At 34.7% G+C, this 53591-nt stretch carries 52 protein-coding genes (1 of these 52 only partly in view); 16 read left to right on the forward strand and 36 right to left on the reverse strand.

Going from position 1 to position 53591, the window contains the following annotated elements; all coding sequences use genetic code 11:
- From rfbD to purD, 3 genes are all read left to right on the forward strand, one after another.
- Positions 1–724: the 3' portion of a dTDP-4-dehydrorhamnose reductase gene (rfbD, locus tag GJV77_RS05700; protein WP_155035415.1), read on the forward strand. 47 nt of this gene lie to the left of the window's left edge; only the last 724 of its 771 coding nucleotides appear in the window; the start codon falls outside the window, past its left edge; the stop codon is at positions 722–724.
- 120 nt (positions 725–844) lie between these two features.
- Positions 845–1828: a UDP-glucuronic acid decarboxylase family protein gene (locus GJV77_RS05705; RefSeq protein WP_155035416.1), complete on the forward strand. Its 984-nt coding sequence runs from the start codon at positions 845–847 to the stop codon at positions 1826–1828.
- A gap of 146 nt (positions 1829–1974) precedes the next feature.
- A complete protein-coding gene (gene purD, locus GJV77_RS05710; protein ID WP_155035417.1) occupies positions 1975–3246 on the forward strand; it encodes a phosphoribosylamine--glycine ligase in 1272 nt (423 codons plus the stop codon).
- A gap of 7 nt (positions 3247–3253) precedes the next feature.
- Here purD and GJV77_RS05715 read toward each other — a convergent pair whose 3' ends face one another.
- On the reverse strand, positions 3254–3484 hold the full coding sequence (locus GJV77_RS05715) for a DUF6341 family protein (RefSeq protein WP_155035418.1): 231 nt from the start codon (positions 3482–3484) through the stop codon (positions 3254–3256).
- A 111-nt stretch (positions 3485–3595) separates the two neighbouring features.
- Here GJV77_RS05715 and GJV77_RS05720 point away from each other — a divergent pair, with 111 nt between their 5' ends.
- On the forward strand, positions 3596–4534 hold the full coding sequence (locus tag GJV77_RS05720) for a DUF6427 family protein (protein ID WP_155035419.1): 939 nt from the start codon (positions 3596–3598) through the stop codon (positions 4532–4534).
- Here GJV77_RS05720 and upp read toward each other — a convergent pair.
- The gene (upp, locus tag GJV77_RS05725; protein WP_155035420.1) at positions 4529–5182 is read right to left on the reverse strand and encodes a uracil phosphoribosyltransferase; all 654 of its coding nucleotides are present in this window, start codon (positions 5180–5182) and stop codon (positions 4529–4531) included. The two genes, GJV77_RS05720 and upp, sit on opposite strands and share 6 nt — an antisense overlap.
- A 59-nt stretch (positions 5183–5241) precedes the next feature.
- Here upp and GJV77_RS05730 point away from each other — a divergent pair, with 59 nt between their 5' ends.
- The 11 genes from GJV77_RS05730 (at position 5242) to argH (ending at position 16724) form a co-directional block, all read left to right on the forward strand.
- Entirely contained in the window at positions 5242–5847 is a 606-nt protein-coding gene (locus GJV77_RS05730) for a DUF4254 domain-containing protein (protein WP_155035421.1), read from the forward strand.
- An 87-nt stretch (positions 5848–5934) separates the two neighbouring features.
- Entirely contained in the window at positions 5935–6981 is a 1047-nt protein-coding gene (locus GJV77_RS05735; RefSeq protein WP_162521572.1) for a glycosyltransferase family 9 protein, read from the forward strand.
- Positions 6982–6998: 17 nt separating this feature from the next.
- Entirely contained in the window at positions 6999–7517 is a 519-nt protein-coding gene (locus tag GJV77_RS05740; RefSeq protein ID WP_155035422.1) for an adenine phosphoribosyltransferase, read from the forward strand.
- A 966-nt stretch (positions 7518–8483) separates the two neighbouring features.
- The gene (locus GJV77_RS05745; protein ID WP_155035423.1) at positions 8484–9164 is read left to right on the forward strand and encodes a GNAT family N-acetyltransferase; all 681 of its coding nucleotides are present in this window, start codon (positions 8484–8486) and stop codon (positions 9162–9164) included.
- Positions 9165–9177: 13 nt separating this feature from the next.
- Positions 9178–10377 carry an argininosuccinate synthase gene (gene argG, locus GJV77_RS05750; protein WP_155035424.1) on the forward strand — a complete coding sequence of 400 codons (1200 nt, stop codon included), beginning with the start codon at positions 9178–9180 and terminating at the stop codon, positions 10375–10377.
- A gap of 1 nt (position 10378) precedes the next feature.
- A complete protein-coding gene (gene argC, locus GJV77_RS05755) occupies positions 10379–11350 on the forward strand; it encodes an N-acetyl-gamma-glutamyl-phosphate reductase (RefSeq protein WP_155035425.1) in 972 nt (323 codons plus the stop codon).
- 12 nt (positions 11351–11362) lie between these two features.
- Positions 11363–12502, forward strand: coding sequence for an aspartate aminotransferase family protein (locus tag GJV77_RS05760; RefSeq protein ID WP_155035426.1), 1140 nt, complete (start codon positions 11363–11365; stop codon positions 12500–12502).
- Positions 12503–12515: 13 nt separating this feature from the next.
- The gene (locus GJV77_RS05765) at positions 12516–13514 is read left to right on the forward strand and encodes a Rossmann-fold NAD(P)-binding domain-containing protein (protein WP_155035427.1); all 999 of its coding nucleotides are present in this window, start codon (positions 12516–12518) and stop codon (positions 13512–13514) included.
- Positions 13515–13517: 3 nt separating this feature from the next.
- Positions 13518–14297, forward strand: a complete 780-nt coding sequence (gene argB / locus GJV77_RS05770) for an acetylglutamate kinase (protein ID WP_155035428.1) — start codon at positions 13518–13520, stop codon at positions 14295–14297.
- A 33-nt stretch (positions 14298–14330) separates the two neighbouring features.
- Positions 14331–15389, forward strand: coding sequence for a M20 family metallo-hydrolase (locus GJV77_RS05775; protein ID WP_155035429.1), 1059 nt, complete (start codon positions 14331–14333; stop codon positions 15387–15389).
- 3 nt (positions 15390–15392) lie between these two features.
- Positions 15393–16724, forward strand: coding sequence for an argininosuccinate lyase (gene argH / locus GJV77_RS05780; protein WP_155035430.1), 1332 nt, complete (start codon positions 15393–15395; stop codon positions 16722–16724).
- Between the two features lie 222 nt (positions 16725–16946).
- Here the strand turns inward: argH and GJV77_RS05785 are convergent, their stop codons facing one another.
- The 34 genes from GJV77_RS05785 to GJV77_RS05950 all read right to left on the reverse strand — a co-directional run bounded on the left by GJV77_RS05785 (position 16947) and on the right by GJV77_RS05950 (position 50457).
- On the reverse strand, positions 16947–17897 hold the full coding sequence (locus GJV77_RS05785; protein ID WP_155035431.1) for an SPFH domain-containing protein: 951 nt from the start codon (positions 17895–17897) through the stop codon (positions 16947–16949).
- A 39-nt stretch (positions 17898–17936) separates the two neighbouring features.
- Positions 17937–18455: a hypothetical protein gene (locus GJV77_RS05790; protein ID WP_155035432.1), complete on the reverse strand. Its 519-nt coding sequence runs from the start codon at positions 18453–18455 to the stop codon at positions 17937–17939.
- Positions 18456–18600: 145 nt separating this feature from the next.
- Positions 18601–20118 carry a glutamate--tRNA ligase gene (gene gltX, locus GJV77_RS05795; protein WP_155035433.1) on the reverse strand — a complete coding sequence of 506 codons (1518 nt, stop codon included), beginning with the start codon at positions 20116–20118 and terminating at the stop codon, positions 18601–18603.
- Positions 20119–20209: 91 nt separating this feature from the next.
- Positions 20210–21502, reverse strand: a complete 1293-nt coding sequence (locus GJV77_RS05800; RefSeq protein ID WP_155035434.1) for a phenylacetate--CoA ligase family protein — start codon at positions 21500–21502, stop codon at positions 20210–20212.
- Positions 21502–23157 carry a C45 family autoproteolytic acyltransferase/hydolase gene (locus GJV77_RS05805; RefSeq protein WP_155035464.1) on the reverse strand — a complete coding sequence of 552 codons (1656 nt, stop codon included), beginning with the start codon at positions 23155–23157 and terminating at the stop codon, positions 21502–21504. Before GJV77_RS05805 ends, GJV77_RS05800 begins: the two co-directional genes overlap by 1 nt.
- Entirely contained in the window at positions 23141–24679 is a 1539-nt protein-coding gene (locus GJV77_RS05810; RefSeq protein WP_155035435.1) for a phytoene desaturase family protein, read from the reverse strand. Before GJV77_RS05810 ends, GJV77_RS05805 begins: the two co-directional genes overlap by 17 nt.
- Before the next feature lies 1 nt (position 24680).
- Positions 24681–28346 (reverse strand): 1-acyl-sn-glycerol-3-phosphate acyltransferase, encoded by a 3666-nt coding sequence (locus GJV77_RS05815; RefSeq protein WP_155035436.1) that lies wholly within the window; start codon positions 28344–28346, stop codon positions 24681–24683.
- The gene (locus tag GJV77_RS05820; protein ID WP_155035437.1) at positions 28346–29539 is read right to left on the reverse strand and encodes a DUF2062 domain-containing protein; all 1194 of its coding nucleotides are present in this window, start codon (positions 29537–29539) and stop codon (positions 28346–28348) included. Before GJV77_RS05820 ends, GJV77_RS05815 begins: the two co-directional genes overlap by 1 nt.
- An 11-nt stretch (positions 29540–29550) precedes the next feature.
- Entirely contained in the window at positions 29551–30030 is a 480-nt protein-coding gene (locus GJV77_RS05825; protein WP_155035438.1) for a hypothetical protein, read from the reverse strand.
- A 2-nt stretch (positions 30031–30032) separates the two neighbouring features.
- Positions 30033–30401 carry a hotdog family protein gene (locus GJV77_RS05830; RefSeq protein ID WP_155035439.1) on the reverse strand — a complete coding sequence of 123 codons (369 nt, stop codon included), beginning with the start codon at positions 30399–30401 and terminating at the stop codon, positions 30033–30035.
- Between the two features lie 591 nt (positions 30402–30992).
- The gene (locus GJV77_RS05835) at positions 30993–31586 is read right to left on the reverse strand and encodes an outer membrane beta-barrel protein (protein WP_155035440.1); all 594 of its coding nucleotides are present in this window, start codon (positions 31584–31586) and stop codon (positions 30993–30995) included.
- Positions 31587–31608: 22 nt separating this feature from the next.
- Positions 31609–32235 (reverse strand): hypothetical protein, encoded by a 627-nt coding sequence (locus tag GJV77_RS05840; protein ID WP_155035441.1) that lies wholly within the window; start codon positions 32233–32235, stop codon positions 31609–31611.
- Entirely contained in the window at positions 32213–32842 is a 630-nt protein-coding gene (locus GJV77_RS05845) for an outer membrane lipoprotein carrier protein LolA (RefSeq protein WP_155035442.1), read from the reverse strand. Before GJV77_RS05845 ends, GJV77_RS05840 begins: the two co-directional genes overlap by 23 nt.
- A gap of 4 nt (positions 32843–32846) precedes the next feature.
- Positions 32847–33608: a polysaccharide deacetylase family protein gene (locus GJV77_RS05850; RefSeq protein WP_155035443.1), complete on the reverse strand. Its 762-nt coding sequence runs from the start codon at positions 33606–33608 to the stop codon at positions 32847–32849.
- A complete protein-coding gene (locus GJV77_RS05855) occupies positions 33596–34615 on the reverse strand; it encodes a beta-ketoacyl synthase N-terminal-like domain-containing protein (RefSeq protein WP_155035444.1) in 1020 nt (339 codons plus the stop codon). Before GJV77_RS05855 ends, GJV77_RS05850 begins: the two co-directional genes overlap by 13 nt.
- 3 nt (positions 34616–34618) lie before the next feature.
- Complete coding sequence (locus GJV77_RS05860; RefSeq protein WP_155035445.1) at positions 34619–35815, reverse strand: beta-ketoacyl-[acyl-carrier-protein] synthase family protein; 1197 nt, start codon at positions 35813–35815, stop codon at positions 34619–34621.
- Positions 35816–35821: 6 nt separating this feature from the next.
- Positions 35822–36079 (reverse strand): phosphopantetheine-binding protein, encoded by a 258-nt coding sequence (locus GJV77_RS05865; protein ID WP_155035446.1) that lies wholly within the window; start codon positions 36077–36079, stop codon positions 35822–35824.
- Complete coding sequence (locus GJV77_RS05870) at positions 36079–36702, reverse strand: 3-oxoacyl-ACP synthase (protein ID WP_155035447.1); 624 nt, start codon at positions 36700–36702, stop codon at positions 36079–36081. The genes GJV77_RS05865 and GJV77_RS05870 overlap by 1 nt, the downstream gene beginning before the upstream one ends.
- A 5-nt stretch (positions 36703–36707) precedes the next feature.
- On the reverse strand, positions 36708–37832 hold the full coding sequence (locus tag GJV77_RS05875; RefSeq protein ID WP_155035465.1) for a beta-ketoacyl synthase N-terminal-like domain-containing protein: 1125 nt from the start codon (positions 37830–37832) through the stop codon (positions 36708–36710).
- 1 nt (position 37833) lies between these two features.
- Positions 37834–38280: an acyl-CoA thioesterase gene (locus GJV77_RS05880; RefSeq protein WP_155035448.1), complete on the reverse strand. Its 447-nt coding sequence runs from the start codon at positions 38278–38280 to the stop codon at positions 37834–37836.
- Positions 38255–39520 (reverse strand): ABC transporter permease, encoded by a 1266-nt coding sequence (locus GJV77_RS05885; RefSeq protein ID WP_155035466.1) that lies wholly within the window; start codon positions 39518–39520, stop codon positions 38255–38257. Before GJV77_RS05885 ends, GJV77_RS05880 begins: the two co-directional genes overlap by 26 nt.
- Positions 39521–39527: 7 nt before the next feature.
- Positions 39528–40280: an ABC transporter ATP-binding protein gene (locus GJV77_RS05890; protein ID WP_162521573.1), complete on the reverse strand. Its 753-nt coding sequence runs from the start codon at positions 40278–40280 to the stop codon at positions 39528–39530.
- Positions 40280–41275: a BtrH N-terminal domain-containing protein gene (locus tag GJV77_RS05895; RefSeq protein ID WP_155035449.1), complete on the reverse strand. Its 996-nt coding sequence runs from the start codon at positions 41273–41275 to the stop codon at positions 40280–40282. The genes GJV77_RS05890 and GJV77_RS05895 overlap by 1 nt, the downstream gene beginning before the upstream one ends.
- A gap of 3 nt (positions 41276–41278) precedes the next feature.
- The gene (locus GJV77_RS05900; RefSeq protein ID WP_155035450.1) at positions 41279–41686 is read right to left on the reverse strand and encodes a hypothetical protein; all 408 of its coding nucleotides are present in this window, start codon (positions 41684–41686) and stop codon (positions 41279–41281) included.
- A gap of 7 nt (positions 41687–41693) precedes the next feature.
- Positions 41694–42152 (reverse strand): ABC transporter permease, encoded by a 459-nt coding sequence (locus GJV77_RS05905; protein WP_155035451.1) that lies wholly within the window; start codon positions 42150–42152, stop codon positions 41694–41696.
- A 1-nt stretch (position 42153) separates the two neighbouring features.
- Positions 42154–42594: a hypothetical protein gene (locus GJV77_RS05910; protein WP_155035452.1), complete on the reverse strand. Its 441-nt coding sequence runs from the start codon at positions 42592–42594 to the stop codon at positions 42154–42156.
- The gene (locus tag GJV77_RS05915; RefSeq protein WP_155035453.1) at positions 42595–43728 is read right to left on the reverse strand and encodes a beta-ketoacyl-ACP synthase III; all 1134 of its coding nucleotides are present in this window, start codon (positions 43726–43728) and stop codon (positions 42595–42597) included.
- 8 nt (positions 43729–43736) lie between these two features.
- Positions 43737–44639: an NADPH-dependent FMN reductase family protein gene (locus GJV77_RS05920; RefSeq protein ID WP_155035454.1), complete on the reverse strand. Its 903-nt coding sequence runs from the start codon at positions 44637–44639 to the stop codon at positions 43737–43739.
- A gap of 6 nt (positions 44640–44645) precedes the next feature.
- Complete coding sequence (locus tag GJV77_RS05925) at positions 44646–45527, reverse strand: LpxL/LpxP family acyltransferase (protein ID WP_155035455.1); 882 nt, start codon at positions 45525–45527, stop codon at positions 44646–44648.
- Between the two features lie 5 nt (positions 45528–45532).
- Entirely contained in the window at positions 45533–45781 is a 249-nt protein-coding gene (locus GJV77_RS05930; RefSeq protein ID WP_155035456.1) for a phosphopantetheine-binding protein, read from the reverse strand.
- 2 nt (positions 45782–45783) lie between these two features.
- The gene (locus GJV77_RS05935) at positions 45784–47007 is read right to left on the reverse strand and encodes a beta-ketoacyl-[acyl-carrier-protein] synthase family protein (protein WP_155035457.1); all 1224 of its coding nucleotides are present in this window, start codon (positions 47005–47007) and stop codon (positions 45784–45786) included.
- A gap of 3 nt (positions 47008–47010) precedes the next feature.
- Positions 47011–47742: a 3-oxoacyl-ACP reductase FabG gene (fabG, locus tag GJV77_RS05940; protein WP_155035458.1), complete on the reverse strand. Its 732-nt coding sequence runs from the start codon at positions 47740–47742 to the stop codon at positions 47011–47013.
- A gap of 6 nt (positions 47743–47748) precedes the next feature.
- Positions 47749–48879 (reverse strand): WG repeat-containing protein, encoded by a 1131-nt coding sequence (locus GJV77_RS05945; protein ID WP_155035459.1) that lies wholly within the window; start codon positions 48877–48879, stop codon positions 47749–47751.
- Between the two features lie 60 nt (positions 48880–48939).
- Entirely contained in the window at positions 48940–50457 is a 1518-nt protein-coding gene (locus GJV77_RS05950; RefSeq protein ID WP_155035460.1) for an HAL/PAL/TAL family ammonia-lyase, read from the reverse strand.
- 116 nt (positions 50458–50573) lie between these two features.
- Between GJV77_RS05950 and GJV77_RS05955 the strand changes: the two genes are divergently transcribed.
- On the forward strand, positions 50574–51818 hold the full coding sequence (locus GJV77_RS05955; protein WP_155035461.1) for an NAD(P)/FAD-dependent oxidoreductase: 1245 nt from the start codon (positions 50574–50576) through the stop codon (positions 51816–51818).
- Positions 51819–53591: the final 1773 nt, after the last annotated feature.

A 53591-nucleotide genomic window follows, 5' to 3' on the forward strand; every position in this document is an offset into this window, starting at 1 on the left:
TCTTCAAACAATTCAAGAAGAACATCCACTGATTGCGTTTACATTTGCTAGTTCAAAGGATTTAGACATTACTAATCCCTCTCAAATAGAAAAAAGCTTTAAGGAAGGGCAATTTGACTATTGCATAAATCTAGCTGCCTATACGGCAGTTGATCGAGCAGAAGATGAAAAAGAAACTGCCTATCAGATCAATGCTGAAGCAGTAAAATCGTTAGCTGAATATTGTCAGCAATTTAATGTCATACTCGTGCATTTATCAACTGACTTTGTATTTGATGGACTAAAAACCACACCATATCTAATCTCAGATCAGCCTAACCCAATAAATATTTATGGTGATTCTAAACTAAAAGGAGAACAGTATATACAAGCTTGTTTAAGCACCTATTACATTATTAGGACATCATGGGTTTACTCAGACTTTGGACAAAACTTTAAAAAGACAATGTTACGATTAGCTGAATCACAAAAACAAATTAATGTCGTTAATGATCAAATTGGTTGTCCTACTCATGCACTTGATTTAGTTCGATACATCCTTTCCTTAATCTTAACAGAACAATCATATGGGCTATATCACTTTAGTGGAGAGAAAATTTGTACTTGGTACGATTTTGCAGTAGATATATTTAAAGCTAATCACATTGAAGTACAAGTTAACCCTATTTCTACAGGTGCCTACCCTACAAAGGCTGTACGTCCAAAATATAGTGTATTGCGTTAATCTGTATTCGAATTCTTAATTATAAATACACGAAATAATAAGCAGTTACTAAAATAGACATTATCATTAAGTCAATTATGCTAAAAGATAATTAACTTAGCGTTTAAAATAAAGAGAGAAATGAAACGTATTCTAATTACAGGAGCAGCAGGTTTTTTAGGATCACATTTATGTGATCGATTTATATCAGAAGGATACCATGTTATCGGCATGGACAATCTAATTACAGGAGACCTTAAAAACATAGAGCACCTTTTTCACTTAGATCGCTTTGAGTTTTATCATCACGATGTTACCAAATTCGTACATATACCAGGGCAATTAGACTATATACTACATTTTGCTTCACCAGCAAGCCCTATTGATTACCTAAAAATTCCTATTCAAACCCTAAAAGTTGGATCATTAGGCACACATAATCTATTGGGTCTTGCCCGTGTTAAAAATGCGCGTATTTTGATTGCCTCAACTTCCGAGATTTATGGAGATCCATTGGTTCACCCACAAACAGAAGAATACTACGGAAATGTTAATACAATTGGCCCAAGAGGAGTTTATGATGAGGCTAAAAGATTCCAAGAGTCTATCACAATGGCATATCATACCTTCCATGGCGTTGAGACAAGAATTGTACGTATCTTCAATACGTATGGTCCACGCATGCGTCTAAATGATGGTCGCGTTATTCCTGCTTTTATTGGTCAAGCCCTACGAGGTGAAGATCTTACCGTATTTGGTGATGGTGGTCAAACACGTTCATTCTGTTATGTTGATGATCAAGTAGAAGGAATTTATAGATTATTGCTTTCAGACTATCACCTTCCAGTCAATATTGGAAATCCAGATGAAATCTCTATTCTTGATTTTGCTAAAGAAATTATAGCCTTAACTAAAACTGAACAAAAAGTAATTTACAAAGATTTGCCAATAAATGATCCTATGCAACGTTGTCCAGATATCACTAAGGCAAAAAATATTTTAGGATGGGAACCTAAAGTTGGTAGAGCTGAAGGAATGCAAAAAACATTTGAATATTTCAAAGCTTTTACTGATAATGATTTACTTAAAGAAGAGCACAAAGACTTCAGTAAATTTATTTATTAATCTGTATTCAATTCTTCATTTAATAAAGAAAGTTTAATAACGATATATAAGGCATTGGGTAACTAATGCCTTTTTTATTTGTATGCTCTTTTTATAGTTGTCAAAATAGGTTATTTTTGACCCTTAAATAACAAACAGCACAATTAATGAAAATTTTATTATTAGGTTCAGGTGGACGCGAACACGCGTTAGCCTGGAAAATGCTCCAAAGCAATAAATGTAAGGAGTTGTTTGTAGCTCCTGGAAATGCAGGAACAGCAAAAATAGCAACAAACTTATCACTTAATCCAAATGATTTTGAAGCAGTTAAATCTACCGTTTTAGAAAAGAATATCGATATGGTCGTTGTTGGCCCTGAAGATCCTTTAGTAAAAGGTATTGTTGACTTCTTTAAACAAGATAGTGATATCAAACATATTCCCGTAATTGGTCCTTCAATGAAAGGAGCTCAATTAGAGGGAAGTAAGGATTTTGCAAAAGAGTTCTTATTTAAACACAATATTCCTACAGCTGCGTATCAAAGCTTTACCAAAGATACTGTTGAAGCTGGAAAAGCATTTTTAGAGACATTAAAAGCTCCTTACGTACTAAAAGCTGATGGATTAGCTGCCGGTAAAGGTGTTGTGATCTTAGAAGATATTAATGAAGCTAAAGCTGAATTAGAAAATATGCTTGTAGACGCTAAGTTTGGAGACGCAAGCTCTAAAGTAGTTATCGAAGAATTCTTATCTGGTATTGAACTTAGTTGTTTCGTTTTGACAGACGGAAAATCATATAAACTATTACCTACTGCAAAAGATTACAAACGTATAGGAGAAGGAGATAAAGGTCTTAATACCGGAGGTATGGGGGCTGTATCACCTGTTCCTTTTGCAACAGAAGACTTCCTTAAAAAAGTAGAAGAGCGTGTTGTTATTCCTACGGTAAAAGGATTACAAGAAGACAATCTAGACTTTAAAGGTTTTGTATTTATTGGGCTTATTAAAGTAGGTGATGACCCCTATGTAATTGAATACAACGTTCGTATGGGAGATCCAGAGACTGAAGTAGTTATGCCAAGAGTAAAAACAGACTTAGTAGAGCTTTTTCAAGCTGTAGCTAACGAAACTTTAAACACAATGGATATTGAATTAGACGAACGCACTGCTACTACGGTAATGTTAGTATCGGGTGGTTATCCAGAAGACTACGAAAAAGGAAAAATAATCACTGGAATTGAAGATGTGAAAGATTCGATAGTGTTCCATGCAGGTACTGCACTTAAAGATGGTGAAATAGTGACAAATGGAGGTCGTGTATTAGCAGTTACTTCGTATGGAGATAGTTACAATCAAGCACTAAAAAAATCTTATCAAAACATAGATAAACTAAATTTTGATAAGATTTACTATCGTAAAGATATAGGTTTCGATCTTTAAGAAACTACTATTTTAAAAATGAGTGGGCTGTAGTGTCTTGGTTATCCTCATTATTTGCTTTGAATATTTGAAGTTGTTTTAACCAATATACAAGGAAATAACATGTAATAAGGATAAATACCCAAGTTAGAATATTTGCAGTCCACCAATTTTTAAGCTCTAATTTCGCGAAAAAATCCATCGGTAAGAAAAGAACTTTTTCGAAAAGGAATCCTATTCCGTTAAAAAATGAAGTCATAATACTTTATTTTTAAATTAAATAAATTATTTATTAATCCGTTTATATAAGTTACTGGAAAAAATAGTATTCAAATAACCTATACTAGGTACAAAAATATAAAATATATAAATGTTAGCAAGTATTTTTAGCAAAACAAAGCCGATTAATTATATCATTCTGACTCTATTAGTAGTGATATGCTATTCTTTGTTCCAATTAAGCAATGGAGAATCCGTGGATATTACATTCTACGAAGTGGCAAAAAGGTTTCTTTTTCTACTCTTATTCCTTTTAATGATGGTGCTTTCACAATTCATCGTCGCTAAGAATAGACTAGTCAATGACAACGCTTATGTTCCTCTATTATTTGTGTCTTTCATATTGTTTTTTCCGTCAACTTTTACGGAAGGAAGGATTATTATCTCAGCCTATTTCATCATGCTTGCGTTGAGACGTATTTTCTCCTTACACTCTAATACTCATTCAAAAGAAAAGATTTTTGATGCATCCTTATGGATACTCGTAGCCTCATTATTTCATTTTTGGAGTATTTTATACTTGATTCTTTTATTCTTTGCTATTATTTTCTTTGTTGCGAAAGATTATAAGAATTGGATTATACCGTTATTAGCCTTCTTTACAGTATTTATCGGTCTTACTATTTACTTATTAGTCAATGATATGACCTATCTAGAGTGGTTAACTAAGAAACTACAAGTGAGTTTAAATTTCATGTATTTCGAAAATACCTACCAAAACATTGCTCTCGCTGTCTTTTCTTCTATAGCCGTATTATTCTTTCTGTCAGAAGCAATTGACATTAAAAACAAAGCGTATAATATGCAAAGCACCTACAAGAAAATGATTTTGTGTTTCCTCATAGGTGTCGCAATTTTTGTTGTATCTCCAGAAAAAAGTAATGGAGTTCTTTTATTTACTTTCTTCCCTCTAGCAGTACTAGGCACTAAACACATCGAAGGCATTAAGCAAAAATGGAGAAAAGAGATTATACTAACGAGTATTTTCTTACTGGGATTATTCTTCTATGGAGCTCAACTATTTTTATAGTTTATGTCCATAAGCTAGATCTCCAGCATCTCCTAAACCAGGAACAATGTAATTGTGATCATCTAATTTATCATCTAGTGTCGCTACCCATAAGTGAATATGATCTGGTAACTGCTCTTCCAAAAGCTTCACACCTTCTGGGGCAGCAATTACTACAGCTATGTGCATTTCTTTCGGCGTTTCTTCTGTTAGCAATTTATTGATTACAGCTACTAGTGACTGACCGGTCGCTAACATAGGGTCAATCAAAATCATAATCTTGTCTTGAAACGAAGGAGCTGCTTGGTACTCTACCAATATTTCACTCGCTTCTCCGTGCTTTCCATGACGTCTATAAGCAGATACAAATCCGTTTTCTGCATTGTCAAAGAAATTCATGAAACCTGTGTGTAGTGCTAAACCCGCACGCAAAATAGAACATAAAACTACTGGGTCTTTAACACAAGTAGTTTCTTTCACACCCAAAGGTGTCTGTACAGATAAGTCTCGGTATTCTAAAGTTTTGCTTAACTCATAAGCCATAATTTCACCGATACGCTCAATGTTTTTGCGAAAACGCATACTATCCTTTTGGATATTTACATCGCGTAGTTGAGCTAAAAAGTGATTTAGAATACTGTTTTCTGCTGAAATATAATGAATTTTCATAGGAGTATAATTAGTACCATAAAAGTATAAAAACTATATTTGTAAATAAAATTATTATTATGTTTTCAGAATTAGCATTCCCTATATTCGAAGAGAGTATTCGTGACTATCATAAATTCGACAATGTAGATCAGCCAATTAACAATCCTTATCCAAAGGACGATATCAAACATTTATTATATCTTAAAAATTGGATTGACACAGTACAGTGGCACTTTGAGGATATTATCAGAGACCCTCAAATCGACCCAGCTTCTGCATTGACTTTAAAACGTCGCATCGATGCTTCTAACCAAGAAAGAACAGATATGGTAGAATATATTGATAGCTATTTCCTTCAAAAATATCAAGATGTAACGATAAAAGACGGAGCTAAAATCAACTCTGAAAGTCCTGCTTGGGCGATTGACCGTTACTCTATTTTAGCACTTAAGATCTATCACATGAATGAAGAGGCTACTAGAGCTGAGGCTACACAAGATCACAGAGATAAATGTCAAGCAAAACTTGATGTGCTATTAGAACAGAAGAAAGACTTATCTACTGCGATTGATGATCTTCTTAACGACATCGCTAGCGGGGAGAAGTACATGAAAGTTTATAAGCAAATGAAAATGTACAATGATGAGGAACTAAATCCTGTATTGTATCAAAATAAAAAATAATACATTTTGTATTCAATCATAAAGTCATAAAAGCGTGAATCAACTCTTCACGCTTTTTCTTTTTTGTTATTTAAATTGTGATTATTCGTGGCAGATTTAAAACATATAATAGTTTTTCGCCTATCGGCGATGGGTGATGTAGCAATGACTGTTCCTGTATTACGTGCACTGACAGAACAACATCATAATATTCGAGTTACTGTAGTCTCTCGACCATTATTCAAACCTTTTTTTAAAGACCTTGACCGCGTGGATTTCTTCTCTATAGACGTGAAGAAACGACATAAAGGATTTCAAGGCTTATTGAGGCTATTTACAGACCTTAGAAAGCTCAAAGTAGATTACTTTGCAGATTTTCACAACGTTTTGAGATCAAGAATCGTCGGAACACTTTTTAAACTTGCAGGAGTAAAAGTAGCAACGCTAGACAAAGGAAGAGCTGGTAGAAAAGCGCTCACTAAACTTGAAAATAAAGTTTTTGAACCACTGCCTACCATGTTTGAAAATCACTGTAAAACCTTGTCAAAGCTGGGATTTACTGTTAGCTTAGAAAACCCTAAATTTCCTGCTCAAGAAAAACTAGTTTCTGAATTACTCCCTTTTACAGGTGAAAAAAATACTAAGTGGATTGGTATTGCCCCTTTTGCTCAATATAGCTCTAAGGTATACCCTTTGGATTTAATGCAAAATGTTATCGATACACTAGCTGAAAGAGAGAAATCAACAATCCTGCTGTTTGGTGGTGGAGAGAAAGAAATTGCTTTGTTAAATCAGTTAAAGAGAGATAATTATAACGTAATTGTAATGGCTGGAAAAGTAAAGTTAGAGGCTGAACTTAATTTAATTCAGCACTTAGACTTAATGCTTTCCATGGATTCAGGTAATGCTCATATGGCAGCTATGTTAGGAGTAAAAGTTGTAACTTTATGGGGAGCAACTCATCCTTATGCAGGGTTCAGTCCATTCAATCAACCAATGTGTAACTGTATTACTGCCGATAGAGACCAATACCCACTATTACCTACTTCAATATTTGGAAACAAAGAAGTCGAAGGTTATGCTGATGTTATGAGAACTATCAAACCGGAAACCGTTTGCGAGAAAATTATCACTATTTTACAACAAGAAAATTAATATAAATTGACGATACAATGGAATTTAATATTAAAGAGTATATAAGAGATATCCAAGACTTCCCAAAGAAAGGGGTTGGATTTAAAGACATTACACCTTTACTAAACGATCACCAAGCTACGGTACAAACCGTTAAAGCTCTAAAAACTTTGCTAGGGGATCAAAAGATAGATCGAGTAGTTGGAATGGAGAGTAGAGGATTTTTCTTTGGAACATTATTAGCTGCAGAGTTAGGTGTAGGATTTATTCCTGTGCGCAAACCAGGTAAGCTCCCTTTTGATAAGATTTCGGAAGAATACGCACTTGAATATGGTACTGATATCTTAGAGATGCACGCTGATGCAATTAAACCAGGTGAACGCATCCTCATTCACGATGATGTACTTGCTACAGGGGGGACAGCTGAAGCTGTCTGTAAACTAGTAGAACGTTTAGGAGGAGAAATTGTACAGTTAAACTTTCTAATGGAATTATCCTTCCTACACGGCAGAGACAGGCTAAAAAACTATGAAGTAAAAAGTTTAGTAAGTTATTAAGCATAAACCTTTATTTTTCAAAATATTATAAATGAATCTCCGTTTGAGGTTCATTTTTTTTGTACTCTAGCATATCTTTCTATACATCATTACCTTGCCAGGAGATAAACGCTAATGTCTGTTTATTTAATGCCATAAAATAGGCTATTTTTGACACTAAATAACTAGTCTGATACAAAATGGGAAAACAATTTTCTTTGAAAACTAAATACCTTATTTTGACTCTTAGAAATTCCCAAAAAACAATATTTGTTGCCAAGCTATAGCTATACTTGCAGAATAGGTGCAGTTTACGAGCCCAGGATTACTTCCTTGGCAAGCAAAGTGCACGCATACTGCACGTATAGGTCAAGAGAGCATGGTAAAATAATGTCAGTAAGCAGATGATTAGTTGCAGTAACCTGAACAATTTCACAAAACAATGCTGACTAAAGCATTCGATAAGACGTATGAGTTTCTGTTTGAGATAATAAAGGGACAAGTTAGTATTTTTCTAAGGAAAAAAACGTAGAACTGCCTTTTAAAAACATACATATCAAGTAGTTATGTTTTATGAATAACAATTTGTCTTTTCACTAAATCATATTTATGATATTAAACAAAGATAACTATTAGATTCTTCAATTATTTAAAAAAAAACTTGTATAATCAAAAAATTATTACAAACCTTTGTACTTCCAACTAAAGGAAAATAAATACAATGCAGAAAACAATAACATATATCACTAAAAATATGTACAGCAACACACATCAGGTTGCTGAGGTTTTCTATGTGTTGAACTCGCGGACTCCCCGGTCGCGGGCTTAATTTTTTAAGCTAATTTTTAGATTAATGCTAAACTTGGCATTATATCTGTTTATATATAATCGATTTTTTTAACGTTATTCAATTAACCTAAGGCAACCTTGTATACAAGAATTACATCTGTGCTTTTGGCTATTTGATTTTAATTCTTTGTTTTTGAAATGAATTCAAATCAATTTATTGTGATACCTGCAAATGAAACACATGTAGGATACGCAGAACAAATTTGCGAAGAAATGGCTCAGTCAGCGAAAGCTAGAGGGACTGGTATAGCTAGACGTAAGCCAGAGTATGTTGCAAACAAAATGGTTGAAGGAAAAGCTGTTATAGCTTTACATATAGATGGACGATGGGCTGGGTTTTGTTATATAGAAACTTGGAGTCATGAGGATTACGTTGCCAATTCAGGCTTAATCGTCAATCCAGAATTCAGACAATTTGGGCTAGCAAAAACTATCAAAAAACGCATTTTTGAACTATCTAGAAAGAAATATCCTAGTGCGAAAATTTTTGGACTTACAACAGGATTTGCTGTTATGAAAATAAACTCTGAATTGGGTTATGAACCAGTACCTTACTCTGAACTTACACAAGATGAAAGCTTTTGGAAAGGCTGTGAAAGCTGTATCAACTTTCAAATCTTACAAAGTAAAGACAAGAAAAACTGTCTGTGTACAGCCATGTTGTGGAATCCTATCGTTAAAGAGAAAGAACTTCGCGCAAAAATTGACCAAAGAACAAAAGCTAAAGAGCGTTTAAAAAATATGCAGAAAAAAAATTCGCTTTTAAAACGCCTACAAATCCAAATCAAGAAAACAGTTAAAAAGACAACTTTATTTTAAAAAATTGACCAAAATGAATAATAAGAAAATAGTACTAGCATTTAGCGGAGGTTTAGACACTAGCTTCTGTGTAATATATTTAAAAGAAGAATTAGGATATGAGGTTCACTCTGTAGTTGTAAACACAGGAGGATTTGATGCTGAGGAAATAAAAATAATTGAAGAAAAAGCTTATGCTTTAGGTGTAGCATCGCACACGACTATAGACGAAACTGATGATTACTATAACGATAGCGTTAAGTACCTGATATTTGGTAACGTGTTAAAGAATGCCACTTACCCATTATCTGTTAGTGCAGAACGTGTATGTCAGGCAACTGCTATTGCAAACTATGCAAAGAAAATAGGAGCACAAGCAGTGGCTCATGGTAGTACTGGAGCTGGGAATGACCAAGTTCGTTTTGACATGATCTTCAATATCTTAGTGCCTAATGTAGAAATTATTACTCCTATTAGAGACTTGAAATTAAGTAGAGAAGAAGAGATTGCATTTTTACAAAAACACGGCGTAGAGATTAACGCTGAAAAAGCAAAATATTCGATTAACAAAGGGCTATGGGGAACTTCGGTAGGAGGAAAAGAGACTTTAACTTCTCATCAGTATTTACCTGAAGAAGCATGGCCTACGCCAATCACTAAATCAACTTCTGAGACAATTGAAATAACTTTTGAAAAGGGTGAACCAGTGGCGTTAAATGGTAAAAAATTAAAACCTACTGAGGTAATCCAGCAGCTTCAAGACATGGCTCAACCATTTGGAATTGGAAGAGATATCCATGTAGGTGATACAATCATTGGTATCAAGGGAAGAGTAGGATTTGAGGCAGCAGGACCAATTATCTTAGTGAAAGCACACCATACGTTGGAAAAACACACGTTAACTAAGTGGCAATTAAGCTGGAAAGAGCAGTTAGCTTCTTTCTATGGAAATTACCTTCACGAAGGTCAATTTCACGATCCAGTGATGAGAGATATGGAAGCATTCTTATCAAGTACACAACAAACAGTAAGCGGGAAGGTAATTGTAGAGTTGCATCCACATCGTTTTGTAGTGATTGGAATAGAGTCAGAACACGATCTAATGTCTAACAAGTTTGGTAGCTACGGAGAAATGAACAATGCTTGGACAGGGGAAGATGTAAAAGGATTCTCTAAGATATTTGGAAACCAAGTAATGATTTGGCACAAAGTAAATAACCAAGACCAAGAATAATATGCAAACAATTAAAGCAGGAATAGTAGGTGGAGCAGGTTACACTGGAGGAGAGTTGTTGAGACTTCTACTACCTCATCCAGCAGTAAAGATTGCTTTTGTACACTCGAACAGCAGTGCTGGTAAGCCTGTTTATGAAGTACATACAGATTTGTTTGGCGATACAGACCTACAGTTTAGTGCGACGTTAGACCAAGATATTGATGTGTTATTTTTGTGTATGGGTCATGGTGATTCTAAAGTGTTTTTGGCAGAACATGAGATAAACAGTGAGATTAAGATCATAGACTTAAGCCAAGATTTTCGTTTAAAAGAGACAGCAGGAAAGTTTGTTTATGGCTTGCCAGAACTAAATAGAGAGCAGATTAAGAAAGCACATTATATAGCCAATCCTGGTTGTTTTGCTACAGCACTACAGTTAGCATTATTGCCAATGGCAAGTATAGGACAGTTGGCAGATGCTATCTACATCAATGCCTTAACAGGATCTACTGGAGCGGGACAGAGTTTATCTACTACTTCTCACTTTAGTTGGAGAGCAAATAACATCTCGGTGTACAAAGCATTTACACACCAACACTTGAATGAGATAGGAGAGAGCTTAACGCAGCTACAACCTGGATATGCAAAGAACATTAAGTTTATACCAGAGCGTGGCGACTTTAGCAGAGGAATATTTGCAAGTGTAATGTTTGAATCGACTTTGACAGAAGAAGAGCTTTATGCATTATACACTAATTACTACGCTTCGCACCCTTTTACACATATAAGCAAAAAGGGGATAGACTTAAAACAAGTTGTGAATACTAATAAATGTCTTGTGTCTATCGTAAAAGACGGAAATGATGTGCTGGTAACAAGTGCAATAGACAACTTGCTTAAAGGGGCAAGTGGACAGGCAGTCCAAAATATGAACTTGCTATTCGGATTGGACGAAAAAATAGGTTTACAACTGAAAGCTTCAGCTTTCTAACAAAAGAGTATTATGATGAAATTATATGATGTTTACCCGCTTAACCCTATCGAAATCGTAAAGGGAATAGGGAGTAAGGTATACGACAACAACGGTCAAGAGTATTTGGATTTATATGGAGGTCACGCTGTAATCTCTATCGGTCATACTCATCCGCACTATGTGACGAGATTAAAAGACCAATTAGACAAAATCGGATTCTATTCTAATTCAATACAGATACCTCAACAAGAGCAATTAGCTACATTATTAGGAGAGGTAGCAGGGATAAATGATTACCAACTATTCTTGTGTAATTCTGGAGCAGAAGCAAATGAAAATGCTCTAAAACTTGCTTCTTTTTACAATGGTAAAAAGAAAGTAATCGCTTTTGACAAAGCTTTTCACGGAAGAACATCACTTGCAGTTTCTGCTACTGATAACCCAAAGATTGTTGCTCCAGTTAACCAAACAGATAATATTGTATTCTTACCTTTTAATGATGAAGAAGCATTAGAAAAAGCCTTTACTTCTTATGGAAATGAGGTAACAGCTGTAATTATTGAGGGAATACAAGGAGTAGGGGGAATACAAGTGGCCACTGATAGTTTCTTAGCAAAAATAAGAACACTGACTACACAGTATGGTGCAGTATTTATTGCAGATGAGGTACAGTGTGGATATGGACGTACAGGATCGTTCTATGCTGTAAACGACGGTGGAGTACAGGCAGATATATATACTATGGCTAAAGGAATGGGGAACGGATTTCCTATTGGAGCAATTGCTATTGGAGAGCAGTTTACACCTTGGCATGGACAGTTGGGAACTACTTTTGGTGGAAATCACCTAGCATGTGCAGCGGCATTGTCTGTCTTGGAAGTGATGAAACAAGATAACCTAATGGCTCATACGGCTCAGATAGGAAATTATCTAATCAACGAGTTAAAGAAATTAGACAAAATACAGGAAGTAAGAGGAAAGGGATTGATGATCGGTATAGACCTTGCTCCTGAGTTAAAGGATGTACGTAAAGACCTTTTAATAAAAGACCACATCTTCACGGGAACTGCAAGTCCTAACGTAATTCGGTTGTTGCCAGCATTAAATCTAAGTCAAGCAGATGCAGATTTATTCTTAGACAAATTCAGCAACAGATTACAACAATTTTAAATTCGATTAAACAATGAAACAATTTTTTTCCGTTAACGATATATCATCTCTATCTCAAGCAGTACAGAGTGCATTAACATCTAAAAAGAGTCCTTTTGTAGATGAGGCTCTTGGTAAACACAAAACAATCGGTTTAGTATTCTTAAATCCAAGTTTGCGTACAAGGATGAGTACTCAAAAAGCTGCTATGAACTTAGGGATGAATGTGATGGTGATGAATATGACATCAGACGGTTGGGCTTTAGAGACTAAAGACGGCGTAGTGATGGACGGAAATACAGCAGAGCATATAAAAGAGGCAGCTGCTGTGATGGGAGAGTATTGCGATATCTTAGGATTGCGTTCTTTTCCAGGATTAAAAGATGCAGAGGAGGATTATAGTGAAGAGCTGTTTAGCAAGTTTGCTAAATATTGTGGAAAGTCTGTAGTGAGTTTAGAGAGTGCTACAAGACACCCTTTGCAGAGCTTTACAGACTTGATTACAATCGTAGAACACTTTGACTATCAATACGACGATGCACAACAAAAGTTAGTACCTCAAGGTAAAAAACCAAAAGTAGTATTGACATGGGCACCACACGTTAAGGCATTGCCACAAGCAGTACCAAACTCTTTTGCAGAGTGGATGTGTAGAGCGCAAGAAGAAGGATTAGTTGACTTCGTAGTTACTCACCCAGAAGGGTATGCACTAAAAGAAGAATTTACTAATGGTGCAACAATTACAACTAATCAAGAGGAGGCTTTAGCAGATGCAGACTTTGTGTATGTAAAAAACTGGTCGAGCTATGAGAACTACGGACAGATTACTTGTACTGATAAGTCTTGGATGCTTACTTTGGATAAATTAGAAGTGACTAACGAGGCTAAAGTAATGCACTGTTTGCCTGTGAGACGTGATTTAGTAATCGCATCAGAAGTATTGGATAGTGAACACTCTATCGTGATACAAGAAGCAGGAAACAGAGTATGGGCAGCCCAGGCTGTATTAAAAGAAATGCTAAAAAACCAATAGATTATGCAAAGCCTTACAGTTATTAAAATAGGTGGTAATATCGTAGATGACGAGTTGTCTTTACAAGCTTTTTTAGATACTTACGCAAGAATAGAAGGACCTAAGGTCTTAGTACACGGTGGAGGTAAATTAGCTACTCGTATAGCTACTCAGTTGGGAATAGAGACTCAGATGGTCAATGGACGTCGTATTACTGACGAAGCGATGTTGCCAATAGCTGTAATGGTGTATGCTGGATTAATCAACAAACAGATTACAGCACAACTTCAGAAAAGAAGGTGTGATGCAATAGGAATCTCAGGAGCAGATGCTCAGCTAATACAAAGTCATAAACGACCTACGAAACCAATAGATTATGGATATGTAGGTGATTTTGAGGCAAGCGATGTAAATGTAGTTCGATTAAAACAATTAGTAGAGATAGGACTAAGCCCTGTGTTCTCTGCAATTACGGCGGATAAGGAAGGCCAATTACTAAACACAAATGCAGATACCATAGCGTCCAACGTTGCAGTAGCTCTGGCAACAGAATATAAAGTAGCCTTGATCTATTGCTTTGAACGCAAAGGTGTTTTGCAGGACATTAACAACGAGGACTCTGTGATTAGCACTATTAATCGAGAAAACTTTACACAACTAAAAGAACAGGGAGTGATAGCAGATGGTATGTTGCCAAAGATAGAGAATGCGTTGGCTGCTATCGACCAAGGTGTGAATAGAGTATGTATTAAGAAAGCAGAGGATTTATTAAATGAAAAAGAGGGTACAACTATTCAACTATAACAAAGATAAAACACAACACTATAGAACATAGATATGAAAGATATCCTAACGCAAGAGGCTATTGCTTTATTAGAAAGCTTAATTGCTTCCCCTTCATTTAGCAAAGAAGAACACCTTACATCAGATTTAATCGCTACTTATTTAGAGTCACAGGGAGTGGCTATACACCGCGAGCTATTCAATGTATGGGCTTTTAATAAACACTATGATCCAAGTAAGCCTACTATTCTGTTGAATTCGCATCACGATACTGTGAGACCGAATAAGGATTATACACGTGATCCTTTTACACCAGCGATTATAGATGGCAAGCTTTTTGGATTAGGAAGTAATGATGCAGGAGGATGTTTGGTATCGCTTATTGCTACATTTCTTTACTTCTACAACAAGGAGGGAATGAAGTATAACTTCTGTATTGCTGCAACAGCAGAGGAAGAGATCTCTGGGCACAATGGATTAGAATATGTAATTCCTAAGTTGGGAGAGTTAGAATTCGCTATTGTAGGTGAGCCTACACAAATGCACTTAGCTGTTGCAGAAAGAGGACTAATGGTTCTTGACTGTGTAGCTAAAGGACGTTCAGGGCACGCAGCGCGTAATGAAGGCGACAATGCGATATTTAAAGCAATCAAAGATATAGAGTGGTTTAATACGTATCAGTTTCCTAAGGTATCGGAAGAATTTGGACCTATTAAGATGAGTGTAACGATGATTAATGCAGGTACACAACACAATGTAGTTCCTTCAACTTGCGACTTTGTGGTAGATATACGTGTGACAGATGCGTACACTAACGAAGAGGTATTGGAGGTAGTAAAAGAGCACGTAGACTGTGAGGTTCATGCACGTTCTACTCGATTAAAACCTTCGTCTATTGCAAAAGATCACCCTATCGTACAGGCAGGGATAGCCTTAGGGAGAGAAACGTACGGATCGCCTACGACAAGTGATCAAGCACTGTTAAGTATTCCATCGCTTAAGTGTGGACCTGGCGACTCAGCTCGCTCACATACAGCAGACGAATTTGTCTATGTAGAGGAGATTAAAGAGGGGATAGCCTTGTATATAGAGATGTTAACGCAAATTGTGTAGCAAATGAAATTATGGCAAAAAAATACTACAGTAGATCAATCTGTTGATACCTTCACTGTAGGACAAGATAGAGTGTTGGATATGAACCTTGCGGCTTTTGACGTAATGGGATCGTTGGCACATACACAGATGTTAGAAAGTATAGGGTTATTGGAGTCGGAAGACTTAGTAGTTATACAGAAAGAATTAAAACAGATATACCAAGAGGTATTAGCAGGACAATTTACGATAGAAGATGACGTAGAGGATATTCATTCTCAAGTGGAGTTGTTATTGACCAGAAGAATTGGTGATGCCGGTAAAAAGATACATTCAGGGCGTTCGAGAAACGACCAAGTGTTAGTTGACCTAAAATTGTATTTCCGTCATGAGATAGAAGAAATAGTAGTCAAAACAAAGGAAGTATTTGAAACATTACAAGGCTTAAGCAACCAGTATAAAGATGTTTTATTACCTGGATATACGCATTTACAGATCGCAATGCCTTCGTCATTTGGCTTGTGGTTTGGGGCATATGCAGAGAGTTTGGTAGACGACTTAGAGATGATGTTAGCTGCGTGGAAAGTGACTAATAAGAATCCTTTAGGATCAGCAGCAGGTTATGGATCGTCATTCCCACTAAACAGACAGATGACTACAGACTTATTAGGCTTTCAGTCTATGAACCACAATGTAGTGTATGCACAGATGGGGAGAGGTAAGACAGAGCGTATCCTAGCACAAGGACTTAGCGCTATAGCGGCTACTTTAGCAAAGTTTGCAATGGATGGGTGTTTGTATATGAGTCAAAACATGGGCTTTATCAAGTTTCCTGATCATTTGACTACAGGTTCGAGTATTATGCCTCATAAAAAGAATCCAGACGTTTTAGAGCTGATTCGTTCAAGATGTAATAAGATACAAGCTTTGCCTAACGAAATAGCTTTAATGACTACTAATTTGCCTTCTGGGTACCATAGAGATCTTCAGTTATTGAAAGAAAACTTGTTCCCTGCTTTTACTTCTTTAAAAGAGTGTTTAGATATTCTGAAGTTGATGTTAGACAATATTGAGGTAAATAAAGATATATTAAACGATCCGAAATACGATTATTTGTTTAGTGTTGAGGTAGTGAATGACTACGTACTAAAAGGGATGCCTTTTAGAGAAGCATATAAAGAGATAGGACTGTCTATAGAGGCAGGTACTTATCAACCGTCAAAAGAGGTGAACCATACACACGAAGGTAGTGTAGGTAACCTAATGAATGATGCAATCAAAGCTGAGTTTGACCGTGTATATGCGTCGTTTGGCTTTGACCAAGTAAATGAGAAACTGGTAAATTTAGTGTTGTAATAATTGTAAAGAAGGTCTTCACTTTATTAAGGAGACCTTTTTTATGATAAAAACAACAATAAAATATTTTGATTATTCACAGAATATTTTATTTTTGTATAAAATATGATGAAAATCATTTTTTAATTCCTAACAATTAAATAGGAGTGACCAATTAAATTAAAAGTGAAGCTAAGTTGAAAAAGCGGTTATAATTACTTATAACCGCTTTTTTTTTATAGTTTACGCATTGTAATCTTCGACTTGATCAGAATCATTAACATTACCTTTAGTTGGTGTATCATTCATTTCTTTCAACTTACTACTAGCTGCAAAGGAAGCGACCATATTAGTAAGCATATCACTTGCAGCAGACGGTGCGTTTGGTAATAAGATTAAATTCGAACGACTATCAGACCCAACAGATTGTAGTGTGTCGTAATGTTGTGTTACCACAATAAGAGCAGACGCCTCTTGTGAGTTGATACCAACTTTATTCAACACATCAACACTTTCTACTAATCCTTGTGCAATCTCTCTTCGTTGATCAGCAATACCTTGTCCCTGTAAGCGCTTAGACTCTGCTTCTGCTTTTGCCTTCGCTACGATACGAATTCTACTTGCCTCTGCCTCATATTCAGCAGCTACTTTCTCTCTGTCAGCAGCATTGATACGGTTCATAGCATTCTTTACTTGGATATCAGGATCAATATCTGTTATTAACGTATTGATAATATCATATCCATATGTAGTCATAGCATCATTCAGCTCTCCTTTAACAGCTACTGCAATATTGTCCTTTCTTTCGAAAACATCATCAAGAATTAGCTTTGGAACCTCAGCTCTAACAACGTCAAATACATAAGAAGTTATCTGATCATGAGGGTATTCTAATTTGTAAAAAGCATCATACACACGATCCTGAATAACCTTAAACTGCACAGAAACTTTCAATTTAACGAAAACGTTATCTTTTGTTTTCGTTTCAATCAAAACATCTAATTGTTGAATACGAAGATTAACTACACCTGCAACCTTATCAACTAAAGGTATTTTAAAGTTTAACCCTGATTGGCGGATACTATTAAACTTTCCAAAACGTTGAACAACAACGGCACTTTGCTGCTTTACGGTAAATATCCCTAAGAATATAATTACAACAATAACAACAGCAACAATAATAGATGGACTCATAACAATTTATTTAATTTATCTTACTAAGTTAAAGAATTATTATTTTTTAACAAAATACATTTTTACAACAAGTAAAGCTAACTGGTCTTCAGGTACCTTTACAATATCAGGATAATACTGCTTTAAAATAGGTAACGCATCAGCAGCTTTAAAATCTAAAACAAGATACTTTGGAGACTTTTTAAGCAATAATGAAGTTATTACTTTCTCTTCACCCAGTTGAAAAATAATCACTCCTAAGCGATGCTTCCAGTAGAAAGGTATTTGTTGTGAAGCACAGGCTTCTCCATGTTTCGTAAATCCACCTGTAAAATCTTTTCTGAAAGTTAAAACGTCTACATCACAATTGGGAATATTAGGATAAGGAATAGACATAAAAGGTTCCCCGATAATCGGTTTAAGCTCTACTTTTTGAGGTGACCATTCTCCTATTAAATCTTTTTGTACAAAGCTCAACCAAGCATCTTCTGCTTTATGTCCAAGCGCGTTATCATCATTATTACACGAGCTAAACAAAGCTAACATACAGAAAGACATAAGTAATACTATTCTCTTCATTCTATTATAATATTTTTTATAAAATTACAAAATTACGCATCAATTATACTAACAAAAAAGAGGTTATCTACGTAATAGATAACCTCTTCCTTCTAAATGTAAGTGTGATTCATCACTTCAATGAATATGCTTTCTTTCACTTATATTATTTATTATTTGCTTCAATAGCAATTGATAAACGTTCAACTGTCTCTTGTTTACCGATCATCTCGATAATATCAAACAAATCTGGACCTTTTACAGCCCCTACAAGACTTAAACGCAATGGCTGCATTACTTTCCCCATTCCAATCCCTTGCTCGTTAATCCATGCTTTTACAATCTCTTCGATATTCTTAGCTTCGAATACCTCAATACCCTCAATCACTTCAGCTACTTGCTTCATGATATCAGAAGTATCTTCTTTCCAATTTTTTAATGCCTTTGCATCATACGCTGTCGGTCTTACGAAGAAGAAATCACTTAACTCTAAGAAATCTGATACAAAAGTAGCTCTCTCTTTAATTAAGCCAACAACTTTTTCAACATAAGTATCATCAGCATTTATACCGTTCTCTTTTAAGATAACTTGGTATGATTTAGATAAGTCTGCATTTTTTTGTTCTTTTAAGTAATGTTGGTTAAACCACTTATTCTTTTCTGGATCAAACTTTGCCCCTGCTTTGTGTACACGAGCCAAGTCAAACTTATCTACCAACTCCGCTAACGAAAAGATTTCTTGATCAGTACCATCATTCCAGCCTAATAAAGCAAGAAAGTTAACCACAGTCTCAGGGTAGAACCCTTTCTCTCTATATCCTGAAGACTTCTCTCCGGATATAGGATCTTGCCAATCTAACGGGAACACAGGGAACCCTAATTTATCACCATCACGCTTAGATAACTTACCGTTACCAACAGGTTTAAGAATTAAAGGTAAATGAGCAAACTCAGGTGCTTCCCACCCAAATGCTTTATAAAGCAATTCGTGTAATGGAAGAGAAGGCAACCATTCTTCACCTCTAATGACGTGAGATGTTTCCATTAAGTGGTCATCTACTATATTAGCTAAGTGATACGTTGGCATTCCGTCACTTTTGTATAATACTTTATCGTCAAGTAAACTTGTCTCAAATTTAATATCTCCTCTAATGATATCTTTTAAATGTAATGTCTCTCCTACAGGTGTTTTAAAACGAATTACATATGCATCACCTTTAGCAATCTTATCAGCTACCTCTTCTTTGCTTAATTTCAGTGATGTGTTTAATTGTTCTCTATTTGTATGATTGTAGATAAATGTCTTTCCATCAGCTTCAGCCTCTTTTCTCAATTGATCTAGTTCCTCTGCAGTATCAAAAGCATAGTATGCCCAACCTGCTTCGATAAGCTGATCAGCATATTGTTTGTACAATTCTTTGCGTTCGCTCTGTCTATATGGTCCGAATTTCTCATTCTTTCCAATCGTCTCATCTGGTGATACCCCCAACCACTCTAAAGCTTCTAAAATATAAGCTTCTGCTCCGGGTACAAAGCGATTTTGGTCAGTATCCTCAATTCTAACATAGAATACGCCATTGTTCTTCTTAGCGAATAGATAATTGAATAATGCGGTTCTTACGCCACCAATGTGTAATGGTCCTGTCGGACTTGGTGCAAAACGCACACGAACTTGCTTAGCCATTTTGTTTAATATTTTTTACAAAGATAAATACTCCAAATATTTATCAACGGAATTTTACTATAATATTTTTAAAGAACTATTTAACATGAAGTTATCCACGCTTATCAATAAATGTGATAGGTTTGCGACTCATCGGATTAAATACAATAGGCTGCAAAGTCTCGAATTCTTCTATTACAACCTTAGGAGCTACTCTTAGTTTAGCTCTAAACGTATCCTTTATTTTCTTTGTGAATTCCAGGCTTTCGTCTACTGTCACAATTTTGATAACTATTTCGTCTGTACCTATCTCATTTGTACTCACCTCTATTAAATGCATTTTTATTTGCGGAAATGAGTTCAACAGATCAACAATTGCAGGAGGATATAAGGTTGTCCCCTTATATTTAATCATATGTCGCTTGCGTCCTTCTACAGGTCCTAAGCGATATGTATTTCTCCCACATTGGCAAGTCGCTATATGTTTACGCACCATATCACCTGTTTTAAATCGTATTAAAGGCAAGGCTTCTACGCCTAGTGTTGTCACCGTTAGTTCTCCTATTTCTCCATCTGCTACCGCATTGTTTTCCTCATCTAATACCTCTGTGATTATTAAATCAGGATTAACATGTCCTCCTTGGTGATACTCACATTCTGTGAAAGCAGCCCCCATCTCTGTAGAAGCATACGTTGAAAACAATTTGATATCCCATTTCTCAGTAATGCGATCTGCTAAGATAGAGGGAGTCAAATCAGCTTGACGCAAAGCTTCACCAATACAAATCACTCCTTGTACACTACTCTTGTTATAGTCTATTCCATTCTTCTCAGCGTAGTCAATTAACTTCAATAGGAACGAAGGTACAGCGATTAGGTACTTAGGTTGGTATTGTAAGATAGAATCCCATTGTAGTTGTGGAATCCCAGCACCTACACGAACTACACCTGCTCCCAGTTTTCTTAAACCTAAGAAATAAGCTAGACCTGCCATAAACCTTCTGTCAATAGTCGTCATAAGCTGTACGACATCTCCCGCCTGTACACCCGCACACTTAAACGATTGGTATTCATTCTCTGCAAGTCTATCCAAGTCTTTATCTGTCAAACCAAATGTAACAGGATCACCTAAAGTACCTGAAGTCGTAGCATAGTCAATAATTGCTGCTTTAGGCACACAAAAGAAAGCATCGTTCTGTCTTTGCAAATCATCTTTTGTTGTTAATGGCAAGCGATGTAAATCTTCTATGGTTTTAATTTCACTTATTGCTATCCCCTTTTCTTCAAATAACGTTTTGTAAAAAGGAGAGTGCTCATTTACATAAGCCAATACCTCCTGCAGTCGATGCTCTTGGTATATCTTTATTTCTTCTGCTGATTGATAATCTACTGATAAAACCTCCATTACTTGTTTCTTATTTTCTTTAAATATTTTCTTATTCTTTTTTCTGCTGGTAATGTTGTGACCTCTTTAGTTAATGCTAAATTAAACTGTTCTCTTGCCTTCGCATATTGCTTATTCTTTAAATAATATAGTCCTGCTCTATAATATACAACCCAATAATCCGGATTGAGCTGTTGATACATCACTATATATTCCTGTGAAACCTCTTCCCGATCTTCTATCCTCTTCTGAAAGATACGATCTTCTACACGATAACGCTCGTAATCTTTAAACGCTTTTGTTTTGATAAACTTATCTTTTGCTATCGTCAAACTGTCTACTCCCAAGTGATACACAGTAGGCTCATCACTAAATATTTTAGTTAAATCATACGCTACAAACTCACCCAACTGATAGGGGTTAGACGATACCCATACTAATCTTTTTTCAGGTTGAAAGACTATGCCATGATGTGCTAAAAGTTGATTTAAAGCCTTTTCATTCCCATAGCCAAGTTCTTTCCCATTCAGTCCCTTGGTATCTCTTAGAATATCAACCATCTTTTGTGGTGTCAATGCCTCTGAATTATTAATATACTCATTGACCTTATCCCATCGATATTGTGAATGGCTCTCTTCTATTTGCTTTTGATTGCGTTTATCCGCTTTGAAAGCTTCACCTTGAAAATGATTAGAACAAATCAACGCACTGCTATTTGCTACATCATATACTCCAAAGTTCTTTGGAGCTATCTCTATCAACACAGCCTTTCTATCTTCCGCACTTCCTATCATAATAGACTCCGATACAAATACCTTTTTAGTCTTTGCTATCTTTATAGCCTGCTCTATATTATCTGCATATTGTAGTATTTCTCTTGCAACTACTGAAATTGGCGTTTTTGCCTTTAAAGGAATCGAAGACTTACCAGCATTCAATGTTACAGTCAACCCTTTTTCATTCATACCTGATACTATCCCTATCATACCTCCCCAGGTAACTGACATAAATGCATTACCTTGTTCTGGCCTTACAAAGGCAATAATTTTATTCTCTGCAAATTCATCTCCAGCATAAAAATCAAAGTTTCTACCGATTAATAACTCCCCATCAGCAGAATTATCTCCCCAAACAGCTAATGATGTACAACCAACCAAAGCTAAATCTTGAAAGGCATGACCGATATCGTGTGCCCCATGCAAATATAAATTGCGTTGATAAGAAGATCCTAGAAAGTCAAAGTGAGTTGTCGCATATTTACTGATGCCATAAATCTCCACTTTGTATTCATTAGGAATGTATTTATATAAATCTCTATTATAATACTTTAGCGCTCTAATCAGTAATTTTTGCTTAAATCCTGCAGGTACAAACTCTTCTACCTTAGAGAAAAAGACAGTTTCTTGCTTTTGATATAATTCCGCAGTTAGTGCTCCCGTATTTAGTCCTACCTGATAAGGATCTCCACTGACATATAGTTCCCACAATTGTTGTTTATTCTTACTCAAAAAACCGCGCTTAGTAATGCGTAAACTATCATTAACTATCTCTACTTTGGGTACTGTTGAATCCATACCTGTAAAATCAGGTACATCGTTAAGTCCTTTTCTAATACCACAACTCAACAACAAACAACACACCATTAGTATTAATGTGTAATTACTCCAATTCCTCATCATTTTTATATTTCTTGAGTTTAGTCATCAAAGTATTCTTATCGACCATTTCTAAACAAGTGACAAACGCACCTATTGTCACTCCCATGACTCCGTGCATACGTACATTTTGACCTGAAAAGAAAAGATTTCCTATTTTAGATCTAGGAGAAATAAAAGTCTTCATTGGGCTATTTGCATCTTTGACAAAACCATACATATTCCCTCCTTCAGAACCTATGAAATCCCGATAGGTAAGAGGAGTAGAAGCGTGTACACTTTGAATTGCTTGAAGAATACCTGGATACTTCTTCTCCAATTTATCGAGTAAAAGTTGTTCTTTTTCTTGTTTAAAAGTTTCATAACTTTCTCCTCTGCTTCTCAATTTCTTTATTGTTGATACGTTATACGAATCTTGCCATTGTTTCAGCTCGTCATACTCCATATAGGTCATGACAGTCATACTATCTGCCCACTTTTGATTTGGACTGGTACAATTCATAGATGCTACTAATAAATTAGGCCATCTTCCTACTGATTTCTTATGTGTATCCCACACATCATTAATAGTATCATAATGGTAGATATTGCTATTTTGATAAGGATATGAATCTTTTTTAAACACAATATAAAGTGAAAAAACAGAAGGCACTTCCTCTAAACTCATAATTCGCTTCACAAATGGTTTAGAAAAACTATCAGTCCCAACCATTCGTATCGTATGTTTTAAATTGATATTTGATACGAATTGTGATCCATAGTAGTGTTCACCCTCTGCTGTATAACAAGAGGCTAATTGCTGATCTTTAAACGTGAAACCAACAATCTCTTTGTGCTTGTATATCTCTCCTCCATATTTCTTCAATACCTTTATCAGTGCTCTACTGATTTGACTTCCGCCATGTACACAGCGCCATGCACTCTGTATATAAGAGTTTATCGTCAATGCATGAACATATAGAGGGGTCTTCTCTTTATCTGCTACATAGAGAAAGTTAGATCCTATCAATACAGCTTTTAACTTCTCATTTGTTGTTATTTCATCTAAGAAGTCACTTAACTTAATCGCTACAATATTATCATCGTATCCCTTTCCATCTTCTAAATTGTACATAGGAAATCGATGACAGATATCGTTTACTCTATCGCAGTACTTACGCAAGGCTTGCTCCTCATCTGGAAAGTGGACTAACAGTTGTTTAATAAAGTTCTCATAACCCTGGGCATGTGGAAACTCTATCTTATCCTCTTCAAAAGAAATCTTATCATACCCATCATTATCAAGTCTTTGAAGATTTAGCCTATCCATAATCTCTAGATAAGAAAAGTACTTATGTAAGTTTTCTCCTTTACCTAGCCCTCCTATATAATGTACCCCTGTATCAAATACAGATTTATCTCTAGAAAATGTTTGTAGATTACCGCCATACTGCTCATTCTTCTCCAGCACACACACCTTCTTTCCTTCTTTCGCTAAGATTACAGCAGAGGCTAGTCCTCCAAGACCACTTCCGATCACCACTACATCATACTTCTTCTCCATACTATTCTTTCCTTAAATATACACTGATATATTTATTCTGTACTGACAATTCAAAACAATTATCTGGAACAAACCCTATTGCTTTTCGATTAAGTACAACCACTTTATTAATCTGTTCATTGATTACCTGTTTCGACATTGTCGAAATGACTAACGAAGTTACCTTACTATCCATATCTGCAACATTTTCTATATATTCCACTATTCTACATTTGGTTATATAGTTCATCTGAGCTACACTACGCTTATATTCATCTGGAATATATGAATACACTTTTCGCTTAGCTTCTTGTAAAGTTAACAAGAAATTTATTTGTCCATAATCATCAGCAAAGTGTAATACTCTCTCTTTGTCACCTAAATAATTATTTAACTCATAATAATCTTCTGCATAGGTATTAAAATCCTCTTTGACTTCTTTTGATATATTACCTTCTTTATAAAGATAACTTAAGAATAATTTTTGCTTAAAATAGTCCTTATCCTCAAGATTCTTTCTGATATTTTTAAATTGCTCTTTATAAAACTTGCTTATTTTCTTTGTACGTTCAGTGTAATTACTTCCAAAACTTTGGTCATCATAGGTAATTCGTTCACCAACCGTTGTAATGATATGCCCTCCATAAATTACATAGTCACGCTTTCCATTTACCTCTGCATTTCCGTGTATATACATGGGTAAAATATCCAGTTTCAAAGTCTCTGCTAAGAAAAAAGCTCCTTTGTGAAAGCGCTGTATATCATTGGTCATAGAACGTGTACCCTCTGGAAAGATCATTAGTGAAAAACCTTGCTTTACTCTCTCCTCTAAGTGAACAACACTATTATCCACTCCATTTGAAACAGGATAAAACCCTGCCATCTGTACTGCTTTACCAAATACAGGTGACTTATACACCCAGTCATTTACCAGATAAACGATATTCGAATTTACCATCCCTATCGTTAAGGAGTCTAAAAACGAAGTATGGTTAGCGATAATCACAGCTGGCTTTTTAAAGTCTTCTTTGTGCTTATTGATCGTTGCCTTCTTTACGAACGGGTTTAGATATAACACTGAAGTTTGATATAGCGACATTCCTTTGCCAAACCATCTTAACTTCACCACTTTTGGCAACGGTAGTATAATCATCAGTATCCTCGCTATACAAGAATACAACACTCCAAATACACCGAAATAAGTAAACGAAACTATACTAAATAGCAACAGACGTAGTGTGATAGGCGATACCCCCTTTTTCTGTCTGTTCATAAAACAAAAACGGTATAAACGCGGATAAAGTACAAAAGCGACAAGTACAGATACTGAAAGTCCAAGCAATGAAACAATAGAGATTGATCGCAAAGCTGGGTGCTTCGCAAAAATTAAAGTTCCTACGGCTAATAATGTAGTTAACACAGCTAATAAAATTGACGAGCGGTACATCGCACTTACACGTTTTCCTGTCGTATACTCCTTTTGTAAGGCACTTGTCATAAAAATAGTAAAATCTACACCTTGTCCAAAAATCAACGTGCAAACTATAGAACTAAAAATAGTAAACTCAATCTGAAACAATCCCATCATCCCTGCAGTTATAAATCCAGTTATTATGATCGGTAAAATGCTCACGATTGCTAATTCTATACGTTTAAAGAAAAACCACAAAATAGCCATTACTGCAAGTAACGAGTAGTTAACTAATAATGTAAAATCACTTACCAGATTACTCAAGAACGTTTCATTAATCTCTTTTCGATCTATCACTATGTAATCCTTGAATTCCTTTAGTCCTTGAATAAATATATCCTTATTGTCTTCTGATACTTTGACTAGTGTATTAATTGTATAAAATCCTTCTTTTTCAACAATAAACTCCTCGATTACCTGAGGGTTTAACTGTACATAATCTTGAAAAGTTATAGGGCTATAATTCACTTCCAGCATATCGTAAAAGAGGGCATACGTGTGCTCCATAAACCCATACTTCTTTCCTTCTTCAATCAATATGTGCTTTATATTAGAACGATTTTTTGTTGCCCAAAAAGTATTCCAATATTCTATTTTCTGTTCTTGCTGATGCCTCGATAGTACAATATTTCCTAAAGAGCTATATTGTTGAATATTTCCTTCCGACTCTACCTTATTTAGATATTTCGATAATACAGCATTGTTCTCTATCACTTGATCTACATCTTCCCCATAACAAGTAATATACAGTGATTTACTACTACTATCTAAAGTGTTATTTAACTTCTCTTCGGCCTCTCGCAATTCTTCTGGAAAGTAGTTCATTGATGACAAGTCTTTATTAAAAGTTGTCTTTCCAAAAGTGAAAAAACTAATAAAAATCATCGCTAAACACAGACCTAACAACCACTTGCTTTTATCAAAAGGATACTTGGCAACCTTTTCCAAAATAGTATTGCTTTGCTTAGAATTATCTTCTTCCGTTGGCTTGTAAAGGTGAGGAATAAACAACAATGAAAAAATGCCAGCTGCCATAACTGTGATGGATGCGAAAATTCCTAAATCTTTTAATGCTTCTGAATGAACAAATATTAAACACAAAAAAGCAATAGCTGTCGTTGAACAGCTCATCAATATTGGTTTGGTAATCTCTTTATAAACTTCTTTTAGATCTCCACTATACTTATAGTGAGTCATAATATGTAAGGCGTAATCAATTGTAATTCCAACTAATATAGCCCCAACACTTAGTGAAATAGCTGAAATAGAATCTCTAATGAAATATAGTACAAACAACGCCACACTTGCAGCAAACACAGTTGGTATAAATAGAATAACTGGCACTGCTAGTTTGCGATAAAAAGCAATAAACAACACTATCAAAACAGCTACCGAAATAACAACTGTACTTTGAATATCACTCTTTATCTGTTTAGCATTCGCAACAGCTACAAACGAAGCACCAAAATAATCAACACTAGTCTTATCAAAATAAGCCTTGTTCAACCCTTTTTTTACCTCTTCGAGATAGTTAATGAACACTGTATTATGCTCTGTTTCTGTCCCACTATATACAGGATCAATAAACAATAATAGTTTATCTTCTTCTTTGTTCATGATAAAACCATCAACCAAGTGAAAATCACCTCCTGTATTTAACTCTTGTAGCTTCTCCAATGCGATAAATCCAATCCCTAACGGGTCGCGCTGAATGAATTGCTTTGCGACCATTCCTGTAGGCGAAATCAACGTTCTATAATTGTCCTCTACAACTCGTTGTAGACTGTCATTTGCCAATTTTCGCTCTATCTTATCATAATCTGCCTTCTCTAAAAAAAGAGGTAAATGCGCATAGACAAATTCAATAGTTTCATTGATATTCTCATCGTTTATTTTACCTTGAACGGACTTGACATATTCTTTTTTAACAGCTAACGAATCTAGAAATTGATTTGCTACCAAGACCATGTCCTCTGTTGTACCTCCTTTTTGCTTTTCAATGATTACCGATACTTTGTCAGAAAAACGCAATTGACCAAGTACTTTAGACGTAATTGTTGCTTTCTCATTTTTTGGTAATATCCGAGTGATATCTTCTTCAAATTTGATATTTACAGCTCCAAAGGCCATCAATACAACAAAAAAGATTGACAATATCAAGAACATTACCTTGTTCTTTTCTCCCCACTGATAGATATGATAGAATATACTAGACATTACTTTACTTTTTTATTGAATACTGATAATAATACATAACTTCCTACTCCAAGTAGCACACTCATTACCCCTGCTAAAACAACACTTCCCACCAGATACTGTAATAGATGTGCAGAAATAGACTCAACTGTATAAGTGTCTAAAAGGATTTCTTTTGTCCCATGGGGAACAAGATAATACCCTGTTCTCAACGAAGCAAAAACAATTATTGGGATCATCGGCGGGATACTCACATTTGAAAAGGCAAAGGACAACACCTTGTTTAATCGAAAGGTAATTGCTAAAAAAATAGACAAGAAAGACTGTAATCCCCAAAGAGGTGCTATTCCTATAAATACACCTAGACCTATGGAAATCGCTTTTTTCTGATTTGAATCATCACTTCCTAAAATATCTTCTCTCAGAAAGTCCTTAAAACTTTTTTTTTTAAAACGTCTTATGAAGTTTCTTGGAAAAATATACAGTAACAATAAAGTCACTAATACCATATTTAATAAACTAATACGCGTAAAGTCTTTAAAAGGTCTAAAATGAGATACGCGTTCTGACTCATCATATAAAACTTGAATAGGTACATTGCGCACAGCGACATCATTCCACGCGGCACGTACAATCACTTCTATTTCAAACTCAAACTTTTTGGTATAGTATTTCTTTGCTAAAGCCTTCAATGGATAAAGTCGATATCCTGATTGTGTATCCGTCAATTTAATTCCAGTTTCAAACCAAAACCAAAAATTAGAAAACTTATTTCCAAAGCTACTTTTCTTTGGTACTCCCTCTTGTTCCATATTTCTAGAACCAATGAGTAATAAGTTCTTTTCATCACTTAGCATAAGTGTCTCAACGAATACGGAGATATCACTGGGATAATGTTGGCCATCACTATCTATCGTAATTGCATATTGATATCCTTGTCGAATAGCTTCTCTAAATCCAATCGTCAGTGCATTTCCCTTTCCCTTATTTTGTGGTAAATCGATAATAAGTATAGTTGATCGATACTTTTCTAATATAGAAAGTGTCGTATCTGTCGAGCCGTCATTGACAATAATAACCTTATCTGTATAAGACAACACACCTTCTATGACCCGTTGTAAAGTCTTGTGGTTATTATAAGTAGGAATTATTATACAAAATCCTAATTCATCAATATTAGTGCGTATAGTAGGCGAAGTATAGTTGTCTTTCATTTATTCATTCATTACAGAAGCTTACTTTTATCTTCTGCTGTAAATATTTTTGACTGCCGAGCATAATCGCTAATCCATTTTTTTAGCTCTGTTGATTGGCTATTATATCCCTTAACGATTGCTTCTTTGTCCTCTTGCAAATTACTTTTATACTTAACAATATTCGGCAAATGCTCTTGAATAATTAATCGGACCAGTCGAATTTCAAGATTCGTTGGCTTATTATTCACTGCTTGATCTAGTAAGCCTGCACCCTCTACGATAAGCATTTTTTTGTTTTTTATTCCCTTTGCGTATTTGCCCTTTGTTATCAATGCTGCACCTTTATATGCAGTTGACAGATCAGTATCATCTAACGAAAGAGTCTTTTCATAGAATACTTCTGCTTGTTCAATTGAACCACTTGCTTGCTCAAAACTCTCTCTAATTCCTTTCGAAGAAGATTGAAAGAATAGCGTCAAACTTACTATAAATACAGTCAATAACTTCATATTTATTGTCTTTTAAATGTACTACTCATCTTTAGTGCAATAGCACTTTGAAACTCAATTGTACTTTTAACTTTCACAACGTCGTCTCTCTCATCTATTTGTAGCGAAAAAGATAATTCGTTACATTTTTCAGGGTTAATTAACGTCATAAACTTTACATTTAACACCTGCTCCAAAAAAAGCTTACTGCTGACGATCTCTTCAGTTAATTCCTTTATAATCTGAATCATGCAAACTCCTGGCATTACTGGGTTATTAGGGAAATGTCCTTTAAATACATTATGAGAGGTATTCAAAGTTACTAAAACTGAGTATTGATTTTCGCCAATTGACTTCAAATCAATTACTTCGTAAAAATTATCAATAAGCATAGACACTACTATTTTTCTTAAAAAAGTTTAAATGCAAAACTAACTAAAAAAATACACTTTTTTATTTAAACGCATTTTAACTTATCTCTAATTATTTGAAAGAGATGGGGTAGGGAGAAGAAAAGGAGAAGCGCATAATAAATTTAAAACACCTTAACTGTCAATAATAATTTACTGACTAGCTGATCTTTTGCATATAACCCTCTATAATACTTGAAAAGGCAGAACTTATCACTATACTCTTAAACGTTGTCTAATCGTAATAAAAAACACTCTTTCTTCTCTATTGTTGCCAAGCTTCCACAATTAATGCAGTATTCCTGCAGTTTACGTGCCCAGAAGTGCTTCCTTGGCAAGAAAAGGTCACGAAAACTGCACGTATAGGTCAATCATCACCGAAAAAGTCGAGACGAAAAAACAAAAAAATAACGTACTATAGACTATTTATGCAAAAACACTCCATAAATAATATATAGCAGACTTATAGCAATCATTGCTCACCTTCTTAAACTTGATAGTTCTACGATAAAAAAAGAGTGATTAAACGCTTTATAATGCGTAATCACGTCTGTATAAAGATAATACTTTAAATTAAAGTCTAAAATAAGCTCCGATCTGAAATGTGTTATTACGCATATAATCGTCATAGATGTACTGTACCCCGTTATAATATGTATCTGCTCCATTATTAATACTAACAACTCCAGGCATCCATCGAGCTTCCACACCAATGCGTTTAGTGATATCTAATCCGATACCAAAGTTAAATGTTAAGTCTATAGGAGTGATGTTCTTATCACTGCTATTCGTAGCAATTGCTAATCCAGGTCCTACTTGCAAGTTAACTCTACCCAAATGGAATTTATTAATCACGTTAATATCCACATAATCTAACTGTAAATTACTTCCACTGCGGTCATAATTATAGTTTACTAGTGATGGGTTTATATTATCCGCCCCTTGACGTGAATACACAAGCTCAGGCTGTAACTCATAGAACTTTGCCAATCTAATAGGAAGTTGTACCCCAAGATAAAAGTTAGTACGATAATCTCCTTCTGTACCTGTCACGGTACTCATATTCCATCCTCCACGAATACCAGGATTAATTCTTCTCGTTTTCTCTTTAGCATAAGACTGACCTATTCCTGCGATTAATAATAAGGTTAATAATAATTTTTTCATATAGCTTTTCTCTTGGTGTTGGTTACTCTTCTACTAGCGGTATAAGCTTTATCCTCATCGGGAAGTTATAATGCTCTATAGATAAAATAGCCTTACCATCTTCCGATTCGGTATAATTATAAACCGCTTTAGCCTTCTTAGGTGTTCCATATACTAAGCGAGATACACGGGCTAAAGGATTATCCCATACGACCACATTCTTTAGCTTATTATATTTTCCTAGATACACGATCTCATCTCCTAGCGAACGCTTCTTCATTACAGGTAATCTCGTAGCTGTAAAGAGCTGAAAATCTCTAGCTAAAATACTCAAAATAAACTTCTTATTTATATCACTCATCGCATAATTAACTGCATATTTATCCGAATAAATAGAGAAATCAAATAATGTATTGCCAAAGTCTGAGGTAAGTACTACTCTGTGCTGTTGATCATCTATGCGTTTAATCACTATCAGACCGCTTAGTTCGTTCTTAAATAGGGTGATATTCGCTCTAAAGATGTGTTCTTCTCCTATCTTAGCGAAATAACTATTCTCCACCACTTGCTCAGTAGGTAGGAACCCTTGCTTAGGTAAATCCGCTAGCTGTACAGTTTTACACGAATAGGTAAACAGTACACACAAACTAATTACTAAAACTCGAATCATTTAACTTGATATTCGTTTGTCTGTTCTTGAATACAATGCGTGTATAATCGGCAGAAGGTTCTATTAATTTAACTTCCGATACTGTACTTTGCCCTTCGTCGAAGTACAATTCTATTTGTGAAATATACTGTAAAATATCTTTACTCAAGGGAATTAGCTTTGCAATACTGCGTTTGCCACTTTTGAAATAAGAGATTTTAAACTCCTTCTCATCAAACATATTTCCACTTATACTACCTACAATTAGATTATTAATTTTAGCAAACTTCTTATTGTTCCCTATATCTACTTTATTCTTCTTTCCTTGATCATTAATACTAATCTTATTGTCTTTGAAAGCAATACTATATTCAAAAGGCAAACTGTATTTCCACAATAGTTTATTGGGAATTTGCAAGAGCATGCTTCCTTTAGATTCAATATCCTTTGACATAAAGCTAAGATGCTTATATTGAATAAAATCTGTAGAAAGACTAGTAATCTCTTTTGTCTTTGCGATTACTTCCTTTCTAAATGTTGTAATCTCCACTTGATTCATTTCTTTTTCTTGTGCCATAGCCCCAGTAGTCATTGCTAAAAATAACAAGGCACTTAATATCTTCTTCATACACTTAATGATTTAATAGTTCGTCTAATGTTACCATTTCATAATGTTGATTGGTCAGTTCAATCAATAATTGCTCTAAAACATTAACGCTTTTATTGGAGGTATCGTGTAATAAAATTATTCCTCCAGGTCGAATTTTGCGTTTTAATCTTTCAAAAATACGCTGTTCACGATCAATAACAGTATCTAATGATCGAATATTCCACCCTGCTATCTTATAGTGTGTTTTAGACAAAGCATTCGCTATCTTGGGATTAGTCACCCCAAATGGGGGTCTATACCACATTGGTCGAATGCCCAGCACATTCTCAATGGTCTGTTCTCCCAATTCGATTTCTTGAGTAACCTCATCAGCTGAGAGAAAGCCCATACGCGTGGTGTGAGTTTGTGTATGGTTACCGATAAGGTGTCCTTCTACGAAAGTCTGTTTAAGAATCAAAGGGTATTTACTTACTTGATTTCCGATGCAAAAGAAAGTCGCTTTAGCATTGTACTTGTGCAAAAGCTCAAGCACCATCGGAGTAAATAGGGTAGGACCATCATCAAAGGTAATCGCAATTCGCTTTCGCGTCTCCCCTTTATTAGAAGTGATAGCCTTGACAAATACGTTCAATCGAATATCAAATGCTCCCCATGTAAGCATTCCAATCCAAAGAAGCCCTCCTAGAAGGAACCACCACACACTTATTTTATTGACAAAAACTAGAGTGCTGACTACTGTAAAATACAATACTCCAAAGGAGTTGATCAGTTTTAATCTCCACATTTCTTAAGTAAAGTTAGACTGTGGTCTTTCCCATCAAACTGATTATATACAAGAATATACTCAATAGGCTTAGACTCACCTGTACTAAATAACTGTTGATATTTAAGCATTTCACAGGCATTTAAAAGGCCGAAAGCTGAAGCTGTATGATATTCCCCACTAAACTCTTTAAACGTCTCTAAAGCACTGCTAGAACATATCGCTTGTGCCTGTGCATAAAAAGCTCCATCATTCGCTGTCTGATTGCTTCCTAAAACTAATACATCTATTTGTTCTGGCACAATATATTGACTAGATAAAAAGCTTTGTATAAAATCCTCTACACTTTCCACACGGTTGCAGATAGCAGTATCTACTAACTCAGCATAAGACTGAGTAGTTTGTTTGTTATCAAGAACTATAAAAGTAGCTCCTTCACCATAGTTAACTCCCTTAGGAAATATCTCATCTACGGTATTAATCTTCTTTGTTAATTGAAGAAATCTCATGGTAATATCACCGATCTCATCAACACCACCGATCAACGCATTGTTCAATTCACCAGCTTGTACTTGCAAAAGTCCATCTAATAATGCCGATTCAAAAGACGTATTTTGATTTACATAAGTAAAGTTGTACCCCATACATTGCAACTTGAGAGCGATTTGCCCACCTACAGTATTATGCGTAGATTGTATAAAAGAAGTAGGAGTAAGGTAGCTCTCATTGTTTTCTAACATAGTAGAAAGAAACTTTTCAGAGTCAATCAAACAACCTAATCCAGTACCCGTAATCACCGCATCTGGCACTGCTATATTAGCCTCTTCTAATGCTGAGTGAGAAGCGTATATTCCCATCTTAACACCCTTAGCCATACGTCTTAACATCCCTGCTGGGATAAGTTCTTTATACGAAGGTTGTTGAGCTTGATTTATACCTTGAGAAACTCTGGTTAAATCAGAAGACTTAAAGTTTCTAGTTCCCTCTTGACATGAGACAGAACCAAGTCCATTTATATAAACTTTCATAGCTTAGAATTTAGAAAATATAACTGTTGAACAATTCCCTCCAAAGCCAAAAGAATTCGATAATACGGAATTTATTTCTTTGTGTAACAAACTCGTCTGAGGTCTTATTGCTAACTCTTCCATTGGAGTTACAAAATTCTTATTCGGAAATACCACACCATACTGCATCGCTAACAAACTATAAACAGCTTCGATAGCACCTGCTGCAGCTAAAGTATGTCCCGTAAATGGCTTCGTAGAACTAAATGCAGGCATATGGTCTGTGAAGATTCGCTGCATCGCTCTTCCTTCTGATAAATCATTATTTGGTGTAGCAGTACCATGAGCATTGACATAGTCCACGTTATTTGGCGACATTTTTGCCATTTCTAATGCTTTTTGCATAGCAAGAAAAGCACCTTCACCATTCTCAGAGGATGCAGTCTGGTGATAAGCATCATTGGCATTAGCATACCCACTGACTACACCAAGTATTGTGCGGCCATCTGCAATAGCAATAGCTTCGTGTTCGAGCACTAAATAAGCTGCTGCTTCACCTAGATTCAATCCCTTTCTATTCTGGTCAAATGGCGTATTATACCCATCTGTAAGAATCATCAAAGTATTAAATCCATTGACCGTAAACTTAGACAATGCATCTGTACCTCCTACAATAACGCGATCTAGTTTACCCGCTTTTAACAATCTAGCTCCTAATATAATAGCATTAGCGGCAGATGAACATGCCGTACTAATCGTAGTCACTAAACCATGAAGTCCTAGACAATCAGCAATCTTTTCTGTAGAGTCACCTGCTCCTTGCGTGTCAATATACTTTCGACTTGCTTGGCTTGTTTCAAAATCGTAGAAAAACTTCTCCGTATAGTCCATACCTCCCACAGAAGTAGAAGATATCAATCCCGTTTTACGGTCATTGATATCTTGTATTCCAGCATTAGCAATAGCTTCTTTCGCTGCATGAGCACCTAAAAGAGCCGTACGCGTATAGTTATTGTCACTACTCAATCCAAGCTCTGCTATTAGTTCTTCAGTGGACTTTTTCACTTGTCCAACTTTTATAGATTCTTGATGAATAGAGTCAAATAGGGTCAAATCACCTATTCCCGATTGACCTGATAATAAGGCATTATAATTCTCTTCGACAGTATTACCGATCGCAGAGATAATTCCCATACCTGTAATAACGATACGCTCTTGCATGGTATATTATTTTGTTCTGTTAGCAGCAATATACGTTGCCATTGTTTCAATTGACTGGAAGATACTACGACCTTCTTTTGGATCACTTAATTTGATACCGTAATCTTTATCCATTAACACGATTAATTCTAATGCGTCAATAGAATCTAATCCTAAACCATCACCGAAAAGTGGATCGTTATCTTGAATATCCTCAACTGTGATATCCTCTAAGTTCAACACTTCAATGATTTTTCCTTTTAATTCAATCTTTAAATCTTCCATTACCTTCTATATATTTCTTTAATATTCTCTCTTGTATGTTCTAATTCTCCTTGTCGATATGATCCAACCATATATCCAAAGAATTTATATTTCCCTTCTAGGTATTCTACCCAAGCACATAACACTTGTTTTGCTCTGTGTGTCTCTAAAATATACTTAACCTGTGTGTACATCAAATCACCATCAAAACTAGGCGTTACAAAAAACGCGTTCTCCGATTGTAATTTGTGCTTAATACTCACCTCAGCTAAACAAATATTTGCTAGTGTGTAAACAAAAACTGCGGGACTAGGATAAAAACTATCTTTATCAATAATAGATTCACAGTGTTTCAAATCCGTATCCAAACTTGAACTAGCATTGCTAAACAACAATGCAATATCACTAGTAGGTTTATCAAACTCCTCATCCATCAATAAACACTCTGAACCAATAAAGGCAAGCTTACTTAATGCATCCATTTTGAAGAACTTCGGATAGTCTATCTCATTCGTCTTATAGTAAGCTTTAGCAAAGGCCACAAAGTCACCTTTCTCTCCCTCAAATACCACCTGATCAAAACGCTTTACTACCTCCTCTGATACAGTACACCATTTACTGATGCTATATTTGTGCTGTTCCATCTTACTTAATTTCGTTTAGCGATTAATAATGCAGTATTTGATCCACCAAAACCTGACCCAGTCTTTAAAGCAGTATTTAGTGAAAGTTTACTGTTAGCTGTTATCATATTCAATGCTCTAGATACACCCGATATCTCATATCCTTTAGATACCACTAGTTGATTGTAAAGCATACTTTCTATAACAATAACTAACTCTAACAAGCCAGCTGCACCTAATGTATGCCCAAAGTACCCTTTCAAACTATGCGTAGGAGTAGAAGATAATTCTGACCTATCAAAAGCAATAGATTCCATTTCATCGTTATAATTAGTGGCAGTACCATGTGCTGATACCAAATCAACTTGTTCTGCTGTAATACCAGCTTCTCTTAATGCACCTTGTATGCTCAGATACAAGCCTTCACCAGTACGAGAAGGTCCCGATATGTGATTAGCATCTGCAATAGAAGCTTCTCCGATCACCTCAAATACAGTTTCTTGTGCTGTACACTCCGTAGATAAATACACTGCAGCCGAACCTTCCCCTAGAGTCACTCCCTTGCGATTAGCATCAAAAGGCTTACAAGGTTCATCACTCATTGCTTGAAAACTATTAAACCCAGATGCCACAAAAGGGGTTAATTCATCTCCTGCCACAATATACGCATCTTCACATACCCCCATCTGTATCATTCGCTTCCCAATAGACACAGCTAAGATACCAGATACACAAGCATTACACACCACAATAGGGGTAGTCTTAAAACCAAACAAATCAGCTATGCGCTGTATCATATCATTGATATCCGCACCCTTAACACCTGTGTTAGCTAGGTTATTTATATTTCCTTTGGTTGTAGCTAGTATTAGTTGTGAAGTATCAGTAGGTTTCTTCAGATCAATCATAGGTTTAAGAGCTATAATAAGCATCTTTTCAAGTCTTGTATAAATACCTTTGATATTCAATTTATTCCACTGTGTATCTATGACCTCATCAGCTATCTGACCAGCATAGATATCCTCTAGAAAACCAAACTTTTCTATTTTCTTAATTCCCGATTGTCCTTCTTGTAAACCTTGCCACGTAAGCTGTTTATCAGCTCCTACACTACTCAAACAAGAAGTAGATGTGATATATACTTTCTTCATACTACAACAAACCAACTGTTCTTTTCCACTCTTCATAAAAAACAGGTAACTGTAAACTCAGGTTCCCCTCTTTATCTAAAAATACCTGTACAGTCTCACCTGTACATACTATTTCATCATGCTGATTATATATTTTAAACCTAAAGATAATCTTAGCCGCCTGCGTATTGATATAACTAGTCTCTATTCTCAGTACATCTCCATACTTCACCGTCAGCTTATGTGAGCAATTTGAAGATACAATAGGTGTAACATAGCCATTATCAATTGCATCTAAATAACCAATATTATACTTACGACCGAATGCTTCTCTACCATCTTCAAAATACGTAAGATAATTACCATGCCATACAATACCCAGTGCATCCGTCTCATTAAAACGAACCCTTACTTCTGTTATCTCCATTAAAGGAGATACTTCGTTATAAAGATCTTTTTTTCTTATCATAAAAAAGTGCAATTGATAGTATTAGTAATGAAAACAAAAGTAACAAAATAATCATATAACGCGTTTGCCATATACCTCCATCCCTTAACAGAATAGTGTAGTATCCTTCAAGTGCCCAATTCATCGGCGAAGCTTTAGCAATATACTGCATAAAATTAGGCATCGCGAAAGTAGGTACCCATACACCGCTAACAGCAGCAAGAATAACAACGAATGTTGCTCCGAACGGTGATGACTGCTCTTGTGTCTTAGCGACTGTCCCTAATAGTACACCTAAGGAAACAGCAGATAACCCTGAAAACAAAGTCACAACGGTAAGTCCTATTAGTTTACCACTAAAGTCAAATGAAGATAATCCTATCATAGGGAATACAAATTTCCCAACTAAAATAATAAGATAGAACTGCAATAAGCAAATCACTAAGTACGTAATTACCTTTCCTCCTAATGTAATAATAGGAGAGGTAGGCATTGTAAATAATCTAATATTTGTCCCTTGATTTTTCTCTTTGACAATATTCATCGCAAGAGGAACGATGATAAAGAAGATGGCAAACAAACTCCAGGCAGGCACATTGTGTTGTACTGCGTTAGGTATTATGTCAAACCCTTCATCTTTTGGTGTTATCTCTTTAAAGCTAATTAAGCTCTCCTGAGCAAATAATGCTTGTGGCTCATCGCTATCACTTAATTGAGAAGCAAAAGCACTGTATATTGACTTATTTTCAATTGTAGCGACAATCTTATCAATAGCTCCTTTTATTCCTTCTTTGAAAGAGTTCTGAAGAGCAGGGTCGAAATATAACTTAACTTCTTTGGGAGTAAAATAGGTTTTATTAATTAACGTGTCACCATCAACAAAATGAGCTAGTACGCTATTAACATTATCATCAATACGCTCAGTAAGACTACTACTTAAATGTTCAGGAATAATAATTGCTAACTGGTAATGCCCATTACGCACAGCCTCTTTCGCTCTCTGTTCTGTTAGAACACTATTATCAAGTTCACTGATAAACTCAAATGTACCAGACTCTTTTACTTCAGATACTAACTTATTCGCAATCTCTCCTCGATCAAGATCTACTAAGAGAATCTCCATCTTTTGATTCGTGATATTCTCATACGTATTATTCTGTATTAAAGTAACCGTTATTACAAGAAATACAGGCATAACAAAAAGTATAGCTAATCCGCCAAAGTCACGCACTAACAACAAAAACTCTTTGCGTATGGTCATCCACAATTTATACATCATCTCTCAGATTTGTACCAGTCAGAGCTAAGAAAGCCTGTTCTAAAGTCTCTTTTCCAGTTTGTAATTTTAAATCTTCACCAGTACCCAAAGCATAGATAGTACCTCTATCTATAATGGCTATCTGCGTACACAGTTCTTCAACCTCAGCCAAATGGTGTGAAGTATATATAATAGTTGTTCCTTTTTGGTGTAATTGCTTTAAGAAATCAACAATAACTAATCTCGATTGCAAATCAACACCAACAGTAGGCTCGTCTAAAAACAAGATGCTCGGTTCGTGTAATATTCCAGCAATAAGGTTAACTCTACGCTTCATACCCCCTGAATATGTGTTAATTCTCTTGTGTTTAAACACTTCCAAACCTAAATAATCTAAATAGTGATTAACCCTTTCCTTGAGTACTTTTCCCTTTAATCCATACATACTCCCTAAAAAACACAAGTTTTCAAAAGCAGTAAGTGTAGGGTATAAGGCATATTCTTGAGGAACTACCCCTATCTGTTGTTTGATTAAATTAGCATGAGTAGTATAGCTAAGTTCGTTTACTAAAAGCTTTCCTGAAGTCGGTTTAATTAAACCGCATAACATAGATATCAATGTTGTTTTTCCAGCTCCATTAGGCCCTAAGATACCAAAGAAAACACCCCTTTTAATAACAAGAGACAAGTCTTTCACTGAAAAGAACTCACTCCCTTCATATTGTTTGTAAAGGTGTTCAATATCTATTATATTGTTTTGCACTATATAGCTTTTTTTAGTTTTTTAAAGAATTGCTCTTCTCTATCTGCTAAACTCATTAATTCCTTCGATAAGGAAACATATACGTCATCGCCATTCTTGCGTTTCTTATACACTCTAGCAGCATTAACTGCAAAGTCACGCCAGCTATCACCTATCTCAGTCATCTCTTTAGACAACTCTACTAATTTAGTATTTCCTATCTTATTTCCTGCTTCCTGCAAAAAAGCCGCATAGATAAATCTAAATCCTCCACCACCTGTACCAATCTCTTCCTGCATGCGTACCATCTGAGCCAAGTAATGATTAGCTTTAGGACCACCTACTTTTTTAGGCCACTTTACAATTGCTCTAGCTACCATACGCATTCCCTTAACACCTACAATAGGAACAGGAGCTAACATATCTCTACAAGTTTTCTTAATCGCTTTGTAAATAGCACATTCCCAATTAACCGTTTGTGGTAATTGTACAGGATAATAAATCTGTCCTTTGGGAGCAAAAGCTCCTTGTGCAAAGCGTACACGTTCAAGCTCATTAGGCGTTAATATCGTCGTCGTTTCCATTACTGGATCGCTGACTAAAAAGTTGTCACCCTCTTTGCCATAAACAACTAAATTATGTGCATTAAAATGAAAGCGATATTCTTCAGGGAAATAAGGAAGATGGAAAACACCTACTTGTAAACCACAAGGTATTCCTTCGGCAATTTTCTGTTCTAAGACTTGTTGAGCCTTAGCTCTATTAGAGAACTTGATACGCTTAACCTTTAATCCAAGACGCTTTGCCAAACGATTAAATATCAAACCAGGTAAAGGACGATAACTAATAGCAGGAGCATGATTTACTTTGACAAACGGTAAGTAAACATAAAACAGTCCAGATCCTAGACCGAAAGCCATCGGCTCACTAATCTGTAATCCTTGATTAATTAATAAATTAGAAGCTACACCATTTTCACAATGTGCTGATTGATGATGTTTAAAATCTACTGTCATACTTTATTCTTTTCCCGTAAATGCTTTTAATTCTGCTACTGAAATACCAAAAGCATCTGCATATCTCTGTAATATTTTATCGTTTAATCTATTATATACTGAAGGCCTAAAATGTCTTTTTACTCTCCATTTCCACATAGAAACATAAGCACAAAGTGTCTGCATATCCATTCTATTTAATTCCATAAAATAGACAATAGGACTATAAATACCTTCTCTTACTTGTTGTTTTGCTTCAAGAATGCGCTCTTCTATTTGGTGTAAAGTTGCTTCTTGAACAATAGTTTTAGTATCCCAACCTGAACTCAATGCTGTCACATATTCACCCTTTTCATTTACAGCATAACATAGTTCTTTAATATCGTTCTCTTTAAGACTACTCTTATCTTGAGGTACATCAGACTCTTTCATAATAAACTTATTGTTTTTGTAAGAATAGGTTTAACTCCGCATTCATTATTTCAGTATCGCCTAATAGCGTGTTTACCTGCATTATACAGATGGCTGTATCACCACTATCTACTTTTGACACTAAAACACCTTTCGTTGTTATAACTTGTCCTACCCTTGGTAATTTTTTTATACTTACCCTTTTTATAGAACTAATAAATCCCAATACACTAACATTCACCCGTTCATTGTCATTTTCATCAAAGAAGAAAGACTGTCCTACAATTGCAGAACAAGTTTGGGCAGCATTCTCAATCAAAGCTACTTCTTGCAATACTCCACTTAAAACAAATAAATTATCTTCCTCAATCAAGAAAGTAGTTGTAACTGCTTCATTTGATATATCACTAATAATATCGACCATAAGCATCGGATCGCGATGAGGTAAATAATTCTGAATAACTATAGATCTTGTAGAACGCCCCATTTTATTCCTCTTTAGCAAGTACTGTTTTCATAGATCCGGAAGCAATTAATACTCCATTGATATACGTCTGTAGTTCAACTAACGTAACCCCCATAAACTCTTGTAATATATCAACTTTAGTATAAATCGTATCACCTACTTTTGGCAATGCATTTATATCTATTTTTTTTATTGAACCTATATAACCTACTGGTGCAGGTTCTTGTCGTAAATAAAATTGATACCCAGTATGCAATGCAACTGACTGAGCCATGTGTTCAATCAATCCTACTTCACGCAGAACCCCGTTGCTTACACAAAGATTATTACCAGCTATAGTTAGCCCTGCCTTAATAGTAGTCTCTGTATATTCATATAACGCATCTACCATCACAATTGGCTCCCGTTGAGGTATTAATTGCTTAACTAAGTCTCTATCTATTAAATCTACTAGTTTATTCATCTATACTACTTTTAAATAAGCATACGCATAAGAAAAACGACCACTTTCTGGAACAGATAACATAATACGATCACCTGATTTTAACTTACCTGAATTCATCAACTCTTCTAACATTAGGTAAATAGAGGCAGACCCTACATTACCTACGCGTTTTAAATTCATAAACCACTTGTCTTTTGTTATTTCTAGCCCTGCTTCAGCAAACATAGCATAAAGATTATCGACAAAGTAATGTGAAGAAACATGAGGTAAAAAATAATCAATATCAGCTGGTGTAATATTATGTTTTTCCATCGTCTGTCTCATGCTATCAACACCTCTTCCTAAAATATTTTCATTAAGTACTTTAACATCTTGCTTTAAAGAAAATACTGATTCTGTTAACCATTCACTAGCTGTGTAATCACTCCACGGTTTGAGTGAACCATCCTCTAACTTGTCTCCTCCTGCATACATACACGCTTCCAATTCATAGGCATAAGAATAAGCATCCATCCACAAGATTTCCAAAGAGGTCGTTTCTCTAGGTTTATCTTCTAGCAATAAAGCTGCCGCACCATCAGATAACATCCATCTCAAGAAGTCCTTCTTAAAAGCAATAATAGGTGTTTGTTCAAGCTCTTTTAAGCTATCTACTTCTGCCTCAAATCGATCCGCTTTCATCCACGAAGACACACGTTCAGAACCTGTACAAACTGCATTATTAGAATCGCCAGCCTTCACAGACAGATAACCATACTTCAATGCGCTCATACCTGAGCAACAAACGCCAGAAGCAGAGTTAAGTTCTATAGACTTAGTCTTCATCAACCCGTGTACCATTGCTGCATGAGAAGGCAATAAATGATCCGGTGTTGAAGTACCACATGATAAGACCTCTATATCTGATAAAGTGAATTGTTCATCACATAATCCCTTAATCGACTCCAGTGTAAGATCACTATTGTTATGCGTTGCAATACCTTCATTATCGATAGCATAATATCGCTGTTTGATACCATTATTACGCAATACAATACGTCTAGCTTTTGATTCTTTATTGTCAATTTTACCTAATTTCGCTTCCATCTCATCATTGCTAACAGCGGCATTTGGTAAAAACTTTGCACTCTTGGTTATATATACTTTACTCATAGTAGTAACTAATCTATTCCTTGAAAATATTTTTCATCTTTCTTAATCCTTCTGTAATTAAAAGGATACAATAACAGATGAATAATATGCACGATAGGCGACACTAGCCAAATCGCTATAAATAAATAATAATTAAATATTTTTAGTAGTGTTTTTCTATTTCTACTATTATAGATCAACGTTGACCATACCTTGAAAATTCTATTAGCCTTCTTATCCATAGAAACAAGAAAATGACGTACCTCTACTGCTCCTAAAGATACTAAATCACGTTGCATATCTAAATATTTATCCTTAGATAAATAATCTTTTATAATCACTCCAAAGCGATCACTATTTTGTATTTCTTCCTCGGATATACCAGCTTTAGGCAAAAAGCCCCATACTTTACGTTGCTTACCACTAAACATCCAATCAACAATCGTAATTACACTAACGAGATTAATATGTCTATCAACTAAAGCTATATTTCCAACTAATGATCCTTTAACTTCTTTCAAAAGACCTTTAACTTTCTCTTGAGCCATTACCCACATATTACGACTACCACTCACTGTCACTACAGGAGTATCTCTGAAAATAGTCTGCGCATAGGCACTCTTTAAAAAAGAGTTAATTGGAATAGAAGGGGATAAGTACCAAACTTGATAACCTAATATTATCAAATCATACCTTGTATTTAATATCTCATCAGGTGGTGATAATACAGTTTGAGGTATTTGTTTAAACGATTCTGGAAAAGCATTAAAGAATGCTTCCTTTTCCCAAGGAAAGGAGAAATCTTGTTCTAATTGTATTTGATAGTAAGTAACCTCAATATCACCACTCTCTCTAATAGGTTCAGTTAAACGGTCTAAGACACGCTTCAACTGTCCTGACTGAGAGTAATATAAAACAAGTACTTTTTTCATATGTTACTATTTACTATCTGAATTCCAAAAATCATAATAGTTAAACCACTGCAATGGATACTCTTTTACAATTTGAGTAACACTTTCACAATAGGATTTTAATAGATGTTGTGCATCTCTATGTTTTACCTCTACACGTCTAGTGTAAAGATGATAATGTAATTTTGATTCCTTCATTACGTAGACGTAAGCTACAGGAACCTTCATACGAGAAGCAATGCTAAAAGGACCAGCTGGAAAAACAGCTTGTTCGCCCAAAAACTCCTCTACTAATACTTTTGTTCCTGGAAAATATCTATCTCCTGTGAAACAAATTATTTCATTATTTGACAAACAATTATTAATCTCAAATATATGAGACAGATCATCTTTTACAATGATGAACTTAAGGTTTGTCTTTATAGAAATACGCTCAAAATATTCTTTAATAAATGAGTGCTCTCTATCGGTAGTTACCAAGTTAATCTGGCAATCAAAATCAATATCCGCAAAAAAATACTCTGCTACTTCAAAGTTTCCAACATGGGCGCTAATCAATATAGCACCTCTTTTTTCTGCTAATAGCTGTTTTAATATTTCTATACCGTCAAACTCGTAAGTAAAACGATTTCGTAAGCCTAAAGAAATAGCTGTCTTATCAATCAAAACTTGTCCAAATCTAAAATAACTCATATACATCATACCCCATGTCTTCAGTATTGAATAGCCCTGTCTCTTATGTAAATAGTAGAACAGTGCATTATTAGATTTCCAAGCTGTCATTAAATAATAAAAAGCTACGAATACTAAAACACTATAAGCTGTTCTAATACCGAGCTTTTTTATACAAAAAACAAATATTTTATATCCTAAAAGTGTCCCTTTAGATTTACCTTGCCATTGTGTCATTGGAACTACTTTTCAGCCACTTTTGTTTCTATAAGTGTATAAAAATCTTGAAATGTTACAGTACTTGCAAAATCAGCTTCCACTAATTTCACACCAAAATTTGACTCAATCAAAACAACTAAGTCTACATAATCTAAACTATCCAAATCAAGACTTTCTTTTAAATTATTATCACTAGCAATAACATCCTCATCAACTTCAAATTCTTCAATTAAAATTTGATTAATCTTTTCTAAAATCTCCTCGTGGTTCATTTTTATTTATATTTTTTAACTACTAATGCTGAATTTGTTCCACCAAATCCAAAAGAATTAGACAAATATATATCAAATTTTTTATCTAAGGTTTGGTTCGTAATATTTAATCTACTCGAATCCTCATCAGCATTTTCAAAGTTTATATTCGGAGCTATAAAATCGTTATTCATCATCAACGTAGAATAGACAATCTCTGATGCTCCAGCCATCCAACACTCGTGTCCTGTCAATGATTTTGTCGAACTAACCACTGGTGAATATCCTTTAAATACTTCGTGTATAGCTTTTGCTTCATTAGCATCACCTAACGGAGTTGAAGTCGCATGAGCATTAATATATCCTATATCATCTATAGCTATACCTGCTTGTACAATTGCTTTTTTCATCGCAGTTGCAGGTCCATCTACATTAGGAGTTGAAATATGACCACCATTTGATGAGAAGCTATACCCCATTACTTCAGCTAATATAGTTGCACCGCGTTTTACAGCAGATTCATAGCTCTCTAAAATAACAGTAGCGCCTCCACCACTCGGTACTAATCCATTGCGATTAGCATCAAATGGCCTAGAAGCTTTATCTGGAGATACTCCTTCTTCTGCAAAAACTCCTAATCCATCAAAACTAGCCATTGCATACGGATTAATTTCTTGTGCACCACCACAGATCACAATATCTTGTAATCCTCCTTTAATCATCAAATAGCCTAATCCTATTGCATGAGAGCCACTAGCGCATGCAGCACTAATAGTCATATTTATACCTCTCAATTTAAAGATAGTTGATAAATTCATGGTTACTGTTGAATTCATAGACTTAAAGATAGCCCCTGAACCAATTAACGCGGTATCTTTTTTCTCTCTAAAAATATCTGTAGCTTCAATTACGGCTTTTGATACACTGTCATTTCCATATAAAACACCAACTTCATGTTGCTCTAAATAAGCATCTGTAATACCCGCATTCTTTAATGCTTCAACCGTTGCTACATAAGCATATTCTGTCTCTTCTCCAATTGATACACGTTGTCTTCTACTAAGTTCAATTTTTAAATCTGGACGAGGAACCATACCTGTATAAGCAGATCGAAACCCCATATCATGGCGTTCTTGATCATAGATAATACCCGATTTACCCGTATAAAGAGATTGTTTTACTTCATCTAAGTTTAGTCCTAGACAAGAATAAATCCCCATACCTGTAATAACTACTCTATTCTCCATTTATTATGAATATATTCCTCCATTAATATTAATAACCTCTCCTGTAATATATCCTGCTTTATCAGAGGCCAAAAAACCAACTAAGTCAGCTACTTCTTCTGCCTTTCCAAAGCGATTGGCCGGTATCATTTTCACTAATTCCTTTTGGTCTAATTCTGCAGTCATATCAGACTCTATAAATCCAGGTGCAACTGCATTTACAGTAATATTTCTTTTTGCAACTTCTTGAGCTAACGCTTTTGTAGCTCCAATTACTCCAGCTTTAGCTGCAGAATAATTTGTTTGGCCAGCAGTACCTTTTACACCAGAAACAGACACAATATTAATTACACGCCCATATCTATTGCGTAACATTTTTTGAATAAAAAACTGTGTCACATTGTAAAAACCATTTAGACTCGTCTGCAAAACACTATTCCAATCTGTTAATGGCATCCACATAAACAATCCGTCTTTGGTAATTCCAGCATTGTTAACAATTACTTCTACCACAGCAGAAGGATTATTATCCATCCATTGGGTTAATGCAGTCACTACACTCAAATTATCACTAACGTCAAAAGAGATTACTTCTCCTGTAGCACCGAGATTTTCAATTTCTGTTAACGTCTCTAGAGCTGCCTCTTTATTTGATTGATAATTAATTAATATATGATATTTTTTATCTACCGCTAGACGCTTACATATTGCTCTACCTATTCCTCTTGATCCTCCTGTTACTATAGCAGTCTTCATATACTTTTACTTCTTATTAAATAATTCTAAATTGTCATACCATGTATTTCCTAATACATTTCCTTTAGTATCTATAAATCCCCACTTTTTATTTTTCTTTACTCTTGCTACTCCTTCAAAAAATCCTTTTTCTTGAGTCGTAAAAGAAAAATTAAAAGCTGTAATATCATATTCAAACGGAATCACTACGGTTCCCTTAGTATCTATAAACCCCCATTTATGGCTCTTCACAGCGGCTAATCCGTCTTCAGAAAACGCTACTGCATCATCGTATTTAAACGAAATAACTCTTTCGTTCTTAGCGTTTATAAATCCCCATTTTCTACCTGTACGAACAGCTAATAAATCACCGTGACCTTGACGTATATCTTCATAGATTGAAGGTATAATCCATTCTTGTTTATCATTAACCACTCCCCAAGTCTTACCATTCCTAACTATTACTTGATTAGAGTTTTCTATATCTTGTATTTTATCTGCTCCTTCTATCACCTTAAACTCACCATTATCTATCACACCAAAGCTGTCATTGTACTTAGCCCAAACATATCCATCAATAATAAAGTGTCCTATCTCCTCATACTTGGTAGGTATAACCTCATTTCCTTTAACATCTATAATTCCCCATTTGTTATTCAAAGCCACTTTTGCATATCCATTTACAAAAGGCCTAATTACGTCATATTTAGGATCTAATACTACTTCTCCAAATTGGTCTATAAGACCAACTCTCCTATTGCTCTTGTAAATAGCTACTCCTTCAGGTGCAAATTCATATAATTTGTCTGCGCCCTTAACATTCACCTCATTTCCCTCTTTATTTATGTAAATATTATCACCGTTCATTGAAACAATAGCCATTCCTCCAACAAAATCATTAGCTCTTTTAAATATTGGATCAATTACAAATTTTCCTGAAGAATCAATATATCCCCACATCTTTCCTGAATAAGTCACTGCCGCTAATCCATCAGAAAAGCTTTTCCCATTGGAATACACAGGATCAATAACTACTTCTCCTGATTTATTGATGAAACCAACTTTACCATCTTTTTTAAACATTGCTAAATCTTGAGCATAACAACTTAAAACAAAACATGATAATGATAATCCTAATGTAATTACAAATTTTTTCATAGCGAATTAATTTATATTGACTTATACCACCTTATCCTTTCTTTAAAAAATATAGGTATTTTACTTTTTTAAATAATCTTTTACTTTTTGTAAATAAGGATACATTACTACATCTTCTGCAAATGTAGGAATGATCATACGTACCTCATTATACCATTCTTGTGTAGATAAAGATAACTTTTCTTTACAATTCAAAGCATCAATTGCTTGTGCCAAGGTAATCATCTGTATTGAAAGCACTTCAAAACTGTTTTCTATTACCTTATCACACAGCACTGCAGCATTTGTACCCATGCTTACGATATCTTGATTATCATTGTTATTTGGGATACTATGTACATACATCGAAGTCGATAAAGTTTGACATTCAGCTGTGGTAGAAGTTGCTGTGAACTGGACACCTTGCATTCCAAAATTAAATCCTAATTTGCCTAGATTGACAAATGGAGGTAATAATTCATTGATTTTAGCATTTAAAAGATAATTCAACTGTCTCTCCGACAACATCGTTAACCTTGTAATAACTAACTTCAATTTATCCATTTCTAAAGAAACGTAATCACCGTGGAAATTACCTCCATGGTATACCTGTTTTGTTTCTAAATCAACTACTGGATTATCATTTGCTGAATTAATCTCATTTTCTAAGACCTTCTTAACTTCCATTATCGTGTCATAAACAGGTCCTAATATTTGAGGTACACAACGAATAGAATAATACTCTTGTACTTTATCTTTAAATATACTTTCTTGATTCTCTCCCGTATATAGATGCTCATCACGTTTACGTACCATTTTACTAGTCACTAAAGTTTCGCGCATAGCTTTAGCTATAAACTGTTGACCTATATGCTTTTTCGCATGGTTTAACTCAACAGAATAGTGGTCATCATAAGCACTTACTATTTCGTTAATAGCACATGACATTTTAATAGACCAATCTAATAGACGGTTAGCATTACTCCAATTTAAAATTCCAATACCAGTCATTACAGAAGTACCATTCATCAATGAAATTCCTTCTCTAATACGTATTTCAATAGGTTGTAATCCTTCTATTTCAAAAACTTCTTTTGTACTTCTACGCTCTCCTTTATAGAACACTTCTCCTTCACCAATTAACACCAAAGCTAAATGAGCAAGCTGTACTAAATCACCACTTGCACCAACACTTCCATGGGCAAAAATAAGTGGCGTAATCTGACGATCTAGTAGTTCTTTCATCAGTTTAATTACCGATAGATTTACTCCAGAATAACCCAAAGATAAAGTATTCAATCGTGCCAAAATAGCAGCACGTACTTGTTCTATAGAAAGTGGTATTCCAATACCTGAAGCATGACTTCTAATTAAATTATATTGTAATTGTATACATTCTTCCTCTTGTATTCTATATTGAGCCATCGGACCGAATCCAGTATTTACTCCATAAATTACTTTATTTTTAGAGAAATCTGACAAAAAAGAGAAGCTATTCTCTACACGTGTAACTAATTCATCAGATAGTATAATATTCTTATTATCACTTAAGATAGCAATAAAATTATCTAAGGTTAAGAAGTCTTTTAAAACACTCATTATTAATCTATTAATATTTTTTGATTAAATGCTTTCAAGTATTGAATAATGTCAATAAATTTGATAGTCATATTTTTAAGGCAAATTTAAAACTATTAACACAATAACCATATAAAATGTTAATTGAAAATGTCGATATTTTAGTAATCGGAGCAGGACCATCAGGTAGTGTAGCAGCAAGTTACCTACACAAGAAAGGTGTTAACGTAAAAGTAGTTGAGAAGACTAAATTCCCTCGCATAGTTGTTGGCGAAAGTCTTATTCCTCGAGTAATGGACCATTTTGCAGAAGCAGACTTGTTTTCATCACTGGATCAATTGGGTTTTCAAAAGAAACCGGGTGCCCGATTTATTCGTGGAAATGATATTTGTATTTTTGATTTTAGTAACAAATTTTCCGAAGGTTGGGATTGGACATGGCAAATTCCACGTGCTGACTTTGACTTAGCTATAGCTAATGAAATGATAAAAAAAGGAGTCGATTTAGAGTTTGAATCAGAAGTTACTCATATCGAATTTCAAGGTACTGAATCAATCACCACAGTTATAGACAAAAATAAACAAGAAAAGAAAATACGTGCAAAGTTCTTAATTGACGCGAGTGGATATGGACGTGTATTACCTCGTTTATTAAAATTAGATGCTGCTTCTAAACTTAGTCCACATTCAGCTATTTTTAGTCATATAAAAGATGTACGTAGACCAAATGGAATAGAGGGTACACAAATCTCGTTTGATATTTTAGAAACTAAAGTTTGGCTATGGGTTATTCCATTTTCTAATGAAAATACTAGTGTTGGTATTGTTGGACCAACGAACTTTATTGAAGCACTATCAACAAATAATTCAGCTAAAGAGGCATTAGAAAAAGCCATCTCTTTATCGGACTTCTACATTAATAGATTTGGAAATCTACCATTTGAATTTGCTCCTATAAAACTATCGAATTATTCCATCAGTGTAAGCAAAATGTTTGGAGATGGATATGTATTAACTGGAAATAGCACTGAATTCTTAGATCCAGTTTTTTCGTCTGGTGTTTGTTTTGCTACTGAATCTGGTATGCTCGCTGCAAAATTAGCCATAAAACAAATCAATGGACAAGAAGTTAATTGGCAAAAGGAATATAGTGATTACATGAACAAAGGAATTGATGTATTCACTACTTATATACAAGAATGGTACACGGGAAATCTACAAGAACTATTTTTCCACCAACCAGAAAACCCTGATGTAAAGAGAAAAATATGCTCTGTCTTAGCCGGCTATGTATGGGATGATGAAAATCCATTTGTAAAAAAGCACGATAAGGTAATCCGAAATATGGCTCACCTCATAAAAATGGAAAAAGATAATAAATAACGCTATTCTTTATGCGTAAATTACGCTAATCGCAATACTCCAAATCGTAGTGTTTTATTTAATGATCAATAGTAGAAAGTGTCCTTATAAAAATGAGGACACTTTTTTATTTGAATCAACTAGTTTAAAGTTACAAGAATTATTTCCTAATATTTATATTACCCAAAAGCGCTATACATCTACCTAAAAGATTTACTAGAAGTATCAATTACCCGATAAATAGCTATCGCCTTTCAGTAAAAGTATAGTTGACTGAAATACCTCTTCAAATAGTATAGAGTTTTTAAATTTCTCCTTTTTCCCACGCCAATTCTTAGTTTAATAAACTGACTATTATGGATAAAATTAACCTTAGTATTTCTTTAATTAATACACCAAAAGCTTTCTTCTTCGTCTCTCAAAAGACTCTTAAATTGGTTATTTTTTTTTTAGTTATCCAAAACAGATAATTGTATTATTAAGACATTTACAAAGTGTCTAATTAATTTAATACACAGTAGAAACCAATACAAACAATAAGAAATCTACTCTAAATACAAAACTCTAAAGATGATAATAGTCTACATAGTATTCTCAGTAAAACTGAAGAAAGTAGTTAAAGCTTACCTCTAAATAGAGTTCTAACAAAAAGTAGAAATGATAATTAAAATTACCTTAAATACTTAATATACAATACATTATATCGTTATCAACATATAAAACACTTAAACTAGTTAAGTAATGGATTTTCAAGTAGATACTAATACACAAGAAATGTTGATAATTATGGAAAGATATAAATAACTATTTTTTGCTTTTTTAAATAAATTTACAATACAGTCTAGATTAACTGTATTCCAAATTTATTTTATAAAATCTATTAGGTAGATATCAATACTACTATCCACTGTTATCAACATAAATTAACTAGTAAACTTATCTAAATAATGCTGTTAATAACGAAATATAGCTATGTTAATAACCAAATTAAACTTTTAAAAATTAATGAATTAGAATATGATAATATGTTTATAAGTATTAATAAGTGAAATTGAACAAAAAATAGAAAAAAGTTATTCTACATATCAACAGACTATATATATACTATTATTTATTTTAAATTTTTTCTTTCTTCTTTTATTATAATTATAGATGTTGATAAAGTTGAAAACTCTTGATTTTTTCCACGTGGAACATTTTTTATAATTAAAGTGAATTACACTAAATTTTTTAGTTTCTAAATTTGATAATTCTTCTGAAGTCAATTTTGTAATGAGTTTTTATTTTGTGTTGTTTCTTATTTTTTTCTTCAATTTAATTTTGAATTTATATAAATTTCAATTTGTATTTTTTGGTACTTTTTTTTGACTCGCTTTAGTCTAACTATAAAATTTATGTTCTCATATTTCTTTGGATGTAGAAAGTCGATCGATCTAGATACTTGTGATGTTTATTCTATTTATGCTGCTTATAGTTTGCATATTTTTGTACCTGTAAGAAGTAGTACGGAATATCGAAAAGATACAGGGCTATTTTATATAACATTTGACTTAATTGGTATTGAGGTACTGCTTATAGTTTGAATATTTTTGTACCTGTAAGAAGTAGTGCGGAATATTGAAAAGATACAGGGCTATTTTGTATAACATTTGACTTAATTGGTATTGAGGTACTGCTTATAGTTTGAATATTTTTGTACCTGTAAGAAGTAGTACGGAATATTGAAAAGATACAGGGCTATTTTAAATAACATTTGGCTTAATTGGTATTGAGGTACTGCTTATAGTTTGAATA

It is taken from the genome of Myroides pelagicus (assembly GCF_009711055.1).
Lineage (GTDB): Bacteria > Bacteroidota > Bacteroidia > Flavobacteriales > Flavobacteriaceae > Flavobacterium > Flavobacterium pelagicum.

What these genes read in the sequence shown, in the direction of transcription:
- GJV77_RS05805 (WP_155035464.1), bottom strand. Translation starts at nt 23,157, where the DNA reads ATGAGGAATTGGAGTAATTACACATTAATACTAATGGTGTGTTGTTTG.
- GJV77_RS05925 (WP_155035455.1), bottom strand. Translation starts at nt 45,527, where the DNA reads ATGACACAATGGCAAGGTAAATCTAAAGGGACACTTTTAGGATATAAA.
- argH (WP_155035430.1), top strand. Translation starts at nt 15,393, where the DNA reads ATGAAATTATGGCAAAAAAATACTACAGTAGATCAATCTGTTGATACC.
- GJV77_RS05815 (WP_155035436.1), bottom strand. Translation starts at nt 28,346, where the DNA reads ATGTCTAGTATATTCTATCATATCTATCAGTGGGGAGAAAAGAACAAG.
- GJV77_RS05935 (WP_155035457.1), bottom strand. Translation starts at nt 47,007, where the DNA reads ATGGAGAATAGAGTAGTTATTACAGGTATGGGGATTTATTCTTGTCTA.
- GJV77_RS05800 (WP_155035434.1), bottom strand. Translation starts at nt 21,502, where the DNA reads ATGGAGGTTTTATCAGTAGATTATCAATCAGCAGAAGAAATAAAGATA.
- GJV77_RS05740 (WP_155035422.1), top strand. Translation starts at nt 6,999, where the DNA reads ATGGAATTTAATATTAAAGAGTATATAAGAGATATCCAAGACTTCCCA.
- upp (WP_155035420.1), bottom strand. Translation starts at nt 5,182, where the DNA reads ATGAAAATTCATTATATTTCAGCAGAAAACAGTATTCTAAATCACTTT.
- GJV77_RS05810 (WP_155035435.1), bottom strand. Translation starts at nt 24,679, where the DNA reads ATGGAGAAGAAGTATGATGTAGTGGTGATCGGAAGTGGTCTTGGAGGA.
- GJV77_RS05835 (WP_155035440.1), bottom strand. Translation starts at nt 31,586, where the DNA reads ATGAAAAAATTATTATTAACCTTATTATTAATCGCAGGAATAGGTCAG.
- GJV77_RS05950 (WP_155035460.1), bottom strand. Translation starts at nt 50,457, where the DNA reads ATGAGTGTTTTAAAAGACTTCTTAACCTTAGATAATTTTATTGCTATC.
- GJV77_RS05885 (WP_155035466.1), bottom strand. Translation starts at nt 39,520, where the DNA reads ATGACCATACGCAAAGAGTTTTTGTTGTTAGTGCGTGACTTTGGCGGA.
- GJV77_RS05855 (WP_155035444.1), bottom strand. Translation starts at nt 34,615, where the DNA reads ATGAAAGTTTATATAAATGGACTTGGTTCTGTCTCATGTCAAGAGGGA.
- argG (WP_155035424.1), top strand. Translation starts at nt 9,178, where the DNA reads ATGAATAATAAGAAAATAGTACTAGCATTTAGCGGAGGTTTAGACACT.
- GJV77_RS05915 (WP_155035453.1), bottom strand. Translation starts at nt 43,728, where the DNA reads ATGAGTAAAGTATATATAACCAAGAGTGCAAAGTTTTTACCAAATGCC.
- GJV77_RS05845 (WP_155035442.1), bottom strand. Translation starts at nt 32,842, where the DNA reads ATGAAGAAGATATTAAGTGCCTTGTTATTTTTAGCAATGACTACTGGG.
- GJV77_RS05775 (WP_155035429.1), top strand. Translation starts at nt 14,331, where the DNA reads ATGAAAGATATCCTAACGCAAGAGGCTATTGCTTTATTAGAAAGCTTA.
- gltX (WP_155035433.1), bottom strand. Translation starts at nt 20,118, where the DNA reads ATGGCTAAGCAAGTTCGTGTGCGTTTTGCACCAAGTCCGACAGGACCA.
- GJV77_RS05705 (WP_155035416.1), top strand. Translation starts at nt 845, where the DNA reads ATGAAACGTATTCTAATTACAGGAGCAGCAGGTTTTTTAGGATCACAT.
- GJV77_RS05955 (WP_155035461.1), top strand. Translation starts at nt 50,574, where the DNA reads ATGTTAATTGAAAATGTCGATATTTTAGTAATCGGAGCAGGACCATCA.
- GJV77_RS05880 (WP_155035448.1), bottom strand. Translation starts at nt 38,280, where the DNA reads ATGATAAGAAAAAAAGATCTTTATAACGAAGTATCTCCTTTAATGGAG.
- GJV77_RS05825 (WP_155035438.1), bottom strand. Translation starts at nt 30,030, where the DNA reads ATGAAGTTATTGACTGTATTTATAGTAAGTTTGACGCTATTCTTTCAA.
- GJV77_RS05760 (WP_155035426.1), top strand. Translation starts at nt 11,363, where the DNA reads ATGATGAAATTATATGATGTTTACCCGCTTAACCCTATCGAAATCGTA.
- GJV77_RS05875 (WP_155035465.1), bottom strand. Translation starts at nt 37,832, where the DNA reads ATGAAGAAAGTATATATCACATCTACTTCTTGTTTGAGTAGTGTAGGA.
- GJV77_RS05730 (WP_155035421.1), top strand. Translation starts at nt 5,242, where the DNA reads ATGTTTTCAGAATTAGCATTCCCTATATTCGAAGAGAGTATTCGTGAC.
- argB (WP_155035428.1), top strand. Translation starts at nt 13,518, where the DNA reads ATGCAAAGCCTTACAGTTATTAAAATAGGTGGTAATATCGTAGATGAC.
- GJV77_RS05785 (WP_155035431.1), bottom strand. Translation starts at nt 17,897, where the DNA reads ATGAGTCCATCTATTATTGTTGCTGTTGTTATTGTTGTAATTATATTC.
- GJV77_RS05860 (WP_155035445.1), bottom strand. Translation starts at nt 35,815, where the DNA reads ATGCAAGAGCGTATCGTTATTACAGGTATGGGAATTATCTCTGCGATC.
- GJV77_RS05850 (WP_155035443.1), bottom strand. Translation starts at nt 33,608, where the DNA reads ATGTGGAGATTAAAACTGATCAACTCCTTTGGAGTATTGTATTTTACA.
- GJV77_RS05945 (WP_155035459.1), bottom strand. Translation starts at nt 48,879, where the DNA reads ATGAAAAAATTTGTAATTACATTAGGATTATCATTATCATGTTTTGTT.
- GJV77_RS05745 (WP_155035423.1), top strand. Translation starts at nt 8,484, where the DNA reads ATGAATTCAAATCAATTTATTGTGATACCTGCAAATGAAACACATGTA.
- GJV77_RS05870 (WP_155035447.1), bottom strand. Translation starts at nt 36,702, where the DNA reads ATGGAACAGCACAAATATAGCATCAGTAAATGGTGTACTGTATCAGAG.
- purD (WP_155035417.1), top strand. Translation starts at nt 1,975, where the DNA reads ATGAAAATTTTATTATTAGGTTCAGGTGGACGCGAACACGCGTTAGCC.
- GJV77_RS05765 (WP_155035427.1), top strand. Translation starts at nt 12,516, where the DNA reads ATGAAACAATTTTTTTCCGTTAACGATATATCATCTCTATCTCAAGCA.
- fabG (WP_155035458.1), bottom strand. Translation starts at nt 47,742, where the DNA reads ATGAAGACTGCTATAGTAACAGGAGGATCAAGAGGAATAGGTAGAGCA.
- GJV77_RS05910 (WP_155035452.1), bottom strand. Translation starts at nt 42,594, where the DNA reads ATGAATAAACTAGTAGATTTAATAGATAGAGACTTAGTTAAGCAATTA.
- GJV77_RS05930 (WP_155035456.1), bottom strand. Translation starts at nt 45,781, where the DNA reads ATGAACCACGAGGAGATTTTAGAAAAGATTAATCAAATTTTAATTGAA.
- GJV77_RS05720 (WP_155035419.1), top strand. Translation starts at nt 3,596, where the DNA reads ATGTTAGCAAGTATTTTTAGCAAAACAAAGCCGATTAATTATATCATT.
- GJV77_RS05820 (WP_155035437.1), bottom strand. Translation starts at nt 29,539, where the DNA reads ATGAAAGACAACTATACTTCGCCTACTATACGCACTAATATTGATGAA.
- GJV77_RS05900 (WP_155035450.1), bottom strand. Translation starts at nt 41,686, where the DNA reads ATGAAAGAGTCTGATGTACCTCAAGATAAGAGTAGTCTTAAAGAGAAC.
- GJV77_RS05830 (WP_155035439.1), bottom strand. Translation starts at nt 30,401, where the DNA reads ATGCTTATTGATAATTTTTACGAAGTAATTGATTTGAAGTCAATTGGC.
- GJV77_RS05840 (WP_155035441.1), bottom strand. Translation starts at nt 32,235, where the DNA reads ATGATTCGAGTTTTAGTAATTAGTTTGTGTGTACTGTTTACCTATTCG.
- GJV77_RS05895 (WP_155035449.1), bottom strand. Translation starts at nt 41,275, where the DNA reads ATGACAGTAGATTTTAAACATCATCAATCAGCACATTGTGAAAATGGT.
- GJV77_RS05920 (WP_155035454.1), bottom strand. Translation starts at nt 44,639, where the DNA reads ATGAAAAAAGTACTTGTTTTATATTACTCTCAGTCAGGACAGTTGAAG.
- argC (WP_155035425.1), top strand. Translation starts at nt 10,379, where the DNA reads ATGCAAACAATTAAAGCAGGAATAGTAGGTGGAGCAGGTTACACTGGA.
- GJV77_RS05715 (WP_155035418.1), bottom strand. Translation starts at nt 3,484, where the DNA reads ATGACTTCATTTTTTAACGGAATAGGATTCCTTTTCGAAAAAGTTCTT.
- GJV77_RS05865 (WP_155035446.1), bottom strand. Translation starts at nt 36,079, where the DNA reads ATGGAAGATTTAAAGATTGAATTAAAAGGAAAAATCATTGAAGTGTTG.
- GJV77_RS05790 (WP_155035432.1), bottom strand. Translation starts at nt 18,455, where the DNA reads ATGAAGAGAATAGTATTACTTATGTCTTTCTGTATGTTAGCTTTGTTT.
- GJV77_RS05905 (WP_155035451.1), bottom strand. Translation starts at nt 42,152, where the DNA reads ATGGGGCGTTCTACAAGATCTATAGTTATTCAGAATTATTTACCTCAT.